Genomic DNA, 53,452 nt, shown 5'->3' with positions numbered 1-53,452 from the left:
GAGGGATTGATCCGGGTGTGGGAGCGCAGCGACCGTACGACGAAGTCGTACACAGCGGAAGTAGGTGCAGCGAAGCAAACCGTAGCCGCTGCGCCCGGAGCGATCCCGCAGCGAAGGGACCCGAGCCTGCGAGGGCCGTACGTAGGAGCAAAGCCTTTTGGGTTACCTTTTTGGCGTTTGAAAAAGGTGACCCGCTGTAAGAGCGGAACCCTAAGCCGCCGTTACCGCAGCAACGGATATGTACCCAAAACACCACAGCCCAAGCAGGCTCGCCCTCCCAAAGTCACGAGTGAAAACGCAAAATCTGCTCACCATCAAACGGATCAGTCAAATACCGCCCCCGAACCCCAAACGTCTCCAACAAACGCTGCGGCGTCAGCACTTCCAGCGGCTTGCCCAGCGCCACCAACTCCCCCCGCTCAAGCACCGCCAGACGATCACACTTGAGCGCCTGGTTCAGATCATGCAGCGCAATCAACGTAGTCACCGGCAACGCTTTCACAACACTGAGAATCGTCAACTGATGCTGAATATCGAGATGGTTGGCCGGCTCATCCAGCAACAGAATCTGCGGCCGCTGCGCCAGTGCACGGGCAATGTGCACCCGTTGTCTCTCACCCCCCGACAGGCTGCGCCAGACGCGCTGACGCAAGTGCACCGCATCGACATCCACCAGCGCCTGCTCAACGATGGCAGCGTCCGCAGCCGACCACGGTTGCAACGCCGACAACCAAGGCGTACGCCCCAGCGCCACCGCATCGAACACGCGAATGCCGTCATCGGTGTCAGCCTGTTGCTCGACCACCGCAAGCGTCTGCGCAACGCTGCGGCGCGCCATTTTGCTCAGGCGCTGACCGTCGAGCAGTACCTCGCCAGCGCTCGGCTCGCGCAGGCCGGCCAACAGCTTCAACAAGGTCGATTTACCCGCACCATTCGGCCCGACAATGCCCAGGGTTTCGCCGCGTTGCACCTGCAGGCTGACAGCCTTCAGCAACTCGGCGCCGCGCACCTTGAAACTCAAGTCTGAGCAACTCAATACCGCGTTCATCGCGCCGACCTCCGGCCCACCAGAATCAGCGCAAACACCGGCGCGCCGACCAGCGCGGTGATCACCCCGACCGGAATCACCTGCCCCTTGATCAGGGTGCGCGACAACACATCGGCGGCAATCAGAAACACCGCGCCGCCCAAGGCACTCGCCGGCAGCAATCGAGCATGCCCGGTGCCGAGCAACAACCGCGCCGCATGGGGGATCACCAGGCCGACAAAACCGATCGAACCGACAATCGAGACCATCACGGCCGTGACCAGCGCCGCGCAACCGATCAGCAGAATCTGCACGCGGCGCACCGGTATGCCGAGCGACGCCGCCGAATCCGCGCCAAAGGTAAACGCATCCAGCGCCCGCCGATGCCACAGGCACACGACCAGCCCGAGCAGGGCCACCGGCACCGCCAGCCACACCGACGGCCAGCGCACCCCGCCGAGGTTGCCGAGCAGCCAGAACATGATCCCGCGGGCCTGCTCGGAACTCGCCGAGCGAGTAATCAGGAATGCGGTCAGCGCATTGAACAATTGCGAGCCGGCAATCCCGGCCAGAATGATCTGCCCGGTACCGTTGGCCGAACCACTGACCCGTGCCAGCAGAATCACCAGCACGAATGCCGTCACCGCACCGGCAAACGCGCCGGCCGACAGCGACACCAGCCCGGCACCCACGCCAAGCAAGGCGACCATTACCGCGCCAGTCGAGGCCCCGGCGGAGATGCCCAGCAGATAAGGATCGGCCAACGGATTGCGCAACAGCGACTGCAAGATCACCCCGCACGTTGCCAGCCCGGCGCCGCAGGCAGCGGCGACCAGTGCGCGGGTCAGGCGGTAATTCCAGACGATGCCTTCATCGATCGGGTCGAGCACATAACCGGCGCCCCACAGCTTGTTGGCCAGCACTTGCAGCACCACGCCCGGCTCGATCGAAGTCTCACCGATCGCCACGCCGCCGATAAGCGCAACCGATAGCGTCAGCAGTACCAGCAGCGAACGGATCAGGCGTCTGCTCATGGCGCCAGGTCGTAGGCATTGATGGCGGCGGCCAGTTGCGCCAGGCCGTCGAAGGTGCGCAGGCTGGCCTGCATGGCCATGGCATCGAGGATGATGATGCGGTTGTGTTTCACCGCGTCCATGTTGCGCGTCACCGGGTCGCTGCGCAGGAACGCGAGTTTCTTCTGATAGTCGTCAGCCGGGAAACGCCGACGATCCATGCGCGCGATGACCAGGAAAGTCGGGTTGGCTTTGGCAATGGTTTCCCAACCCACGGTCGGCCATTCTTCATCCGACTCGACCACATTGCGCACACCCAGGGTGCTCAGCATGAAATCCGGAACGCCTTTGTGCCCGGCCACAAACGGCTCGATGTCCATCTCGGCGCTGGAAAACCAGACCACAGCGCTGACATCCTTGCGCTGCTGGGTTTTCGCCGTGGCGATCGACTGCGCGAGGCTGGCCTTGAGTCGTTCGTTGAGCCGTTCGCCACGCGCCTGCACATCGAAAACCTGCGCCAGTTGGCTCACGCCTTTGTAGATGCTGTCGATGCGAAACGGCGCCAGCCGCGTGCCATCGGAGCCGACGAGGTTGTCCTTGGCTTCGCAATCGGAGGGCAGCAGGTAGGTCGGAATCTTCAACTCATGAAACTGCTCGCGGGTGCCGACCGCACCTTGCGGGCCGACCATCCATTCCAGCTCCACGGCGACCAGTTCCGGGCGCTTGCCGATCACCGCTTCGAAGCTCGGTTCGTTATCAGCGAGGCGCTCTATCTTTTCGTTCTGCGCCTTGTATTGGGGCAGCACGTCGTTGAACCACAGCGAAGTGCCAACGACTTTGTCGCTCAGACCCAGGGCATAGAGCATTTCCGTGCCGGCCTGGCCGATGGTGATCGTGCGTGCCGGGGCGTGCTGAAACGTCAGGCTGCTGCCGCAGTTCTCGATCGTCAGCGGATAAACCGTGGGCGCCGCTTGCGCCAAGGCACAGAGGCCCAGACTGGTGAACAGGGTGGCAATACGGGGCAGCAGCATGGGGCAGTCTCCAATGGAACCGTACGGGGAGGGCGGGTACGGTTTGGAAACACACCATCAAGCGCCATCAGGAAATAACGCAAGGCCGGTCATCACGCGAAAAACGCGCACGGCACGATGTCCTTCCCGGACACCCCGCCGGTTAGTAGTCATTGTGCCGGCAGGTCTCCTGACTGATGCGTCATCGCCTGGCTCCGGCCTTCCCGGGGGTTACCCAGTGGCAGTCGAGGAGCAGGCTCGGCACCTACAGTTGCGGGGGCAGTTCCGATCGATGCTGAACAAGCACCTCGGATTCCCTATTAATCCCATGCGGAAACCGGCGGCGGCATGGTAGACGATTTGGGGGGATGAGGGGGAGATGAATCTTTTGAAAAGCCCCTCACCCTAACCCTCCCGAAACGTCGGACCGCCCGTAGGGAGAGGGGACTGACCGCGGTGTTTGGGCGACATATGGCCACACCGAGTACCGAGCTGAACACAAATTCAGAAGCTAACGAAGATCGGCTCCCTCTCCAGGGGGAGAGGGCTGGGGTGAGGGGCGGGGCCACCACAAGTCCAAAGCCGACCGCATGCCTCTAGCCACCCGCCTGCAGATCCTGAAAAAAACAAACGTCACAACCCGGATTTGCAATCCGCGAACCCCCAACGCTAATATACGATCCATATACATTCCGTATCGGATTACCTCCATGGGCATCGTAAAAATTTCCGAAGACATGCACGAAAACCTGCGCATCTCCAGCAATGCACTCAGCCGCTCGATCAACGCGCAGGCCGAGCACTGGATGCGCATCGGCATGCTCGCCGAGTTGCACCCCAACCTCGACCACAGCGCGATCTGCCGTTTGCTGATCCGCGCCGAGCAGAATGGCGGGCTCGACCTGCACCAACTGACACAGGAAGTCGCCCTCGCATGAGAAACCAGATCAAGCTCAACACCCCGGCCGAGATCGAAAAATCCCGCGCGGCCGGCAGACTGGCTGCCGAAGTGCTGGCCATGCTGGTACCCCACGTCAAGGCCGGGGTGACCACCGATGAACTGGATCGGCTGTGCAACGACTACATCGTCAACGTACAGAAAGCCGTTCCGGCCAACGTCGGTTATCACGGCTTCCCGAAAACCGTCTGCGCCTCGGTCAACGACGTGGTCTGCCACGGCATTCCTTCTGCTACTCCGCTGAAGGATGGCGATATCCTCAACCTCGACATCGCCGTGATCAAGGACGGCTGGTTCGGCGACACCAGCCGCATGTACGTGGTCGGTGAGGCCACGCCTGAAGCGCAACATCTGATCAAGACCACCTATGACGCCATGTGCGCAGGTATTCGCGCGGTCAAACCGGGCGCCACGCTGGGCGATATCGGTTACGCGATTCAGAGCCTCGCCGAAAAGGAAGGCTTCAGCGTGGTGCGCGAGTATTGCGGCCATGGCATCGGCAAGATCTACCACGATGAACCGCAGATTCTGCATTACGGCTTTCCCAATCAAGGGATGAAGCTCAAGGCGGGAATGATTTTTACCGTCGAACCGATGCTCAACGCCGGCAAACGCCACGTGAAGAACATGCCCGATGGCTGGACGGTGCTGACCAAGGATGGCTCGCTGTCGGCGCAGTGGGAGCACATGGTGGCGGTGACGGAGACCGGGTTTGAAGTGCTGACGGCGTGGCCGGATCAGATCGAGGGGTATGCGGCTATCAGTTGATACTGCGTTTGGCGGTCAGAATTCGTGAAATCCAACGCATAAAAAACGCCGCTTGAACAAGCGGCGTTTTCTTTTGGCCGTTACTTCAGATCGAACCGATCCAGGTTCATGACCTTCGTCCAGGCCTTGACGAAGTCATTGACGAACTGCTGTTGTGCATCCGCACTGGCATACACCTCGGCCAGCGCGCGCAACTGCGCATTGGAACCGAACACCAGATCCACCCGGGTTGCGGTCCATTTCGGCGCGCCGGTCTTGCGGTCCCGTCCTTCGAATTCATCAGCATCGCGCGTCGTCGGTTGCCACTCCACGCCCATGTCCAACAGGTTCGTGAAAAAGTCATTGCTCAGCGCTTCGGGTTTATCGGTGAAGACACCATGCCGGGTCTGCCCGACGTTGGTATTCAACACCCGCAGGCCGCCGAGCAGTACGGTCATTTCCGGGGCGGTGAGGGTCAGCAGTTGCGCCTTGTCGATCAGCAGGGTTTCAGCCGCGACGGTGTATTTGCCTTTGCTGTAGTTGCGGAAACCGTCGGCAATCGGTTCAAGGAAGCCGAACGATTCGACATCGGTCTGCTCCTGCGAGGCATCCACGCGCCCGGGCGAGAACGGCACGCTCACTGAATGACCAGCGTTCTGTGCGGCTTGCTCGACCCCGGCATTGCCGGCCAGCACGATCAGGTCCGCCAGCGAGATTTTCTTGCCAGTGCTTGCGCCATTGAATTCGCTCTGAATGCCCTCCAGGGTTTGCAGCACATGGGCCAGTTGCTCTGGCTGGTTGGCTTGCCAGAACTTCTGTGGTGCCAGACGCAAACGCCCGCCGTTGGCACCGCCACGTTTGTCCGAGCCGCGGAAGGTCGAGGCCGCCGCCCACGCCGTTGAGACCAGTTGCGCAACCGACAGGCCTGAGGCGAGGATTTTGCTTTTCAGCGCGGCGGCGTCGCTGTCGTCAATCAACGCATGGCTGACGTCCGGCAACGGGTCTTGCCAGAGCAATTCTTCGTTGGGCAATTCCGGGCCGAGGTAGCGTGACAGCGGGCCCATGTCGCGGTGGATCAGTTTGTACCAGGCGCGGGCGAAGGCGTCGCCCAATTGCTCGGGATTGGCCAGGAAGCGTCGCGAGATCTGCTCGTAAGCCGGGTCGAACCGTAGCGCCAGATCAGAGGTGAGCATGGTCGGCGAGAGCTTTTTGCTCGGGTCATGGGCATGCGGAACCGTGCCGGCGCCGGCGCCGTTTTTCGGTTGCCACTGATGCGCCCCGGCCGGGCTCTTGGTCAGTTCCCACTCGAAGCCGAACAGGTTTTCCAGGTAGTTGTTGCTCCAGCGGGTGGGCGTGGAGGTCCAGGTCACCTCCAGACCACTGGTGATGGTGTCTGCGCCCTTGCCGGTGCCGAAGGCATTTTTCCAGCCCAGGCCTTGCTGTTCGAGGCCGGCCGCTTCCGGTTCAGGGCCGACGTTGTCGGCCGGGCCGGCACCGTGGGTCTTGCCGAACGCGTGGCCGCCCGCAATCAGCGCCACGGTTTCTTCATCGTTCATGGCCATGCGGCCGAAGGTTTCGCGTATGTCTTTGGCCGAGGCGACCGGGTCCGGGTTGCCCTCGGGACCTTCCGGGTTCACATAAATCAGGCCCATCTGCACCGCAGCGAGCGGGTTCTCCAGATTGCGCTCGCCCTGATCGGTGCGGCTTTCTTCCTTGCCGTGCAGATCCGGTTCGGCTACCAGCGTACCGTCACCGGGTTCCTGTACCGGGCCGTTGCTCTTGCCGTAACGATTGTCACCGCCCAGCCATTCGGTTTCCGACCCCCAGTACACGTCTTCATCCGGTTCCCAGACATCGGCGCGACCACCGGAAAAACCAAAGGTCTTGAAGCCCATGGATTCCAGCGCGACGTTGCCGGTGAGCACGATCAGATCGGCCCAGGAAATGTTGCGGCCGTATTTCTGCTTGATCGGCCAGAGCAGGCGGCGGGCCTTGTCGAGGCTGACGTTGTCCGGCCAACTGTTGAGCGGGGCGAACCGTTGCTGACCGGAGCCGGCGCCACCGCGACCATCGGCTGTCCGGTAGGTGCCGGCGCTGTGCCAGGCCATGCGCACGAAGAGCGGGCCATAGTGACCGAAGTCCGCCGGCCACCAGTCCTGAGAATCGGTCATCAATGCGCTGATATCTTGCTTCAGCGCCTGAAAATCCAGGCTATTGAACGCCTTGGCATAGTCGAAGTCCTGGCCCAGCGGGTCAGACTTGGGCGAGTGCTGACTGAGGATTTTCAGGTTCAGTTGATTCGGCCACCAGTCTCGGTTGGTCGTGCCGCCACCGGCGGCATGGTTGAACGGGCATTTCGATTCGCTTGCCATGTTCGAGTCCCTATCAGGTCTGCTGCGGCCGGCTGGTGCCGACTTCGGACTTGTAAGGCTAGACCCGACTTGGCAAACCAGCTAATAGCGCAGGTATTGCGCGCCGATAGGCAAACTCTCTCAGCGCCGCGCTGCTTCGGGTCAGCGGGATCAGCTCGATTGCGCCGTGTCGTCATCGGGCACATCGTCGAGAATGTCCTCTTGCCCCGGCAGTTCAGTGATCACGCTGAAGTCACTGACTTCCACCGCGCCTTGCCCGTAACCGAGCAAATGAAACGAAAACGCCTTGCGCTGTTGCGGGTTTTCAAAGCTGAAGTCCATTTCCAGCGGCTGATCCGCCGTTGCGACCATTTCCGCCGGTAAGCCCAGCTGCACGTCCTGTTCGAACTCCTTGGCCTTGAGTTGTATGTACGCCGCTTGCTGCGGGTCGACCGCGCGCACGGTCAGGCGGACGCGAGTGTGCGAGCCCTTGGGCATTTCCAGGTACTGCGCACCGATCAGGTTGTCGGCCCAGTCATCCTTGATCTGCGCTTGCAGCGGGATGATGTTGTTGCTGCCGAACTGGTAGCGATGATTGAGCGGTGTGCGCAGCAGCGACAGGTCCAGGGCATTGGCGCGGGCGGCGATCTGCCGGGCCGGATGACCGCTGTAGCGACCCTTGTAAATGGCGCTGTCGGCGATGAAACCAGCGCTTTCGTAATAGCGGCAGCGGCGCGGCATGTCGCATTCGGAGAAGATGCCGCGGCCATCGTGATAGCGCAGCTTGCCATTGGTGAATGACATGATTTCGCGGCCGGAATCATAGTCACGGAACAGCGAGCGACCGCTCAGCGCGGAGGGCACTGGCAGGTCGAAGTAGTCGAGGATCGAAGTGCTCAGATCGACGTGACCATAGACACCTTTGTTCAGGCGCGGCAGTTGCGCCTGCTCCGGTGCCAGGGTCAGGTTGAACCCCCACGAGGAGGCCAGACGCACGCCGTCGATGCCATGGGATTCGTCCGATGTGATCACCACCAGCGTGTCCTTGAGCACGCCTTTGCGTTCCAGGCCACTGAGAAACTGATCCAGCGCATCGTCGAGATAACCGACGGCGGCCTGCTTCGGCGTTTCGTAACGCTGCAGATAATCGTCCGGTGCGGAGTAGGGCTGGTGAGTGCCCACGGTGAGCAGGGTGAGCATCCACGGCTGTTTGTGTTTCTTCAACTGGCCAACGTAATCCAGCGCACCCTCAAAGAACGCCTTGTCATCCTTGCCCCATGGAAATACCAGATAGTTGCTGTTGCTGAACCATTCCAGCCCATGGGTGGCATCGAAGCCGATGTGCGGCATGATCTTGTCTTTGGCCATGAAGCGCAGCCCGGCACCTTGCAGGTAATGCGTGCTGAAACCGTGGTCACGCAGTTGTGCCGGCAGACAGGCCTGATTGCGCTCGTTGAGGGTGAGCATTTCCACGCCTTTGGGCGTGCCGTTGTTGAGTTTGTCGTAGTCGCCGCAGAGCATGGCGTACAGACCGCGAATGGTCTGGTGCGTGTGCAGCACGTAATCCGGAGTGTTCATGCCGCGCTCGGCCCAGCGGCTGAGGTTGGGCATCAGGTCTTCCTGGTAATGACTGCCGATGGCCTCGCGGTTGGCGCGGATGTAGGCGCCGGGAATGCCCTCCAGTGCGATGATCAGCACGTTGCGCGCCTGTCCCGGTGCGGTCAGCAGTTTTTCTCCGTTTAGGTCGACATCGGTCAGCCCGGCCATCGCCGGTGCGGGTTCTTCGGCATCGCCGTCCAGCCATTCCTCGGCGCGAATCTGCAGGTCCGCCACTTCACTGGCGAGCAGTTGATGCGGCAAGTTGTACAAACGCCACGGGTCGGCTTCGTTCGGCCACAGGTTCTGCGCGCCCCAATGCGCAGCGAACAACACCAGCGGCGCGCCCCAGACTGCACGGGGCAGAGGCGTGAGCGGTCGGTCGCGGCCGGCGAAGCGGGTCAGCAGCCACACCAGTAATGCCAGCAGCAATGTCAGGCCCAGTGCGGGGTGCGCCAGGCCGCCGCCGGTGGAGTTTTCCACGAATTGCGGGTCGACCAGGTAATGAATGTCGGAAGGCGTCGGCAACCGACCGACCGCGCTGACCAGTTCCGCGGTCGCCACCGCCAGCACGCTCCACAACAGCAGCACCGGCAGAGCCAGCCACCACGCACGGCGATGCAGCAAAACCAGCAACAGGCTGCCCACGGCCAGATCCGACAGATAACCCAACGGGCTCGACCAGCCCAACGCCGCGCGCAGGCTCATCGGCACAATCAATACCAACAGCAGCAGAGAAAACAGTCGGGCGTGTGGTTGCCGCAACCGGTTGAAAAGAGCGCTCACAAAAAGACCTTCCAGCCATCAAATCGTCATAAAAGTGTGGGCGATGATAGCAAGGCTCGGCCATCTGATTGCCTTTTAAAACGCTCGGGTGATGCGCAGGGACGAGCGCTGGCGCGAATGGAAAAGCAACTGGAAACCCCTATGGTTGCTGGTGGAGCGCGGCGAACGGCCTGTTTGCCGATGGGGATTTTCCCGGGGTTTTATTGTGTCAGGCTGTTAACGTTCGACGTTGTAGCAGCGCAAGGCATACGCTCAGCGTCCAGTGCTATCGATATGCAATAAAGATATTTAATTTCTATTTTTTATAGCGATAAAGTCAGGCCTTTCAGCAAACCACCCCCTGCTGCGAGGTTGTCATGCCCACACCGTTGAAACGTTCCGCATTGACCCTGTTGGCCGCCGCCCTGGCGGGCACAGCGTTGTTCAGCTCGGTCGCTCAGGCCGAGGGCAAGATCAGCATCGCCCAGCAGTTCGGCATCGGTTATCTGATCCTCGACGTGGTCCGCGACCAGCAACTGATCGAGAAACATGGCAAAGCCCAGGGCCTGGACATCGAGGTCGACTGGAACAGCATTTCCGGCGCCACCGCGATGAATGAAGCGCTGCTGACCGGTTCGCTCGACGTAGTCTCGGCCGGCGTGCCGCCGATGCTCACCGTGTGGGATCGCACCAAAGGCAAACAGAACGTCAAGGCCATCGCCGCGCTCGGCTCGATGCCCAATTACCTGCTGACCAACAATCCGAATATCAAAACCCTCAAGGACTTCAGCGACAAAGACCGCATCGCCGTACCGGCGGCAGGGGTGGGCTTCCAGTCGCGCACCTTGCAGATCGAAACCGCCAGGCTGTTCGGTGATGCCCAATACAAGAAGTTCGACGACATTTCCGTCAGCCTGCCGCACCCCGATGCGACGGCCGCGCTGATCGCTGGTGGCTCGGAGATCAACTCGCATTTCTCCAGCCCGCCGTTCCAGTATCAGGCGTTGCAGAACCCCAATGTGCACAAAGTGCTGAGCTCCTACGACGTACTCGGCGGCCAGGCGACGTTCAACGTGCTGTACACCACGGAAAAATTCCACGACGAAAACCCCAAGACCTACAAGGCGTTCTACGACGCCCTGGCCGAGGCCGAGAAAATCATCAAGGCTGACAAACCGGCAGCGGCCCAGGCCTATATTCGGGTCGAACAGTCGAAGTTGCCGTTGGCGCTGGTGGAGCAGATCGTCAACGACCCGGAGATCGACTTCACGGTGGTGCCGCAGCGTACGTTTATCTATGCCGAGAAATTGCAGGAATTGGGCGTATTGAAAAACAAGGCGGGAAGCTGGAAGGATTACTTCTTTGAAGAGGCGCATGGTGGGGCGGGGAGTTGATGTTCCGCGCCAGGATCAAAAGCCCCTCACCCTAGCCCTCTCCCAGAGGGAGAGGGGACTGACCGAGGTGCATGCGAGAGATACGCCAACCTGCGATACCGAGTCGAACGAAAGTTTTGAACGGCCCACAAATCGGCTCCCTCTCCAGGGGGAGAGGGCTGGGCGGGCGGCGTTCCGATGAGGGGTAGCTCCACCCTGAAACTCAAGCCGAACACCCATGCTCATCATGGAAACCACCGCAGATCACCGCGCCACCGCTTCACCTGCCCGCCAGCCACCACCCAACGCGGTATAGAGGTTGACCTCAGCCACCAACTGCGCCAGCCGGTCGCTGATCAAGGCTTGTTGCGAAGTGAACAGCGAACGCTGCGCATCGAGGAATGTCAGGCTGCTGTCGACGCCGTTGCGATAACGGTTCTGCGCGAGGTTGTAGTAATCCTGGGTGGCCTGGACCAGATCGCGCTGGGCCTGCAGCTGCTGTTCATAGGTGCTGCGCGCCGCGAGTCCGTCGGCGACTTCCTGAAACGCCGTTTGAATCGACTTTTCGTACTCGGCGATGGCGACGTCTTTCTGCAGCCGGGCGTAATCCAGACTGGCGCGCAGGCTGCCGCCATTGAAAATCGGCAGGCTGATCTGTGGCTGGAATGTCCACGCGCCGGAGCCTGCGCTGAACAGCCCGGAAAGATCGCGACTGGCGGTGCCAGCATTGGCCGTCAGGCTCACGCTGGGAAAGAATGCTGCACGGGCTGCGCCGATATTGGCGTTGGCGGCCTTGAGCTGGTATTCGGCCTGGAGAATGTCCGGGCGCCGTTGCAGCAGATCCGATGGCAGCCCGGCCGGCAGTGGCGATACCAGTTCACTGGCCAGCGGGAGCGCCGGCAATTGCGCTGGCACCGGCGCGCCGACCAGCAGCGTCAGGCTGTTCAGATCCTGTGCGACCAGACGCTGGTAGCGCGCCAGATTGACCCGCGAACTGTCGACGCTGGTGCGTGCCTGCGCTTGTTCCAGCGCTGAGGATTTGCCCGCTTCGCGGTTGCGCGTAGTCAGGTGCAGGCTTTGTTCGTCGGCAGCGAGGGTGTCGCGGCTCAGTACCAGTAACTGCTGATCGGCGCGCCAGGTCAGGTAGGCATTGGCGACGTTGGCCACCAGACTCAGTTCGGCGCTGCGCCGCGCCTGTTCGGTGGCCAGCCAGCTTTGCAAGGCCTGTTCGCTGAGGCTGCGCACCCGACCGAACAGATCCAGCTCATAGGCGCTGATGCCCAGGTTGACCGTATACGCCGAGCTGATCTGCGCCGGGCCGCCGGTGACGCTGGACGGCATGCGCTGGCGCAACTCGTTGGCATTGGCCGCCACCGCCGGCACCAGGTCGGCGCGTTGAATGCGGTATTGCGCCTGGAACGCCTGAACATTCAGCGCTGCCACGCGCAGGTCGCGATTGTTGACCAGCGCGCTTTCGATCAGTTGCCTGAGCGCTGGGTCGTTGAACAGCGTGCGCCAGTCTGCATGGCGGGTCGCTGGCTGCGTTGCAGTGGGGTACTGCGCAGCAGTCGGCAATGGCGGTTGGTGATAATCCGGAATCAACGAACACCCGGCCATCAGCACAACCGTGCACAGCACGGGCAGGCGCAACCCGGACTTCGCACAACTGCGTTTGCGCGCCAGACGCGGTAACGCTCGAGACCCGTTCAAGCCCCGGCCATCCATTTCGCCAGCCCATGCCTTCCGCTGACGCCGAGCTTGGCCGCGGCACGCTTGAGATAGGTTTCGATCGAGCTGTTCTTGACCCGTAGTTTTTCCGCCATTTGCGGCACGGTGCCGCCGGTCAGCAGGCCCAGACAGACTTCCTTCTCGCGTGCCGACAAGACGACGTCACTCAACGCCAAACGCTCATCGAAGACTTGCGACAGCGGCGCCTGATCCAGCTCGGCCAACGCCGGGCGAGGCTGGCGGGCGAGGCTCTGACGGGTCATTTGCGCATGCCGCTCGATCAGCGGCAGCAAGGTGTCGGAGAGGCTTTTCAGAAAGGCCAGTTCCGGCAGGGAAAACACCCGCTGGGTGTGCGGCCGGTACACCGAGATCACGCAACGGCGATTGGAGGTGCGCGACACCAGATTGCACTGATGCACGCCGTGTTGCGGATGGCGCGGTAACAGTGAAGCTTTCAGCTGAATAAGCAGCGAGTCGTTCATCTCGATCATTTTTTGCAGCAGCGGATGATCATCCGGCCGTTCGAGCGTCGCGTGGCAGTGGCTGGCCACAGGCAGGCCCGCACAGCCCAGCGGCTTGATCTCGACCACACTGGCCTGGCGCTCATCCAGCGTCCATTCACTGAGGTCGAGGCGGTTGACCGGCACCAGCGTGTCCACCAGCTGGAACATGTTGCTGGCGAAATGATCGTCGCCGGTACTGGCTATCAGCTCTCCCAGTTGCCAGTAGAAGTGCGGGTTTTCCATGTTGCGAATACTGCCGGTCAGATTCATATCCTTCTCATCCCTGGTTCAGAGTCATCACCGTTTCGTCTGCCGTTCATGCACACGCGACCACTCAGTCATTGCTCCTTGAACTGATCTGCAGCGCAATTAAACCGATGCATTTGTCCTGCGTCTGTAGGGGAAAACAGGGACACAAAATGCCACTATTTCCGCCGACCTGCCGGGGCCAGGATTGCGCCTGTTATCCGCCTGCGTGACTGACGGGTCACATCAGGCGCCCGGAATGTCGGCAGACGAGCTTTTTCCGGTGCCGACTGCCCGGCGAAAAGCACTACCGTGGCATGGTGTTTTTCCTACAGATTTTTCAGCCGTTACTCCACCAGCCGGGCAGGGCATGCCCACGCACAGGCGGTCAGGGAAAGCGGGGCAGGGGCGCGCTGCGCTTGTCCGGGTTTCAGGTGTCATGCCGCGAGCGGGGCCGATGCTTGAATACCCGGCAAATCACATGAGATGGATCTTATGCAGCCTACTTCTGCTCCAGCAGCGGACGATCTGTCCGTGCCTTGCGAAACCTTTGCGCTGACCGCCGCCCAACGGGATATCTGGCTGGATCAACTGAGCCGTGGTGATTCGCCGCTGTACAACATAGGCGGTTATGTCGAGCTTGACGGGCCGCTGGATCAGGCACTGATGCAGGCAGCGCTGGAATCGCTGATCGCCAGCCACGACGCATTGCGCACCGTCTTGCTGCCTGATGTCGGCGAGGATGGCCTGCCCCGGCAAGCTTTTTTGCCGACGATGGCGGTGGCGATGCCGCTGTTTGATTTTTCCGGTCTCGACGATGCGCACGCGGCGGCGCAGGCATTGCTGCAACAGCAGATGGAGCAGGTCTATCGCCTCAATGGCCAACCGCTGTTGCGCTTCAGTCTGATTCGCCTCGACGAAGGGCATCACTGGCTCGCGACTCAGGCGCATCACCTGATTCTCGACGGTTGGGGCTTTGGTCAGATGCTCAAGTCGCTGGGCGAGATTTACAGCGCGCTGAGCCAGGGACAAACACCTGCGATGTCGGCGCCGTCCTATGTCGATTTCATAGCCGACGACGCGCGCTATCAGGGGTCGGATCGCCACGCCCGTGATCGCGATTATTGGCTCGACAAGTACCATACGCAGCCGGAGCCGTTGCTGCTGCCGCGCCATCGTCAGGACTCCAGCCAACGGTCGCGGCCGTCGCAGGCGCATGTGCAAGCGATGCCCGCGTTGCTGCACCAACGCATGCAGCAAGCGGCGCAACGGTTCGGGGCGTCGGCGTTTCACGTCCTGTTGGCGGCGTTGCATGTGTATTTCAGCCGCACGGCGCAGCGTGACGAGTGGGTGGTGGGCCTGCCGATTCTCAACCGCGCGGGTGCGCGTTTCAAAACAACGCTCGGCATGTTCGCCCAGGTCAGTGCGGTGCGCCTGGATTTTGCTCAGGATTTGCCGTTTGCGCACTTGGTGCGGGCCATCGCGACTCAGCTGAAACAGGACCTGCGCCACCAGCGTTTTTCCCTGAGTGAAATGAATCGCGCGCTGGGTCTGCTGCGCGAGGATCGCGCGCAGTTGTTCGAAGTGTCGGTGTCGTACGAGCAGGACGATCACGACTACCGTTACGGCGCGGCCTCGGCGCACACCGTCAAGGTCTCCAATGGCCATGAAGCGACGCCACTGGCGATTCATCTGCGCAGCAATCGCTTCAACGATCAGGCGTGGCTGCATCTGGTCTACGACCAGGCGTACTTTGACGCCACGGACGTTCAAGCGCTGGGCGCACGCTTGCTGTTGATTCTTGAGCAGGGGCTGGAGCAACCGCAGCTGTCGACGGCGGATTTCTGCCTGAGTACCGCCGACGAATCGCGGCAGTTGCAGCAATGGAACGACACGCGGGTGGACTTTGCGCAAGGCCGAACGGTTGCGCAACGCTTCGCCGCGCAAGTTGCGCAGCGCCCCGACGCTGTCGCCGCCATTCATCAAGGGCAGCCACTGACGTACGGCCAGCTCGACAGTCAGGCCAATGCCCTTGCCCGACACCTGATCGAACTCGGTGTACAACCCGATGATCGCGTCGCCATCGTCGCCCGTCGTGGTCTCGATACGCTGGCGGGACTGCTTGCCGTGCTCAAGGCCGGCGGCGCTTATGTGCCGATCGATCCGGTGCAGCCGAGCGAGCGCTTGAGCTATTTGCTCAGCGATTGCGCCCCCCGGGCAGTGCTGACGCAGAGTGATCTGCGCGCTCGCTTGCCGCTGTTGCGGGTGCCGGTGATCGAGCTCGATCAAGCCGATTGGCCGACCGCCAACGAGGCTGACCCGGTGGTGGCGGGATTGACCGACGCCAACCTCGCTTACGTGATTTACACCTCTGGTTCCACCGGGCTGCCCAAAGGCGTGATGGTCGAACATCGCGCGTTGGGCAATCTGATCGACTGGCATTGTCAGGCCTTCGACCTCGGCCCCGGTCAGCACACGTCCAGTCTCGCCGGGTTCGGCTTTGACGCGATGGCCTGGGAAGTCTGGCCGGCGTTGTGTGGCGGTGCGACGCTGCATTTGGCGCCGGCCCATGAGGGTAGCGAAGACATCGATGCGCTGCTGACGTGGTGGCGCTCGCGACCGCTGGATGTGAGTTTCCTGCCGACGCCGATCGCCGAATATGTCTTCAGTCGCAAACTGCAGCATCCGACCTTGCGTACGTTGTTGATTGGCGGTGATCGGCTGCGCCAGTTCAATCGCGCGCAGTCGTTCGAGGTGATCAACAATTACGGCCCGACCGAGGCCACGGTGGTGGCGACGTTCGGCAGAATCGAGCCCGGACGGGCGCTGCATATCGGTAGACCGGTGAGCAACGCAACGGTGTACGTCCTCGACGAACAGCAGCGGCCGCTGCCGATCGGTGTCACGGGGGAGCTGTACATCGGCGGCGCCGGCATTGCCCGTGGTTACCTGAATCGCCCGGACCTGAGCGCTGAACGCTTTCTGCGCGACCCGTTCAGTACCGACCCGGCGGCACGTCTGTATCGCAGCGGCGATCGGGTGCGTTGGCGCGCCGATGGCACGCTGGAATATCAGGGGCGCAACGACGACCAGGTAAAAATTCGTGGGGTGCGGGTCGAGCCGGGCGAAGTCGAGGCGGCACTGAGTCGTCACGAGGCGATTGCGCAAGCGGTGGTGCTGGCGCGCGACGGGCAGTTGCTGGCGTGGTTCAGCGAACGCCGGCCGGTGGATATCCTTCAGTTGCACACGTATCTGCAGGCTCGCCTGACCAGCGCCATGCTGCCGCAGGCGTATGTGCGCATGACGGCAATGCCGCTGACCGCCAATGGCAAAATCGACCGCAAGGCCTTGCCGGCACCGGGGCCGGACGCGCTGATCCGCCGCGACTATGAAGCGCCGCAGGGCGATGTCGAAAACGCTCTGGCGCAAATCTGGCAGGAACTGCTGCAGGTGCCGCAGGTCGGGCGCCACGACCATTTCTTCGAGCTGGGCGGGCATTCGCTGCTGGCGGTGCACCTGATCGAACGCATGCGGCAGCTCGGCATGAGCTGTGATGTGCGCGTGTTGTTCGGCCAACCAACGCTGGTCGCGCTGGCGGCCGCGGTCGGCAGCGGGCGCGAGATCGACGTGCCGGCCAATCGCATACCCGCTGGATGCACCTCGATCAGCCCTGACATGCTGCCCTTGATCGCACTGGATCAGGCCAGCCTCGACCGCGTTGTCGCCAGCGTGCCCGGCGGCGCGGTCAATGTGCAGGATATCTACCCGTTGGCACCTTTGCAGGACGGCATCCTCTATCACCACATCACCGCCGCGCAGGGCGATCCGTATCTGCTGCAGTCGCATCTGGCCTTCGCCAGTCTGGAACGCGTCGAGGCCTTCGCCGACGCCTTGCGTACGGTCATGGCCCGGCACGATATTCTGCGCACCGCTGTGATCTGGGAGGGGCTGGTCACGCCGGTGCAGGTGGTGCTGCGGCACGTCGAGCTGGCGGTGCAGGAAATCGACATCGACCCGGCGCAGGGCGACGTGCTTGAGCAATTGCATCAGCGCTGTGATGCGCGCCGCTGTCGCCTGGATGTCAGTCAGGCACCGCTGCTGCGCTTGCTGGTGGCGCGCGACCCGTTGAAGGAACGAGTCGTCGGTGTGCTGCTGTTCCATCACCTGGCGCTCGATCACATTGCGCTGGACGTGCTGCGCGGCGAAATATCCGCCAGCCTTGCCGGGCAACGCGAGCCTTTGCCGCCGGCGGTGCCGTACCGCAACTATGTCGCGCAGGCGCGGTTGGGCGTCAGCGAGGCCGAACATGAGGCGTTTTTCCGCGAAATGCTCGGCGATATCGATGAGCCGACGCTGCCGTTCGGCTTGCACGATGTGCAAGGCGATGGCCGTGGTATCGAAGAATCGCAGCAACCACTGGCAGGCGAACTGGACGGCCGCCTGCGGCAGCAGGCCCGCCGGCTCGGTGTCAGCGTCGCCAGCCTGATTCACCTGGCCTGGGCGCGCGTGTTGGCGGCGACCTCGGGGCAGGAGCGGGTGGTATTCGGCACGGTGCTGATGGGGCGCATGCAGGGCGGCGCGGGTGCCGACCGTGCGCTGGGGGTGTTCATCAATTCCCTGCCGTTACGCGTCGATGTTGCAGCGCCCGGGCGAACCGCGGTGCAGGCCACCCATCGGTGCTTGACCGGATTGCTCGGCCACGAACACGCATCGCTGGCGCTGGCCCAGCGCTGCAGTGGTGTTGCCGCGCCGGCGCCGCTGTTCAGCGCGCTGCTCAATTATCGCCACAGCGAACGGCAGCACGGCCAGGCCGAAGGGCCGCACTGGCCAGGCATCGAAACCCTGGCCAACGAAGAACGCACCAACTATCCGCTGACCCTCAGCGTCGACGACTTTGGCGATGGCGTGCAATTGACCGCCAGGGCGGTCGCCAGCATCGGCGCGCAACGCATCGCTGATTACATGCACCTTGCCCTGGGCGGGCTGGTCGAGGCACTCGAGCAAGACTCGGATCTGCCCCTGGACCGACTGCCGATCCTCTCGCCGGCAGAGCGCGATCAGTTGCTGACCCGATTCAACGCCACCGCAGTCGATTGCCCGATCGAGCAACCGCTGCACAGGTTGTTCGAACAACAGGTGCAACGCCGGCCGGATGCGATTGCGTTGCAGGCCGGCGAGGCGCAACTGAGCTGGCGGCAACTCAACGAACAGGCCAACCGTCTGGCCCATCACCTGCGTGAACAAGGCGTACGCCCGGACACGCGGGTGGCGATCTGCGTTGAGCGCAGTGTTGAACTGGTGATCGGCCTGCTGGCGATTCTCAAGGCCGGTGGTGCCTACGTGCCGCTGGACCCGGACTATCCGCTGGCGCGCTTGCAGTTCATGTTGCGCGACAGCGCGCCGGTGGCGGTGCTGCTGCATGCGGCGACCCGCGATCTGCTGGGTGAAACGGATGTATCCGTGGTTGACTTCGATCGCTGCACCTGGGACGAGGCGCCGAGGGACAATCTGCAAGTACCGGATCTCGGTGCATCGAATCTGGCGTACATGATCTATACCTCGGGCTCCACCGGCACGCCGAAGGGTGTGATGATCGAGCACCGCAGTGTCTGCAACCTGATGCACTGGGGCTCGCAGATTCGCCCGCCAACCACGGACGGCGCGCTGTTGCAAAAGGCTCCGTTCAGCTTCGACAGCTCGGTGTGGGAGATTTTCTGGCCGTTGAGCGCCGGCCTGCGGCTGGTGCTGGCACGGCCTGACGGTAATCGCGATTCGGCTTACGTCACGCAAGTGATTCGCGAGCAACGTATCAGCGTCGTCAAGTTTGTCCCGGCGCTGTTGCAGCAGTTTCTCGAACAGGATGATGTCAGCACCTGTACCAGTCTCACCGACGTATTCTGCGGCGGTGGCGACCTGACCGTTGCCATGGCCCGTGCCGTGCGCGAACGCCTGCCATGGGTTCGTCTGCACAATGTCTACGGCCCGACCGAAACCACGGTCGACAGCAGCGCCTGGACTCTGGAACCCCACGAGCCAGTGCCCGAGCGGGTCATCCCGATCGGCAAGGCACTCTGCAACACGCGGCTGTATGTGCTCGATCGCAACGATCAGCCGGTGCCCTTGGGCGTCAGCGGCGAACTGCACATCGGTGGCGTCGGCGTCGCGCGTGGCTACCACCAATTGCCGCAGATACAGGCTGAGCGCTTTGTCGACAGTCCGTTCGTGGCCGGGGATCGTTTGTATCGCAGCGGCGACCGGGTGCGCTATCAGGCGGACGGCAACCTCGAATTCCTCGGCCGCACCGACTTCCAGCTGAAACTGCGTGGCCTGCGTCTGGAGCCGGGAGAAATCGAAGCGCGGCTGATCGCGCATGCCGCCGTTCGCGAGGCGCTGGTGCTGGTACGCGACGAGCGGCTGGTCGCGTACTTCACCGTGGCTGACGGTCACGTTGCACCTTCGATCGAGGCGCTGCGCGAGCACGTCTTGCAGCAATTGCCCGAATACATGGTGCCCGCCGCGTTCGTGCGGCTTGCCGCCATGCCGCTGACGCCCAATGACAAGTTCGACCGCAAGGCGTTGCCGGCCCCCGGTGCCGAACACTTGCTCAGCCGCGCCTACGTGGCCCCCGAAGGCGACATCGAACAGGCGGTCGCGCGGGTCTGGGCCGAGACGCTGGGCATCGAACAGATCGGGCGCAACGACAATTTCTTCGAGTTGGGCGGGCATTCGTTATTGGCGGTGAGTCTGGTGGCGCGCATGCGTCAGGCCGGGCTGCACGTCGATGCCCGCACGCTGTTCAGTCAGCCGACGCTGGCCGCACTGGCGGCGCAGACCTCACGGCAGACGCACAAGGTAAAAATCGCGCCGACCACCATTCCACAGCTCAACCGCAAGCGCCGGATCTGACCCGGCAAGGGATCTCTGCGCGAGCCCGGCGCCGGCGCACAAGCGTCTGCGCTGCCGTGCGCAGCGGGGCTTGTCCCGGCTTCCCATGTCAGACAGTGCGGCGCCGATGTTTTAGTTTTTCCCGGTTGCGCGCGGTCGCCACGGACTCGCCACTGCGTGCAGCTTTTTTCCAGTCTTTACAGCAGGTTATCTCATGCATTTCAGCGAACTGATGGCAGTTATTTCGACCCATGCGATCCGCCTTCAACAGGAAGATGAAGACCTGGTCATCCTGGGCGGTGACGACGCGCTGGACGATGAGCTGTGGGACAGCCTCGCCGCCCACAAGACGCAGTTGCTGGAGCTGGTCGCCCGGCACAACGGTGACTGGTTGAGCCCGGCGTACCGTGTCACTCCGGACATGCTGCCTCTGGTGACGCTCGATCAGGCCAGCCTCGACCGCATCGTCGCCGGCGTGCCGGGCGGTGCGGCCAATCTGCAGGACATCTATCCCCTGGCGCCTCTGCAGGAGGGCATGCTCTATCTGCATTTATCGGCAGCGGCGGGCGACCCCTACGTCTCGCAGGCGCGCTTCGCCTTTGCCAGTCGCAAGCGCCTGCAAGCCTTCGCCGACGCGCTGCAATGGATGATCGACCGCCATGACATTCTGCGCACGGCGTTTGTCTGGGACCGCTTGGACGAACCGCTGCAAGTGGTCCAGCGGCAGGCGACATTGCATTGCCAGGAATTCGAATTGAACACCCGCGGCGACGTGCTCGACCAACTGCTGCAGCGCCACGACCCGCAGCATTTCCGTCTCGATGTGCAGCAGGCGCCGCTGCTGCGCCTGGTGTTTGCTGACGATCCGGCCAATGGCCGTGTGGTTGCCGTGTTGCTTTTTCACCACTTGATCATGGATCACCTGGCGCTGGACGTGATCCGCCGCGAAGCGCAAGCCTTTCTGCTCGGGCACAGCGCGCAAGTGGGGGCGCCGGTGCCGTATCGCGATCATTTGGCGCGGGCGCGACTGGCCGCGAACGAGTCGGCCCACGAGGCGTTCTTCCGGGAAATGCTCGCCGATATCGACGAGCCGACACTGCCGTGCGGATTGCGCGACGTGCAGGGTGACGGGCACTCGATCGAAGAAGCCTCGCTGATGCTCGACGCCGCCCTGAGCCGGCAATTGCGCGAGCAGGCGCGGCAACTCGGGGTGAGCGTGGCCAGTGTCATGCACCTGGCGCTGGCGCGGGTGCTCGGCGAGTTGTCCGGGCGTACGGCGGTGGTGTTCGGCACCGTGCTGCTTGGGCGGATGGCGGCCGGCGAGGGCGGTGAACATGCGCTGGGGATGTTCATCAATACCTTGCCGCTGCGGGTGGATGTCGGCGCCGATGATGTGCGCGCCGGCGTGTTGCTGACCCACCGCCGGCTGACCGCGCTGCTCGGCCATGAGCAAGCCTCACTGGCGCTGGCCCAGCGCTGCAGCGCCGTGGCGGTGCCGACGCCACTGTTCAGCGCGATCCTCAATTACCGGCACAGCAGCGTCGATGAAGTGGCCGAAGTCATCGACATCGCCCCGGGCGTGCAGGTGCTGGGCGCTCGCGAACGCACCAACTATCCATTGACCGTCAACATCGATGATCTGGGCGAAGACCTGCGTATCACCGCGCTGGCCGAGGCCAGCCTGGGGGCGCAACGCATCGCCGCTTATCTGCAGACTACGCTGCAAGGCCTGATCGATGCGTTGCAGGCCAGCGCGCCGACACCGCTGCACAGCATTCGCATTCTGCCGGCGGCCGAGCGCGAACAACTGTTGCACGGCGTCAATACAAAGCGCGCGCATTTCCCCGACACGCCGCTGATCCACCAGCAGTTCGAAGCTCACGCCCAGTCCCGCCCGCACGCCACGGCGTTGCTGTTCGAGGAGCAGACCCTCAGCTACGACGACGTCAATCGCCGCGCCAACCAGGTGGCTCATCACCTGGTGGCACTGGGTATCCGCCCCGACGACCGTGTGGCGATCTGCGTCGAGCGTGGCCCGCAAATGATCATCGGCCTGCTCGGCGTGCTCAAGGCCGGCGCGGCTTATGTGCCGATCGACCCGGCGTATCCGCAGGAGCGCATCCACTTCACCCTGCAGGACAGCGCCCCGGCGGCGCTGCTGCTGCAAGCCGCGACACGGGATCGAGTCGGCACACTGCAAGTGCCGCTGATCGATCTCGACAGCCAGTCGCTGCGCGCCGAACCCGAAAGCAATCCGCTGATGGCCGGGTTGAGCCCGGCGCATCTGGCTTACGTGATCTACACCTCCGGCTCTACCGGTTTGCCCAAGGGCGTGATGGTCGAACATCGCAACGTGGCGCGGCTGTTTGCGGCGACTGTGCAGTGGTTTCACTTCAATGAGCGTGACGTATGGGCGTTGTTCCACTCGTTCGCCTTCGACTTTTCGGTGTGGGAAATCTGGGGCGCGCTGGCGTTCGGCGGGCAACTGCTGCTGGTGCCGCAAACCATCAGTCGGGCGCCGGACGAGTGCTATGCGTTGCTGTGCCGCAGCGGTGTCACTGTGCTCAACCAGACGCCGAGCGCGTTCCGCCAGTTGATCGCCGCACAGGGCCGCAGTGTGCTGCAGCATTCGTTGCGCGAAGTGATTTTCGGCGGCGAAGCACTGGAACCGGGGCTGCTCAAACCGTGGTATGCCCGCGTCGGCAACGCCGGCACGCGCTTGGTGAACATGTACGGCATCACCGAAACCACCGTGCACGTGACCTATCGACCGTTGCAGGCTGCCGATGCGCAATTGGTGGGTGTCAGCCCGATTGGCGGGCCAATCCCCGACCTGCACCTGTACGTGCTCAATCCTCACGGCGAACCGGTGCCGGTCGGAGTGACCGGCGAGTTGTACGTGGGTGGCGCGGGGGTGGCGCGCGGTTACCTCAACCGTCCAGAGCTGACCGCCGAGCGCTTCATTCGCGACCCGTTCAGCCACGCTGCCGACGCGCGCCTGTACAAAACCGGTGACCTGGCGCGCTGGGCCGTCGACGGTAGCCTCGACTACCTGGGGCGCAACGATGATCAAGTGAAGATCCGCGGTTTTCGCATCGAACTCGGCGAGATTCAGGCACGCCTGTCGGCGTGCGCCGGTGTCCGCGACGCGGTGGTGATTGCCCGCGAAGACAGCCCCGGCGATCCGCGCCTGGTCGCGTACTGGACCGCTGATGCCGGTGAAGAACCGAGCGTGGCGCAACTGCGTGAAACGCTGCTCGGCGCGCTGGCGGACTACATGGTGCCGAGTGCGTTCGTGCGTCTCGAGGCCTTGCCGCTGACCGCCAACGGCAAACTCGACCGCAAGGCCTTACCGGCGCCGGACAGTGATGCGTTTGCGCGAGGCGAATTCGAGCCGCCGCAAGGCGCGGTGGAAAGCCTGATTGCCGAGATCTGGCAAAGCGTGCTCGGCGTCGAACAGGTCGGGCGGCATGACAACTTTTTCGAGCTGGGCGGGCATTCGCTGCTGGCGGTCAGGCTGATCGAACGCATGCGTCAGCACGACTTGCACTGCGATGTGCGGGTGCTGTTCGGGCAGCCGAGCGTGGCGGCGTTGGCGGCCAGTCTCGGCGCGCCGCAGGTGCACGCGGCACCGGCCAATCGCATCGAACCCGGCTGCACGGCGATTACCCCTGAGCATTTGCCGTTGGCCGATCTCGATCAGGCCGGCATCGACACGGTGCTGGCCAGCGTGCCCGGCGGCGTCGCCAATGTTCAGGACATCTACGCGCTGGCGCCGCTGCAGGCGGGGATTCTCTATCACCACCTCGCCACCCACAGCGGCGATCCCTACGTGTTGCAGGCGCAGTTCGCCTTCGATGGCCTGGCGCAGATCAAAGATTTCGTGCGTGCCTTGAACAGCGTGATTGCCCGCCATGACATCCTGCGGACCAGTGTGGTCTGGGAAGGTCTGGAGGAACCGGTGCAAGTAGTGTGGCGCGAGGCGCCCCTGCATCTTCAGCGAATCGATGCCGACGAGCTCACCGGCGATGTGCTGGAGCAGATGCAGGCACGTTTCGATCCGCGGCACTATCGCCTCGATCTCAAGCACGCGCCGCTGCTGCGGTTCGCCTACACCGAAGACCGCGCCGGGCAGCGCTGGGTCGGCATCCTGCTGATGCATCACATCGTCCTCGACCACACCGCGCTGGAGGTGCTGGTGGCGGAAATGAGCGACCTGCTGCAAGGGCGCACGAACAATCTGCCGCCAGCGGTGCAATACCGCAATTACGTAGCTCAGGCCCGTGCGGGCGCGGATGACCAAGCGCACGCAGAGTTCTTCCGCGACATGCTGGGCGACATCAGCGAACCGACGCTGGCGTTCGGTGTGCAGGATGTGCTCGGTGACGGCAGTGCCAGCGTCGACAGCCAGTTACCCCTCGACGCAGGTCTTGGCCGGCGCCTGCGCGAGTTGTCCCGGCATCTGGGGATCAGCATTGCCAGCCTCGTGCATCAGGCCTGGGCGCAAGTGCTGGCGCAGGTTTCCGGCCAGCAGGACGTGGTGTTCGGCACCGTGCTGCTGGGGCGCATGCAGGGCGGCGCGGGCGCGGATCGCGCGTTGGGCATGTTCATCAACACCTTGCCGTTGCGCGTCACGGTTGCCGCTGACTCGGTGCAGGACAGCGTGCTCACGACCCATCAACGCCTGGCGCAGTTGCTCGGGCATGAGCAGGCTTCACTGGCCTTGGCCCAGCGCTGCAGCGCTGTCGCGGCGACCTCGCCGTTGTTCAGCACGCTGCTCAATTACCGCCACAGTCCGGCGGACACGGCCGCGGTGAAATGGGATGGCATCGAGATTCTCTGCTCGCGCGAACGCAGCAATTATCCGCTGGTGGTCAGCGTCGATGACCTCGGTGACGGTTTCCTCTTGAATGTGCAGGCTGTGCCTGAAGTGGACGGCGCGCGGGTGTGCGATTACTTGCAGACCGCGTTGCACAGTCTGGTGAATGCACTCGAACACTCGCCGCAGCTGCCCGTACAGCAGTTGTCGATTGTCTCGCCGGGCGAACGCCAGCAGGTGTTGTTCGGCTTCAACGCCACCGCGCGGCCAGTCCCGCCAGCGCAGACGGTGCAGCGTCTGGTCGAAGCGCAAGCACTGGCCAATCCCCAGGCGTGGGCGGCGGTGCAGGGCGAATGGCGTCTGAGTTATGCCGAGCTGAATCAGCGCGCCAACCGCCTGGCCCACCACCTGATCGGTCTCGGCGTACAGCCGGATGACCGTGTCGCGGTGTGCCTGCGCCGCAGTCCGCAGATGCTCGTGGCGCTGCTGGCGATTCTCAAGGCCGGCGCGGCTTATGTGCCGGTCGATCCGGCTCACCCGCGCGAGCGCATCGCCTATCTGTTGCAGGACTGCGAGCCGCTGGCGGTACTCGCCGAGACCGCAACCTGCGGCTTGCTCGGCACGGTGCCGCGGATCGATCTGGACAGCGACGGCTGGGCGCATTTGTCCGACGCCAACCCGCAATTGCCGGCGCTGACCCCGGCGCACCTCGCCTATGTCATCTACACCTCCGGTTCCACCGGCCAGCCAAAAGGCGTGATGGTCGAACACCGTACGTTGGAAAATCTGGTGCACTGGCACGCTGAAGCGTTCGACCTGCAGGCTGGCAGCCATACGGCCAGCGTTGCCGGGTTCGGGTTTGACGCCATGGCCTGGGAGGTCTGGCCGGCCTTGTGCGTGGGCGCGACCCTGCACCTGCCACCGGCCTCGATCGGCAATCAACACCTGGATGAGTTGCTCGAGTGGTGGCAGGCGCAGCCGTTGCAGGTGAGCTTTCTGCCGACGCCAGTCGCCGAATATGCGTTCAGCCGCGAGCTAGGCCACCCGACCCTGCGCACGCTGTTGATCGGCGGCGACAAGCTGCGGCAGTTGCCGCGTGATCAAACCTTCGAGGTGATCAACAACTACGGACCGACCGAAGCCACGGTCGTGGCAACGTCGGGGCGAATCGAGTCCGGGCAGGTGTTGCACATCGGTCGACCGATTGCCAATGGCAAAGTCTATCTGCTCGACAGTCGGCAACAACCGGTGCCCGTCGGCGTGCAGGGCGAGTTGTACGTCGGCGGCGCCGGCGTCGCGCGCGGTTACCTGAATCGCTCGGCATTGACCGCCGAGATGTTCCTCGACGACCCGTTCAGCGATGAACCGCACGCGCGTATGTACCGCACCGGTGACCTCGCCCGTTGGCGCGCAGACGGCACGCTCGAGTACCTGGGGCGCAATGACGATCAGGTCAAACTGCGTGGCGTGCGCATCGAGCCGGGGGAAATCGAAGCCGCGCTGCGCGCGCATAGCGCCGTGCAAGACGCGGTGGTGCTGGTGCGTGACGGGCGCTTGCTGACCTGGTTCAGCGAACGCAGCGCAGTAGATATTGCCGACTTGCGTCGGCACCTGCAGAGCCGATTGCCGGAGGCGCTGATTCCTGCCGCTTACGTGCGCGTCGAGGCGATGCCGCTGACCGCCAACGGCAAGCTTGACCGCAAAGCCTTGCCGGAGCCGGATCACAGCGCCTGGCTCAGCCATGAATACGCCGCGCCGCAAGGTGCGCTGGAACAGGCGCTGGCGCAGATCTGGAGCGATCTGCTCAAGGTCGAGCAGGTCGGCCGTCACGACAATTTCTTTGAGCTTGGCGGGCATTCGCTGCTTGCCGTGAGCCTGATCGAACGTCTGCGCCAGCTCGGGCTGAGTGCCGATGTTCGCGTGCTGTTCAGCCAGCCGACCCTCGCCGCACTGGCGGCTGCGCTGGGCAGCGGTCGCGAAGTCGAGGTGCCGGCCAATCGCATTGCCGCCGACTGCCGCCACATCAGCGCCGACATGTTGAGCCTCAGCGAACTGGATCAGGCCAGTGTCGAACGCATCGTCGCCACGGTTCCGGGCGGCGCGGCCAACGTGCAGGATATCTATCCGCTGGCGCCGTTGCAGGAAGGCATTCTTTATCACCACCTCAGCGCCGGCCAGGGCGATCCGTATCTGCTGCAATCGAGTCTGGCGTTTGCCGACATCGACCGCCTGTACGCCTTCGTCCACGCCCTGCAATGTGTCATCGAGCGCCACGACATTCTGCGCACCAGCGTGGTCTGGGAAGGGCTGCCGAGTCCGCAACAAGTGGTCTGGCGGCGTGCGCCATTAGCGGTCGACGGCGTGGCGCTGGACGCGGCAGAGGGTGACGTGCTCGCCCAGTTGCAAGCGCGTTTCGCTGCCCGCCAATGGCGCCTCGATCTCGGCCAGGCGCCGCTGATGCGCCTGGTGTATGCCGCCGATCCCGTGCACAAACGCGTCGTCGCCATGCTGCTGTTCCATCACATCGCCCTCGATCACACCGCGCTGGCGGTGGTGCGTCAGGAAATGCAGGCCAGTCTGCTCGGTGCCATTGAGCCGCTGCCAGCCGCCGCGCCATACCGCAATTACGTGGCGCAGGCTCGCCACGGCGTCAGCGAGCAGGAACACGAAACCTTCTTTTCAGAGATGCTCGGCGACATCGACGAGCCGACCTTGCCGTTCGGTCTGCGCGAAGTGGAAAGTGAGGGCGACGACGTCGAGGCGTTTGTCAGCGGATTGCCAGTGGAGTTGAGCCAGCGCTTGCGAGCGCAGGCGCGCCGCTTCGGGGTCAGCGCCGCCAGTTTGTTCCATCTCGCCTGGGCGCAGGTGCTGGCGGCCACGGCCGGGCAGCCGAACGTAGTGTTCGGCACGGTGTTGCTCGGTCGTCTGCAGGGCGGTGCGGGCGCTGATCGTGCGCTGGGCATGTTCATCAATACCTTGCCGTTGCGCGTCGATGTCGCCGAGGCCGGCGTCGGTGTGGCGCTGCGCGGTGTGCACCAGCGGCTCGCTGCGCTGCTCGGTCATGAACACGCGTCACTGGCACTCGCCCAGCGTTGCAGTGCGGTGGCTGCGCCGTCGCCGCTGTTCAGCTCGGTGCTCAATTATCGCCACAGCGCGGCGGGTCATTCCGATGAGGCAGCGTGGCAGGGGATCGAATTTCTCGCTCACGAGGGGCGCAGTCATTACCCACTGACGCTGAGCATCAACGATCTTGGCGAGGGCTTCGATCTGTCGGTGCTGACGCCCGCCGAAGTCGGCGCGCAACGGGTCTGCGACTTGATGCACAGCACGCTGGCGGCGCTGGTGTCAGCGCTGGAGCAAAATCCCGAACAGGCGCTGAATCGCCTGGCGATCCTGCCGCCGTCAGAGCGCGAGCGAGTACTCAGCCAGTTCAACGCCAGCGCCAGGGCATTCCCGCCTGCGCAAACCGTGCACCGCCTCTTCGAAGCCCAGGCCTTGCTCAATCCGCAGGCTGTGGCGGTGCAAGCGGGTGAGCAACAGCTGACCTACGCGCAGCTCAATCAACAGGCCAATCGCCTCGCGCATTATCTCCTCGCGCTGGGCGTGCGGCCCGACGCGCGGGTGGCGGTTTCCACCCGGCGCGGCCCGCACATGCTGCTGGCGATGCTGGCGGTGCTCAAGGCCGGCGCAGCCTATGTGCCGATCGACCCGGCGCATCCGGCCGAGCGCATCGCTTACCTGCTGGCCGACAGCGCACCGCTGGCGTTGCTGGTGTCCGGCGTGGAACCGGGCGCGGTGAACGTGCCGGTGATCGATCTTGGCGACGAGCGCTGGCAGGACTTGCCCGAGCAGAATCCGCAAGTGGCCGGTTTGACTGCGAACCATCTGGCCTATGTGATTTACACCTCCGGCTCCACCGGCCAGCCAAAAGGCGTGATGGTCGAACACCACAGCCTGGAAAACCTCGTGCACTGGCACGCGCAAGCGTTCGACCTGCACGCCGGCAGCCATACGGCGAGCGTTGCCGGGTTCGGGTTTGATGCCATGGCCTGGGAGGTCTGGCCGACCTTGTGTGTCGGCGCGACCCTGCACTTGCCGCCGGCGTCGATCGGCAATGAACACCTCGACGAATTGCTCGAATGGTGGCGAGCGCAGCCGTTGCAGGTGAGCTTCCTGCCGACGCCGGTGGCCGAATATGCGTTCAGCCGCGAGTTGGGCCATCCGACCTTGCGCACCCTGTTGATCGGCGGCGACAAACTCAGGCAGTGCCCGCGTGATCAGACCTTCGAGGTGATCAACAACTACGGACCGACCGAAGCCACGGTGGTGGCGACCTCGGGTCGCATCGAGGCGGGGCAGGCGTTGCACATCGGCCGACCCATCGCCAATGCCAGGGTGTATGTCCTCGATGGGCAGCAGAAACCTTCGCCGGTGGGCGGCAAAGGCGAGTTGTACGTCGCCGGCGCAGGCGTGGCCAGGGGTTATCTGAACCGCGATGAATTGACCGCCGAGCGCTTTCTTGCTGACCCGTTCAGCACTGAACCAGACGCGCGCATGTATCGCACCGGCGACCTTGTGCGCTGGCGTGCCGACGGCACGCTGGAGTATCTGGGGCGCAATGACGATCAGGTCAAGCTGCGTGGCGTGCGGGTGGAACTTGGCGAAATCGAAGCCGCGCTGGCCAGTCATCCGGCGCTGCAGGACGCCGTGGCGCAGGTGCGCGACGGGCAGTTGCTGGCGTGGTTCACCGCGCGCGGCGCCGTGGCTATCGACGACTTGCGCCAGCACCTGCAGACGCGCTTGCCGCAAGCCTTGCTGCCGGCCGCCTACGTGCGTCTCGACGCGTTGCCGTTGACCACCAATGGCAAACTCGACCGCAAGGCCTTGCCGGAACCGGATCAAAGCGCCTGGCTCAGCCGTCAGTACCAGGCGCCGCAAGGCCCGGTGGAAACCGCGCTGGCGCAGATCTGGCGCGAAGTGCTCAAGGTCGAACAAGTCGGCCGGCACGACAACTTCTTCGAACTGGGCGGGCACTCGTTGCTGGCGGTCAGCGTCATCGAACGCATGCGCCAGATCGATCTGAGCACCGACGTGCGCGTGCTGTTCAGCCAGCCGACCCTGGCGGCGCTGGCAGCGGCGGTCGGTAGCGGCCGCGAGATCGAAGTGCCGGCCAACGGCATCGCGGCGGACTGCACTTACATCACGCCGAGCATGCTCAGCCTGCTCGAACTGGACCAGGCCAGCATCGAACGCATCGTCGCCACGGTGCCGGGCGGCGCGGCCAACGTGCAGGATATTTACCCGCTGGCGCCATTGCAGGAAGGCATTCTTTATCACCACATCACGGCCGGGCAACACGACCCGTACGTACTGCATTCGCGGCTGATGTTCGCCAGTGTCGAGCGGGTCGAAGCCTTTGCCAGCGCGTTGCGTCAGGTCATGGCGCGCCACGACATCCTGCGTACTTCGATCGTCTGGCAGGGCTTGGCTGCGCCGGTGCAGGTGGTGTGGCGCGAGGCGCAGTTGCCAGTGGAGGAGGTCGCGTTCGCGCAACTGTCGACGCGCGCGCTGGATCTCGCCCAGGCGCCGCTGATCCGCTTGTTGCATGCGCGCGATCCGAGCACCGGGCTAGTGGCCGGCCTGCTGTTGTTCCATCACATCGCCCTCGATCACACGGCGCTTGAAGTGGTGCGCGAAGAAATGCAGATCAGCCTCGCTGGCGAACAGCGCTCGCTGCCGCCGGCGGCGCCGTACCGCAACTACGTAGCACAGGCGCGGCTGGGCGTCAGTGAGACGGAGCACGAGGAGTTCTTCCGCGACATGCTCGGTGATGTCGATGAGCCGACGCTGCCGTTCGGCTTGCAGGACGTCAACACCGCGGCGGGGACTTACGAGGAAGCCGCGCTGGCACTGCCCGATGCCCTGGCACAGCGCCTGCGCCGCCAGGCACGACAGCTGGGCATCAGCGTCGCCAGCGTGTTTCATCTGGCGTGGGCGCAGGTGCTGGGCGCCACTTCCGGGCAGGAGCGGGTGGTGTTCGGCACGGTGCTGATGGGCCGCATGCAGGGCGGGGCAGGGGCGGATCGCGGACTGGGGATGTTCATCAATACCCTCCCGCTGCGCGTCGATCTCGGCGCGCAACCGGTGCGCGCCGCGCTGGCGGCCACCCATGGGCGGCTCACCGGCCTGCTGGCGCACGAGCATGCCTCGCTGGCTCTGGTCCAGCGTTGCAGCCGAATCGCTGCACCGGCGCCGTTGTTCAGTGCGATGCTCAACTATCGGCATGGCAGCGCGACGCTTGCGCAGGCGCATCCGGCGTGGCACGGCATCGAAACCCTGCACAGCGAGGAGCGCACCAATTATCCGCTGAGCCTCAACGTCGACGATCTCGGCACAGATTTCAGGCTCACCGCGATCACCTCGGCCGAGGTCGGTGCGTTGCGCATCTGTAACTACATGGAGACGGCGTTGCAGACACTGGTCGAGGCGTTGGAGCAGACGCCGCAGCAACCGATCGAGCAGTTGTCGGTGTTGCCGCAGGCCGAGCGTCAGCGCTTGCTGTTCGACTTCAACGCGACGGCGGTCGATTACGACTTGCAGCAAACCCTGCACGGGCTGTTCGAAGCGCAAGTGCTGCGCACGCCGCAGGCCGTCGCGGTGCAGATCGACGCTCAATGCCTGAGTTTCCAACAGCTCAACGAGCGCGCCAACCGCCTCGCCCATCACCTGATCGGGCTCGGCGTGCAGGCGGATTCGCGGGTGGCGATCTGCGTCGAGCGCAGTCTCGCCATGGTCGTTGGCCTGCTGGCGATCCTCAAGGCGGGTGGCGCGTATGTGCCGCTGGACCCGGACTACCCGGCCGAACGCATCGCCTGCATGCTTGCCGACAGTGCGCCGGTGGCGCTGCTGGTGCAGGGCAGCACGGCCTCGCAGGCCGGCGCACTGGCGGTGCCGGTGATCAATCTGGACGAGGACATCTGGCGCGACATGCCGGCGGACAACCCGCCACGCGAGCGCCTGACGTCGGCGCATCTGGCCTACGTGATCTATACCTCCGGCTCTACCGGTCAGCCCAAGGGTGTGGCCAACGAACACGGTGCGGTGGTCAACCGTTTGCTGTGGATGCAGGACGCCTATGCGTTGACGGCGGCGGATACCGTGTTGCAGAAAACCCCGTTCAGTTTTGACGTGTCGGTGTGGGAGTTCTTCTGGCCGCTGATGACCGGCGCGCGCCTGTTGCTGGCCCGCCCTGGCGGGCACAAGGAACCGGCATACCTGAGCGCGCTGATCGATCGCGAACAGGTCAGCACCGTGCATTTTGTGCCATCGATGCTCGACGTGTTTCTCGCCCACGGCCAGACCGAGCGCTGTGCCGGCTTGCGCCAGGTGATGTGCAGTGGGGAGGCGTTGCCCGGCAGTCTGGTGCGGCGTTTCAAACAGCAGTTGCCGGCCAGCCAGTTGCACAACCTGTACGGCCCGACCGAAGCGGCGGTGGACGTCACCGCGTGGCATTGCGCCGGGCCGGTGCACGACACGCCGGACAATACGCCGATCGGCAAACCGATCGCCAATACGCGGATGTACATCCTCGACGCGCAGCAACAACCGGTGCCGCAAGGTGTGGTCGGCGAGCTGTACATCGGTGGCGTACAGGTCGCGCGCGGCTACCTCAATCGCGCCGAACTGAGTGCCGAACGCTTTCTGCGTGACCCGTTCAGCCCGCAGGCGCAAGCGCGCATGTATCGCACCGGCGATATCGCTCGTTATCGTGCCGACGGCAATATCGAATACCTGGGCCGCAACGACGATCAAGTGAAGATTCGCGGCCTGCGCATCGAGCTGGGGGAAATCCAGGCGGGCCTGACCCGCATCGACGGCGTGCAGGAAGCGGCGGTGCTGGCCCGCGAAGACGTGCCGGGGGACAAGCGCCTGGTGGCGTATTACACCGGTGCGCGGCTGGACATCGACATCCTTCGCGCCGCATTACTGCACGGCTTGCCGGACTACATGGTGCCGGCCACCTACATCCATCTCGACCGTCTGCCGCTGAGCCCCAACGGCAAACTCGACCGCAAGGCGCTGCCCGCGCCGAATCAGGACGCGCTCGTCAGCCGGCCGTACGAGGCACCCATCGGCGAGGTGGAAATCACCCTGGCGCGGCTGTGGGGCGAATTGCTCAATGTCGAACGGGTCGGCCGTCACGACCACTTTTTCGAGCTGGGCGGGCACTCGCTGCTGGCGGTGAGTCTGGTCGGCCGGCTGCAACAGGAAGGCATGGAGGCTGACGTGCGGGCGTTGTTCGAGCACCCGACACTGGCCGGTTACGCAGCAATCACGGAAAGAATGGAGATCGTCCTGTGAGCCTGAATCCCTTGTTGGCAACCCTTAAAGCCCGCGACATCCAATTGACGGTCACAGACGACCAGTTGCGCGTCAATGGCAACAAGCAGGCGCTTGGAGATCCGACGCTGCTGGCGTCGTTGCGCGAGCACAAGGCGGCGCTGATCGAACTGATCAAGGCCGGCGGGTACTCCGCCGCCCGCGTCGGTCAGGTCGAGGTGCCGGCCAATGGTATTGCGCTCGGTTGCACCCGGATCACTCCGGCGATGCTGACCCTGACGCAACTGAGCCAGGACGCTATCGAACAACTGCTCGAAGGCATTCCCGGCGGGGCGGCGAACGTGCAGGACATCTATCCGCTGACACCGTTGCAGGAAGGCATTCTCTATCATCACGTCAGCGCGCAGCACGGTGATCCCTATGTCATGCAGGCGCATTTCGCCTTCAGCGGCGCGGAGCGTTTGCAGGCATTCGTCGACGCCTTGCAAACGGTCATTAATCGCCACGACATTCTGCGCACGGCGGTGGTCTGGGAAGGTCTCGACACGCCGCTGCAAGTGGTCCTGCGCGATGCCCGCCTGCCGCTGGAAGAAGTGCTGCTGGAGGCTGAGGGCGGCGATGCGCTGAGCCTACTGCACGAACGCTTCGACGCTCGCCAGTTCCGCCTCGACGTGACGCGCGCGCCGCTGTTGCGCCTGGCGCATGCCTGGGACGCGCGCGAACAGCGCATCGTCGCGATGCTGCTGTTCCATCACATGGCGATGGACCACTCGGCACTGGCGGTGGTCAGCGAGGAATTGCAGGCCTGCCTGTGCGGACAGGCCGCGCGGCTGGGCGCGCCTGTGCCGTTTCGCAATTACGTGGCGCAGGCGCGCCTGGGCATCAGCGAGGCGCAACACGAAGGGTTTTTCCGCGAGATGCTCGCCGACATCGACCAACCGACCTTGCCCTATGGCCTGCAAGGTGTGCACGGCGATGGCAGCGATATTGTCGAATTCAGCCAGGCGCTCGAACCGCCACTTGAGCGCCGCTTGCGCGCACAGGCGCGGCGCCTGGGCGTCAGCGTCGCGAGCTTGTTCCACCTCGGTTGGGGCCAGGTGCTGAGTGCCCTGACCGGGCAGGCGAGCGTGGTTTTCGGCACCGTGCTGATGGGGCGCATGCACAACGCCGAAGGCACCGAACGTGCACTGGGCATCTTCATCAACACCTTGCCGCTGCGAGTCGACATCACCACGCTGGCCGTCGCTGAAGCGATCAAGGCCACTCACGCGCGGCTGACCACGCTGATGCGCCACGAACATGCGCCGTTGGCATTGGCGCAGCGATGCAGTGGCGTGGTCGCCTCATCGCCGTTGTTCAGCACGCTGCTCAACTATCGCCACAGCGCCTCGAGCGCCAACGCCAGCGCCGAAGCACTCGCCGCCTGGGAGGGCATCAGTGTGCTGCGCTCGGAAGAACGCACCAATTATCCGCTGACCCTGAGCATTGACGACTTCGGCGAGCGCTTCAGCCTGACCTTGCTGGCCACTCGCGCCGTCGACGGTCAGCGTCTGTGCGCCTATCTGTTGTGTGCGATCGAGCAATTGCTGTCGGCACTCGAACAGGCGCCGCAAACGCCGCTGAATCGGTTGTCGGTGCTGTCGGCGGAGGAGCGCGAGCAACTGTTGCACGGGTTCAATGCCAGCCAGGTCGATTACCCGCCAGCGCAGCCTGTTCATCAGCGGTTCGAAGCGCAGGTGCTGGCGCGTCCGGATGCGCTGGCCGCGGTGCACATGGGCGAGTCGCTGACCTTTGCCGAGCTGAACCACAAGGCCAATGCGCTGGCCCACCAGTTGCTCGATCTGGGCGTGCAGCCTGATGACCGTGTCGCCATCGTCGCCCGCCGCGGTCTGCAAGCGCTGACCGGTTTGCTGGCGATCCTCAAGGCCGGCGCCGCTTACGTGCCGGTCGATCCGGCGCACCCGGCCGAACGCCTGCTGCATTTGCTGCGCGACAGTGCGCCGGTGGCGGTGCTGACCAGCGCCGATCTGCGTGAACGCCTGCCGAGGCTGGCGATCCCGATGCTCAATCTCGACCCGCGCACCTGGCCGCTGGGCATCACCCGCAACCTACACCTGCCGAATCTGCAGGCAAGCCATCTGGCCTACGTGATCTACACCTCCGGCTCGACCGGTTTGCCCAAGGGCGTGATGGTCGAGCATGGCACGCTGTCGAACCTGGTCGATTGGCACTGTTCGGCCTTCGACCTGTGTGCCGGCCGTCACACCTCAAGCCTCGCGGGATTCGGCTTCGACGCCATGGCCTGGGAGATCTGGCCGGCGCTGTGCGCGGGCGCCACGCTACACATCGCCCCGGCGCATGACGGCAGTGAAGACATCGACACGTTGCTCGACTGGTGGCGCGCGCAGCCGCTGGACGTGAGTTTCCTGCCCACGCCTGTGGCCGAATACGCCTTTAGCCAACACCTGGAACACCCGACGTTGCGCACGCTGCTGATCGGCGGCGACCGCTTGCGCCAGTTCTCGCGCAACCAGCGTTTCGACGTGATCAACAATTACGGCCCGACCGAAACCACAGTGGTCGCGACCTCCGGACGCATCGACAGCGATGACGCCTTGCACATCGGCAAACCGGTGAGCAATGCCACGGTGTATCTGCTCGATGAGCAACATCGCCCCGTACCGATTGGCGCGGTCGGCGAGCTGTACATTGGCGGCAGAGGTGTGGCGAGGGGGTACTTGAACCAGCCGCAGCTGACGGCCGAACGCTTCCTGCGCGATCCCTTCAGTAGTGCAGCGCAGGCGCGCATGTACCGCTCCGGCGACCTCGCGCGCTGGCGCAGCGACGGCACGCTTGAGTACCTGGGACGCAATGACGACCAGGTGAAAATTCGCGGCGTGCGCATCGAACCGGGCGAGATCGAGAATCGCCTCAATCAGTTGCCGGGGATTCAGGAGGCGGTCGTGCTGGCGCGCGAAGATCAGCCGGGACAGCCGCGCCTGGTGGCGTATTTCACCGAGCAGGCGCAGGTGCAGGCATTGGCCGTTGGGGAATTGCGCGCGTTGTTGCTGACGCAGTTGCCGGAATACATGGTGCCGTCTGCCTTCGTCAAACTCGACGGATTACCGCTGACCGCCAACGGCAAACTCGACCGCAAGGCCTTGCCCAAGCCTGAGCGCTCGGCCGTGTTCACCCGTGAATACGCCGCACCGCAAGGGGAAGTGGAAATCGCCCTGGCCGACATCTGGGCCGATGTGCTGCAGGTCGAGCGGGTAGGGCGCGAAGACCATTTCTTCGAGCTGGGCGGGCATTCGCTGCTGGCGATGCGCATGGTTGCGCAGGTGCGCCAGCGACTCGGCGTCGAGCTGGTGCTCAGCGATCTGTTTGCCAACGCCGAGCTGGCAGCGGTGGCGCAGGTATTGACCGAAGCCGGGCGCTGCACGCAACCGCCGATCCTGCCGGCATCGCGTGAAACGGCGCTGCCGTTGTCGTTTTCGCAGCAGCGCTTCTGGTTTCTGGCGCAGATGGAGGGCGCCAACACTGCTTACAACATCCCGATTGCCCTGCGCTTGCGCGGTGCCCTGGACGACGATGCCCTGCAACGCGCGCTGGCCCGTATCGTCGCCCGCCACGAAACGTTGCGCAGTCGCTTCGCACCGCTCGCTGGCGACGCTCAGGTGCTGATCGCGCCGGTCGACAGCGGCCTGCTGTTGCGGGTCGAGGATCTGCGCCAGCACCCACAGGCGGACGAGGCGTTACAGGCGCTGATTCAGGGCGAGGCTTCGGGGCCGTTCGATCTGCTTGACGACCCGCTGATTCGCGGGCGTCTGGTGCGTCTGGCCGATGATCATCATGTGCTGCTGCTGACGCTGCACCACATCATCTCCGACGGTTGGTCGATGGGCGTGCTGACCCGCGAACTGATGGCGCTGTACCGGGCCTTCAGTCAGGGCGAAGACGATCCGTTGCCGGCGCTGACCCTGCAATACGGTGACTACGCGGTGTGGCAGCGGCGCTGGTTGAGCGGCGAGGTGTTGCAGCGCCAAAGCGAATATTGGCAACGCACCCTGCGTGACGTGCCGGCCTTGCTGACCTTGCCGACGGATCGGCCGCGCCCGGCGCAGCAGGACTACGCCGGCAGCAGCATTGCGCTACAACTGGACGAGCGTCTGAGCGCCGGGCTCAAGGCCTTGAGTCAGCGCCACGGGGTGACGTTGTACATGACCTTGCTCAGTGCCTGGGCGTTGCTGCTCGGGCGTTTGGCCGGGCAGACCGACGTGGTCATCGGTTCGCCGGTGGCCAACCGCAATCGGGCCGAAGTCGAGGGCATGATCGGCCTGTTCGTCAACACTCTGGCCCTGCGTATCGACACCGCGGGCGAGCTGACCGGCGAAGCGCTGCTGGCGCGGGTCAAGACCCTGACCTTGCAGGCTCAGGCGCATCAGGATCTGCCGTTCGAGCAAGTGGTGGAGTTGACCCGGCCGGTGCGCAGCCTCGCGCACAGTCCGCTGTTCCAGACCATGTTCAATTGGCGCAACAGCGACGGCCCGGCACTGGCCCTCGGTGAGCTGACCCTGGAAGCCGTGGCCGAGCCGAGCCACTTTGCCAAGTTCGATCTGACCTTGACCCTCGGCGACACCGGCGCGGGCATTGGCGGCTGGCTGGAATACGCCACGGCGCTGTTCGATGAAACCACGGTGCAGCGTTTTGCCGGTTACCTGCAGCAACTGCTACAGGCCATGGTCAGCAACGATCAGGCGCTGCTTGCCCAGGTGCCATTGATAACGGACGAAGAACGCCAGCGCTTGCTGGTGGATTTCAATGACACCGCACGGGACTACCCGCACAACCACACCGTGCAGCATTTGTTCGAAACATTGGTCATGCAACAACCCGACGCCGTCGCAGCGCTGCACGGCCAGCAGACGCTGAGCTATGCCGAGTTGAACCGCCGGGCCAATCGGCTGGCGCATCATCTGCGCAGCGACGGGGTAAAATCTGGCGACGCGGTGGCGATCCTGTTGCCGCGCTCGCTGGACCTGCTGATCGCGCAACTGGCGGTCGGCAAATGCGCGGCGGCGTGGGTGCCGCTGGATATTCACGCCCCAAGCGAGCGCCAGGCGTTCATGGTCGAGGATTGCCAGGCCGCCGCGCTGCTGACGCACAGCACCACCCCGCTGACCTTTGCCGCACGGCGCATCGATCTTGATCGGCTGCCGCTCGAGGCTCAGCCCAGCCATAACCCGGATCTGTCGCAGTCGGCCGAGTCGCTGGCGTACATCATGTACACCTCGGGCTCTACCGGCATGCCGAAAGGCGTCATGGTCCCGCATCGGGCGATCACGCGGCTGGTGATCAATAACGGCTACGCCGATTTCAATCGCCAGGATTGCGTTGCGTTTGCCTCCAATCCGGCGTTCGATGCCAGCACCATGGACGTCTGGGGCGCGCTGCTCAACGGCGCGCGGGTGGCGATCATCGATCACGCGACGTTGCTCGACCCGCACGCGTTCGGCGGCGAACTCAAGCGCAGCGGCGCGAGCATCCTGTTCGTCACCACCGCACTGTTCAACCAGTATGTGCAGCTGATTCCCGACGCCCTGAAGGGCTTGCGCATCCTGCTCTGCGGCGGCGAGCGCGGCGATCCGGCGGCGTTTCGCACGTTGCGCGCCGAGGCGCCGGATGTGCGTCTGGTGCATTGCTATGGCCCGACGGAAACCACCACTTACGCCACCACGTTTGCCGTGCAGAATGTCGCCGATGAGGCCGACAGCGTGTCGATTGGCGGGCCGATCTCCAACACCCAGGTCTATGTGCTCGACGCCTTCCAGCAACCGGTACCGTTCGGCGTGACCGGTGAGTTGTACATCGGCGGGCAGGGCGTTGCCCTGGGCTACCTGAATCGGCCCGAGCTGACCGCAGAGAAATTTCTCCCGGACCCGTTCAGCGGCAGGCCCGACGCGGTGATGTACCGCACCGGCGATCTGGTGCGCTGGCTGGCGCCGGGGCAGCTTGAGTGCATCGGTCGCAATGACGATCAGGTGAAAATCCGCGGCTTCCGCATTGAGCTGGGCGAGATCGAAAACCGTCTGCTCAGCTGTCCCGGGGTCAGGGAAGCCGTGGTACTGGCGCGGCGTGACGGCGCGCAAACCACCCGTCTGGTGGCCTATTTCAGCGCTGACGATGCCGAACTGCACAGCGCCACCTTGCGCGCGTTGTTGCAGGCACGCTTACCGGAATACATGGTGCCTTCGGCGTGGGTGCGGCTGGAGAATCTGCCGCTGAACAATAATGGCAAGGTCGATCGCAAGGCCTTGCCGGAGCCGACCCAGGAGGCTTTGCTCAACCGCGTGTACGAGGCGCCGGGTAACGCGCTGGAAATCCGTCTCGCCGGATTGTGGAGCGAAATCCTCCAGGTTGACCGGGTCGGTCGTCACGACAATTTCTTCGAACTGGGCGGGCATTCGTTGCTGGCGGTGCGGCTGGTCAGTCAGATGCAGCAGGCCGGTCTGCCGATGACCCTCGCCGAGTTGTTCCAGCAGCCGAGCATTGAGGCGATGGCTGCGCTGCTCGCTGAGCGTGACGGGATCAGCGAGGCGGAGCCGGGGCTCATCGTGGTCCGCGCGGGCAGTCAAGGTACGCCGCTGTTTCTGGTGCATGAATTCAGCGGCCGCGATGTGTATTTTCCGGCGCTGGGCCGTCATATCGAGGGTGATTTCCCGATCTACGGTCTGCCCGGTATCGAGTTCGGCCAGGCGCAATTGCGCACCCTCGAATGCCTGGCGACACGCATGGCCGGGATCATTCGCGACAGACAACCTCACGGGCCTTATCGATTGGCTGGCTGGTCGTTCGGCGGTGTACTGGCTTATGAAGTCGCGCAGCAATTGCTGGGGCAGGACGAAGTCGTTGAGTTCATCGGCCTGATCGACAGCTACGTGCCGCGTCTGGCCGATCCGCACAAGGCGCGCTGGAACGACGCCCACGTGCACAAACGTCAGTTGCTCCTGCATTGCACCGCGCACTGGCTGGGCCTTGGCGAGGATGGTCAGCGTGGATTGACGGCGCTGGCCGCGTTGCAAACCGAGCTGGACGCACTGACGTTCGCCGACCTGCTGGAGCGCTGCCAGCAGCAGCAATTGCTCCATCCGGAGCTGGCAGCAGCCTCGGCAGCCGATACCTGGCATTACCTGGATCGCGAGGTTGCCCACGGGCATGCGCTGGCGCATTACCGGGTCAGTCCGCTGCCGGTGCCGCTGCATGTGTTTCGCGCACAGCAACGTTCGGCGGCGATGGCGCAGCTCAGCCCGACCCTCGGCTGGGCCGAAGAATTGCCCAATGCCGAGTTGCGTTGCATCGACGTGCCCGGCGATCACCAGAACATGATGAAAGCCCCGCATATTCAAGCGCTGGGTCAGGCGCTCAGCCAGGCACTGGTGCAAGCAAAGGTGCCGACATTGCCGGTCTATCAACCGCTGGTGACCATCCAGACTGGCGACAGTGCAAGGGCGCCGATCTTCTGCGTGCCGGGGGCCGGCGACAGTGTTACCGGCTTCATTCAGCTGACCGAAGCCCTCGGCCCCGAGTGGCCGGTGCATGGTCTGCAACCGCGCGGGCTGGAAGGCGACGCGGTGCCGCACAGTCAGGTCGAGGCGGCGGCGCGCTGTTACCGGCGGGCGATCGAGCAGCTCTATCCGCAAGGCCCTGTCCATCTGCTCGGGCACTCCTTCGGTGGCTGGGTGGCGCACGCCCTGGCCGCGCAATTACAGGCCGACGGGCGCGAAGTGGCGTCGCTGACGCTGATCGACAGTGAGTCACCCGGCGGCAACGGCGTCGTTGGCAAACCCTACACCGCAACCGCGGCGTTACAGCGGCTGATCGAGGCGCTGCAACTGTCGGCCGGCACCTCACTGGGCATCGATGCCGAGATGTTTGCCGCAGCCGATGACGCCACGCAACTACGTCTGCTGCACGAGGGCATGGTGCGTGCGGGCGTGCTGTCGGCGCGATCTGCGCCGCAGTCTTTGCTCGGCTCGACGCGCACGTTCGCCAGTGCGTTGCGCACGGTGTATCAACCGCGTCAGCGCTACAGCGGCCCGGTGCGGTTGGCGCTGGTGGACGATCCGACGCTCGATGCGGCGGGCAATCAGCGCGAGCAAGCGGCGATGGTTGAAGGCTGGCGCCGCGAGGTCGCGGATCTGACGGTGTGGTACGGGCCGGGCAACCATTTCACCTTGCTCAAGGCGCCCAACGTGTTCAGTTTCGCCGCGTGGTGGCACGAGGGTCACAAGCAACCGGCCAAGGCAATGTTCTCCTGATCGATGTGTACGTCTTGCAGCCCGGCCGCTGGCCGGGCTCAACCCTGAACGGATTTGTGGTTTATTTATGGAAAAGTCGAAGTTGCGCAAAGTCGCTTTGGGTGTAGCGCTGGCGGCGGTCGCCGGCTTGTTGCTGTACGCGGTACAGGCGCCGGCGCAAGCGCCGCAGTACCTGACGGCCACGGTGGAACGCGGTGACATCGAGAACGCGGTGCTCGCCACCGGGTTGCTCGAGGGCATCAAGCAGGTCGATGTCGGCGCGCAGGTGTCGGGGCAATTGAAGTCGCTCAAGGTCAAGGTGGGCGACAAGGTGAAGAAGGGCCAGTGGCTGGCGGAAATCGATCCACTGGTGTTGCAGAACACCCTGCGTCAGGCCCAGGTCGATGAAGAAAACCTGCAAGCGCAAAAACGTGCGACCCAGGCGCAACTGCGCCAGACCAAGGCCTTGTTCGAGCGTTACCGGAACTTGCAGGAAGACGCGTCGATCTCCCGCCAGGATTTCGAAACCGCGCAGTCGAATTACGAAGTGCAGCAGGCCAATCTGCTGTCACTGGAGGCGCAGATCAAGAGTGCGCATATCCAGATCGACACCGCCAAGGTCAACCTGGCCTATACACGGATCATTGCGCCCATCGACGGCGATGTGGTCGGCATCGTTACGCAGGAAGGGCAGACAGTGATCGCTAACCAGTTGGCGCCGATCCTGCTCAAGCTGGCCGATCTGGATACCATGACGGTCAAGGCGCAGGTGTCGGAAGCGGATGTGATTCACATCGCGCCGGGGCAGGAGGTGTATTTCACCATTCTGGGTGAAGACAAGCGTTATTACGGCAAGCTGCGCGGCACTGAGCCGGCACCGCAGAACTTCCTCGAAACCCCGCCGGCCGGCACGCCGAAGCAGAACACCGCGGTGTTCTACAACGCATTGTTCGAGGTGCCGAACCCGGATCATCGCTTGCGCATTTCCATGACCGCGCAGGTGCGCGTGGTGCTCGACACGGCGAAGTCAGTGCTCATGGTTCCAGTGGCGGCACTCGGCGCGCGCAACGGTGATGGCAGCTATCCGGTGCGTGTGCTCGATGCCAAGGGTCAGGCCCAGCCACGCACTGTGCAGGTCGGCATCAACAACAACGTCAAGGTGCAGATCAACGAAGGTCTGGTCGAAGGTGATCGCGTGGTGATCGGTGATCCGGTGTCCGCTGTGGCGGGGTCCTGATCATGGCCGACGCCCTGCTGCAACTGAGTGGCATCACCCGCAGCTTCATTGCTGGCGATCGTGAATTCCTGGCGCTGAAAGACATCGATCTGACGATACACGCCGGGGAAATGGTGGCGATCATCGGTGCGTCCGGCTCCGGCAAATCGACGCTGATGAACATCCTTGGCTGTCTCGATTACGCCACCGCCGGCAGTTACAGGATCAACGGCCGGGAAACCCGCGACCTCGATAGCGAGGCGCTGGCAGCACTGCGCCGCGACTACTTCGGTTTCATTTTCCAGCGCTATCACTTGCTGCCGCATCTGAGTGCCATGCACAACGTCGAGATCCCGGCGATATACGCCGGCACCCCGGAGCCGCAACGCCACGCCCGCGCCCGCGAGCTGTTGGCGCGGCTGGGGCTGGAACGGCACCTGACGCACCGACCAAGCCAGTTGTCTGGCGGCCAGCAGCAGCGCGTCAGTATTGCCCGCGCCTTGATGAACGGCGGTGAAGTGATCCTCGCCGATGAGCCAACCGGTGCCCTCGACACGACCAGCGGCAAGGAGGTCATGCACATTCTGCAGGAGCTGCACGCCGCCGGGCACACGGTGATTCTGGTGACCCACGACCCGAAAGTCGCGGCCAATGCCGAGCGCATCATCGAAGTCAGCGACGGCGAAATCCTCAGCGACCGGCGCAACGTGCCCGACAGCGAAGCCTCGGTGAGCGACGACCGGGCGGCGCCGCAAGCCACCGCAGCACGGCGTCTGGTCGCCAGCCTCGGGCTGTTCAAGGAAGCCTTCAACATGGCCTGGGTCGCGTTGATTTCGCACCGCATGCGCACCTTGCTGACCATGCTCGGCATCGTCATCGGCATCACTTCGGTGGTGTCCATTTCGGCGATCGGCGAGGGTGCCAAGCGCTATGTGCTCAAGGACATTCAGGCGATCGGCAGCAACACCATCGATATATATTCCGGGACCAGTTTCGGCGACAGCCGATCCGCCGCCATCGAAACCCTGGTGCCTGCCGATGTTGCGGCCCTCAATCAACTGTATTACGTCGACAGCGCGACACCGGTGGTGGGCCGCAATCTGCTGTTGCGTTACCGCAATATCGATGTCGATGCCCAGGTCAACGGCGTCAGCGATCTGTATTTTCAGGTGCGCGGGATAAAGATGGCGGCGGGCATTCATTTCAGCGAAAGCGATGCGCGGCGTCAGGCTCAGGTGGTGGTGATCGATCACAAGACCCGTCAGCGCCTGTTCGGCGAGCAGGTCGATCCGCTGGGGCAGGTAATCCTGATCGGTAATCTGCCGTGCACCGTGATCGGTGTCGCGGCGGAGAACAAGAACCTGTTTGCCGCGAGCAAGTCACTCAACGTCTGGGTGCCCTACGAAACCGCTGCCGGGCGCCTGCTCGGCCAGCGCTATCTGGACAGCATCAGCGTGCGCATCAAGGACGGCCAGCCGAGCAAAGTGGTGGAGGACAACGTCAACAAGTTGATGCTGCAGCGTCACGGCAGCAAGGATTTCTTCACCAACAACCTCGACAGCATCATGCAGACCGTGCAGAAAACCAGCCGCTCGCTGGCGTTGCTATTGTCACTGATTGCGGTGATTTCGCTGGTGGTCGGCGGCATCGGCGTGATGAACATCATGCTGGTTTCCGTGACCGAACGGACCCGCGAGATCGGCATTCGCATGGCGGTGGGCGCGCGCCAGTCGGACATTCGTCAGCAGTTTCTGGTGGAAGCGGTGATGGTCTGTCTGCTCGGTGGCGCCATCGGCATTTCCCTGTCGTATGCCATCGGCCATCTGTTCTCGGTGTTCATCAAGGAATGGGAGATGGTGTTTTCCATGGGCTCGGTGCTGACCGCAGTGTTCTGTTCGACCTTGATCGGCGTGGTGTTCGGCTTCGTGCCCGCGCGCAACGCTTCACGGCTGGACCCGATCGAAGCGCTGGCGCGGGATTGATCGCGCTGGGTCAGGGGGTGGGGGCTGCCGCGCTGTCCTGCGGCGAATACATCCACTTCATCAACGAATGCCGGCCGCTGATGCCCAGTTTGATCGCCGCGCGCTTGAGGTAGCTTTCCACGGTGTTGACCTTGAGCTGCAGCTGCGCGGCCAGTTCCGGCGCGGTGTGCCCGGCGAGCAGGCCGATGCACACCGCGCTTTCGCGGTTCGACAGCTTCAAACCCAGTTGCTGCAAGCGCTCGTTGAAGCGCAGGCGCAGGGTCTCCAGGCCGCTGGTTTCGGCGTTTGGTGCAAGCGTTTGCGAGTCGATCTCCAGCGGCTGCACGGCGTTGATGTGTTTTTCGACCATCGGCAGCAGTACCGGCGAGATGTCCTGCAGCAGGCTGCGTTCCTGGGCAGAAAAGCGTTCCGACTGATCGTTGCGGTACACCGAAATCACGTAACGGTAACCGTCCTTGCGCCGGGTCAGGTGCAATTGCGCAGCGTCGGCGACGGTTGGCGATGTCTCGGGCGGCGGCCGGTCGCTGTGTTCGCTGAACAGCGTGTCGGCGCGTAACGCCGCCTCCCTCGTCGGTTCGGGTTCGCAGCGCTGCGTCACCGGTTCGACACGCATCTGCCGGATATGCGTAGCGTCCACCGCCAGTTGCGTGCGAATCAGGTCATGCAGCATGCGCGGGAAATGGCGGCTGCCGGTGCTGGCAATGACCTTGCCGATGTGCGGAAACAGGTGTGAGTTCATGTCTTCATCCGTGAGTGGCATTGAGCGGCTCGTATCCTTGCAGTCCCGGCGTGAGCTCCCTGGCCGGTAAAATTTCCTGCAGGTTTGGATCCTATCCTAGTACAACGTTTCAACATGCGTTTAATCAAGCGCGAATGCGATAAGCACGCACTCAGGTTCGCGTGACGCAGCGAGAATGCAAAAGGGGACCGGCGGCCAGACAAAAGAAAGCCTGCGTTAACAGCAGGCTTTTTGCTTGGTCACTCGATGGGCTGCGTTCTGTAAGTCTTATATAGTTGCTGGATATCAGGATTGTCGAGATTCGCGTAGATGATCCCTTCCTTATCCAACCCGTCCAGCCCCTTTATACCGCCGATTACGCCGGGCCATTCGTCACGGCTGGAAATGCCTACCGCCAAATGGGGAACCAGCTCATTTCTGTCCTTCCCTGCCCAAGGGTAGAAACCGGAGAACAAGATTTCGTGGGTTTTGAGTACCGCTTTGTAATCGATAGGTCTTTTTTTCGCCAAGTGAGCAAGCGCGTCTTCGATACTGGCCTCGAAAGAAAGGTGTTCCGATTCTGTGACTTCAACAGAATCTTTCAACTTGAGCGAGTTTCGAAGGTAGCCTTCAGTGTCGAAGTCGCCAAAGGGGTCGAACGTCATGCGCTGAGTTGCTCTTTCGAACGCCGTTTTTCCTGGAGGTAACGTCCTTGCAAGACCATCATCTCTGCCTTGTTGAGGACACCCTTACGTTTCAGGTTCACCAGCAATTGCTCAATACCGTCCAACTCAACGGCATCTCCGGCGAGCCGCGTAATCGTCGCAGCCATGCAACTCAGACCGTCACGGTCGGCGCCGACCCTGTGCTTTTTAGCGAGTTTGCGGACTTCGTTCGCAACGCTGTCACTGGCTGATTCGGTCATTTTTTAACCCCTCATTTGCTCTGTCGGAGAATAGCATGGCGCTGTTAAGGCGGATAAACCGTCGAGCGTTTCGATTATCGTCAATGTGCTTTTACGATATTCACTGACGTGAAATTCCGGGTCGGCCATCAGACACAAAAAAGGGCAGCCTGATCAATCAAGCCGCCCCTTTCAGATCACTCGGCAATCAATGCATCTTGCTGTGATCGTGCCCTTGCATGTTGGTCAGCGCACGCACCGGCGCCTTCACCTCGAGGGTCTCTTTCTCGCCCTTGGCGTTTTCCACGGTCAGGGTCAGCGGCACGCTTTCGCCTTCCTTGAGCTGACCGGTCAGCCCCATCAACATCACGTGATAACCATTGGGATCAAACGCGACCGCTTTGCCCGCCGGCAGGTCGACCGATTTCACCGGGCCCATGCTCATGACGTCGTTCTTCATGGTCATTTCGTGGATCTGCACGTCTTTGGCGACTGGTGAAGCCACGCTGAGCAACTTGCTGTCGCTGTCAGCGGTCAGGGTCATGAACGCGCCGCTGGCGGTCTGGGTCGGCACGGTGGCGCGGACCCAAGCGTCGTCGACTGTGGTTTGCGCCGCGGCCTGAAAAGCCAGGCCCAGCAACGACAGACCCAGTACAGCGCGTTTGATGTGGTTCAAGACAGGACGCATCAGCAGACCTCCATAACAGTGAGCAAATCTTCCGTGCATTGTTCTGCCGAAAGCGATGTGGACAGCCCCAGGCGCAAACCGCCGTTGGAGTCGTAGACGTAACTGGTCGCGGTGTGCGAGATGGTGTAGGTGTCGCCGGCCGGAACCTTCTCGTAGAACACGTCGAATTCCTTGGCCGTGGCCTGGGTTTCCTCAAGCGTGCCGTACAGCGCGACGAAGGTCGGGTCGAAGGCTTTCATGTAGGCGTCGAGAATTTCAGGGGTGTCGCGCTCTGGATCGAGGGTGATGAAGATCACCTGCAAGCGATCGCCGTCGGCGCCCATCAGCTTCTTGATCTTCGCCGCGCGGGCGAGGGTGGTCGGGCACACGGCCGGGCACTGGGTGAAACCGAAGAACACCATCGGCATCATGCCGCGAAAGCTCGACAGCGTCATGGTTTCGCCGTCGGTGTTCTTCAGTTTGAAGGTGCGCCCCATGATCTTGTTACTCAGATCCTTGCCGTACTTGTACGACAGTTGGCCGCGGGTGTCGCAGCCGGCGAGCAGGCCCAGCCCGAGCACGCCCATTCCCGCAAGTACCTTGCGGCGAGTCAACAAAGCCGTCATCTAATACCGCCTTTTGCAGCCCGTCAGTCGACAGGACTGGCGGGGGGTTAACCGTAAAAGCGGCGCATGATACCAAACTGCAGGCAGGCGCCGGCCACGGATCGCTGGATGGTGCGGGATAGCGCCATAAAAGGTGTAAGAAAAGATGACCTCGCTGGTTCGAAGGGCAGGGCTGAAGGGCAACTGCGGGGCCGTCAGCCGTGAATGATCGAATTCACTGATTCGGCCGTAATCACCGGCGCCTCGATCGCGTCGATCAAGCCACACAGCATGGCCTGCGAAGGGTCGATGATGCGCGGGGCCGCCGTCAGGTATTTCTCGGTCTCCAGCGTTTCCCGGGCACCTTCCGTGCGTTCGGCGACGATGCGCGCATACAGGTACAAGTCGTAATCCAGGCTCATGGCGTATTCCGACATGCGCGAATGATCGACCGCGCCCTGCAAATGCCAGTGGAAAGGGTGGAAGAGAAACTTGCTGTGGGTACACGCCGAGCGGCGCTCGCCGGCAAGAAACACGATGTTGCCCATCGACTCGACCGTGCCCAGATTGTGCGTGTGCACCGGAATCGGCAGCGACAAGAGAAAGTTGTACATGGTGAAACCGTAACTGCATTCGCCACCCATCGTGGCGATGTTAACAATCAGCTTCGAGGCTTTTTGTTGTACGGCGACGGAGGCTTTGTCGATCAATTGGCCGCAGGTGGAGGCGTTGATCGGCCCCGTGAAATTGATGACGTGAACGGGCATGAGTCACCTCGCTGTTTAATGGCGTTTTGACGATGCGGGTCAACAGACTGCTTTGACTGGCTTGCTCAGTAACCGCGCTCGCAAACAGGTCGGGTGTGCGTCGCCCCGCACTGGCGCTCGGCCTGAGCGGCGCCTTGCAGGCGCTCGTAGCAACTGCGCGACGCCACCGCGGGAACAGGGCGCGGCGGCTCTGGCGCGCTGACAGATTGTTGAGGCTGATCCTCTGCCACTGTCAGGCCTGGAGGAGAGCTTAGCTCCATTTCGTGGGCAGGCTCTTCAGCCTTTTCCATTTGCATGGCGCAGTGGTGATTTTCGACAGGCGCTTTCATGGCAGACCTCAATATGAAAGGGGCAGCGAGGCCGCCCCCGAACTGGCGCTTACGACTTGCGTCCGCCGCCATGGCTCTGTTGCCCGCCCTTACGGCCGGCTTCCGAGGCTTTTTCGCGGTCGTTGGCAAAGTTGCCGCCATTGCCGCTGCCCGACGAGCCTTTTTTATCGCTGGTGGAGGTCTTGTTATTGCCCTGATTCTTATTACCGGTAGTCATGATGGTTCTCCGACAACAGTGAGGGTTAACTTGCAGTCCGTTAACGCAACGGACACTAATTCCGATAACGCCAAAGCGTGAATCGTTTTGATTGTTTTACAGTTGCCCGATAAGCGGTCGAACGATCAATGGCTGATCAACAAGTCGTGGATCAGACAGACCGAGCCATCGGTGGCAGCCGTGGTCGCGCTGTAATCGATCTGGTTGTAGACACCGCCATGAAAGTTGAAACGCTGGCTGGCCCAACTGCTGTCCATTTGCTGCGGCGGCGCCGAGGCGGTCACGCCATTGCAGGTCACCAGCACGTTGACCAGCCCTGCTGCGCTGACGTTGATCTCGACCGTGAAGGGCACGTTGAGGCCAATATTGCTGGCGATCGTGCTGTTGACCGGGTCGGGCTGGTTGAAGCTCTGGCGAAAGCCCCAGGTGATTTTGTTCTTGTTCCAGAACACCTTGATCGCCGGGCTGTCGTTGTCCTTGACGTGCATCTGCGCAATCACCACTTTTTGCGCGGAGTTGACTTGTGTGAGCGTCATGCGTTGGCGATTGACGTGTAGCGCCGCACTTTCCAGCGTCCAGTACACCGGCTCTTTCCATTCGCAGCGCGTGCGATGAGTGCTTTTGCTAGAGGCGCCAAGGGTTGGTGCGCTGAAACGGATGCTGCCATCGGGCTGGCGGCTGATGACTTCAGGAAAACGCAACAACGCCTCATCGCCCATCAACTCCAGTGCGACCGGGTTGGTGGGCGAAGTGGCGACAGGCGTGGTGATACGCAAACGGCTGATATCGACAGGCATAAATACCTCCACAATCTCGGACAGATGAAGTGGGTAAGTTGCAAGACGAGTGATGCCGGGTGCATCGATGTGTTCCATGAACTTAACAGTGCGTGGACTAATGGCATTGATCAGCGGGTGTGGATTGTCTCGTTTGAGTGGACGGTGAAACGCCTTTCAGCCGATTTATCCCTTTTCGATGGGTCAGTAATCTGTACCCAACTTGAACGCAACAACAAACTTCAAACTTGAAAAGGGATGCCCACCATGACCACTCCAACCTACAACCGCCTGAACAAAGACGACGCCATCGTGCTGCTGGTTGACCACCAGACCGGTCTGATTTCGTTGGTGCAGGACTTCTCGCCCAACGAGTTCAAGAACAATGTGCTGGCCCTGGCCGATTTGGCGAAGTTCTTCGAACTGCCGACCATTCTCACCACCAGCTTCGAACAAGGCCCGAACGGCCCGCTGGTCCCGGAACTGAAAGAGATGTTCCCGAACGCGCCGTACATCGCTCGCCCGGGCCAGATCAACGCCTGGGACAACGAAGACTTCGTCAAAGCGATCAAGGCCACCGGCCGCAAGCAAATCATCATTGCCGGTGTGGTCACCGATGTTTGCGTAGCGTTCCCGACCCTGTCGGCACTGGCGGAAGGTTTTGATGTGTTCGTGGTCACCGACGCTTCGGGCACCTTCAACACCACCGTGCAACAAGCCGCATGGAGCCGCATGACCCAGGCTGGCGCACAAATGATGAACTGGTTCTCGGTGGCCTGTGAGCTGCACCGCGACTGGCGCAACGACATCGAAGGCCTCGGTAACCTGCTGTCACAGCGTATTCCCAACTACCGCAACCTGATGAACAGCTATACGGCGCTGACTGCACAGCAAAAGTAATTGGTATGGCTACACAACAAAGCCCGCTTTGAAAGCGGGCTTTTGTCGTTTGAGGATTCGGGACGACGAGTCAGGTCAGGCTCATCGATGGCTGCGGCACCCGTGACGCCGCTCGCGCCGCGAGCAACGCCAGCACCGCCGCAACGACGAGCAGCCCGGCGCTGGATTCGAACGTCGCGCGATAGCCGCTCATGTCAAACAGCACGCCGCCGACAATCGCACCCGAGGCGATAGCGAACTGCACCACCGCGACCATCAGACCGCCGCCCGCTTCGGCGGCATCCGGCAGGGTTCGCGCCAGCCATGTCCACCAGCCCACCGGCGCCGCCGTCGCCACCAGACCCCACAACCCGAGCAGCACCGCTGTAACGACGGTTGAACCACCAAAGGCAATGAGCGCCATCGCTATCACGGCCATCAACAGCGGAATGACGATCAGCGTGCGATGCAGGCTTTTTTTCACAAACCCTTCGATCAGGAAAGTCCCGGCCAGCCCGGCCGCGCCAAGGCCGAGCAACATCAACGAGAGCACCGAGACGTTGACCTGAGTGACTGTTTCAAGGAACGGCCGCAGATAGGTAAACAGCATGAACTGGCCCATGAAAAACACACTGACCGCGAGCATGCCCAACGCCACCGGCGGGCGTTTGAGCAAGCGCAAGACATTGCCGGAAGCGGCGCCACCAGCGGCTTTCATCGACGGCAGACTGAACATCAGCCAGGCCCCGGCCAGCAGCGCGATCGGTACCACACAGAAAAACGCACCGCGCCAGCCGATCAACGCGCCGAGAAAACTGCCCAGCGGCGCGGCAATCACGGTCGCCAGCGCATTGCCGCCGTTGACGATCGCCATCGCCCGCGTGACCTGTTCATCCGGCACCAGGCGCATGGCCGTCGCTGCCGACAGCGACCAGAAGCCACCAATCGCCACACCGATCAGTGCGCGACCGAGCATGAACACCGTGTAGTTCGGTGCGAACGCGACCACAGTCCCGGAGACGATCATCAACCCGGTCAGCGACAGCAGCAGCGGCTTGCGATCAACTCTTGCGGCCAGCAACGGAATCAGCAGGCTGGTGAGCAGGGCAAACAGCCCCGACACGGAAATGCCCTGGCCGGCCTGGCCTTCGCTGATGTGCAGGTCGCTGGCGATCGGCGTCAGCAGGCTGACCGGCATGAACTCCGAGGCCACCAATACGAAGGCAGCAAGCGACATGGCGAATACCGCGCCCCATGAGGCGTGCGGTTGCGGCGGGGTGGGTATGGTCGCGGTCATTGTTTGAATCCTGTGTTGCGCAAAACGCCCATTGTCCCGGCCAGGCGCGCACGGCTGTAGCGCGATTCGCTGGATTTCTTGCCTGATCCGCTGAGTCGCGCCATTGGCGCGGGACGCTCGCGCGCCGGCACGCTAAAGTTCAGCGCAGAGCTAACGGAACCCTATGACCATGACACTTTCCCCCTATTTATCGCTGCAAGCCGAGCTAGCGCAGACCATCGGCGCCCATGCCGAGGTGCCGGGCGATTTCCCCACGGCGATTGCCGGGCTCGGTTTTTTCCGCCGCGAGCAACCCTCGTCGCCGCTGGTGTGCATGGTCGAACCCAGCGTGATTCTGGTGGCGCAGGGTGAGAAAAAACTGTGGGTGGGCGGCGAAGGTTTCCTGTACGACACCTCACGATTCCTGCTGACCTCACTGGACCTGCCAGCCAATTCCGAAGTGTTGCAGGCCAGCCCCGAGCGGCCCTGCCTGGGCCTATCGTTCAAGCTCGATGTGCAAATGCTTGCCGAGCTGGCCGCGCACAGTGAGCCACCGTCATACCGCGACGGCGCCGAGCGCAAGAGCGTCGGTATCGGCTCCGTCACCCAGCCGATGCTGCTGGCGTTCCAGCGCTTGCTCGCACTGCTCGATGAGCCGGAGGCAATCCCGGTGCTGGCGCCGTTGATCCAGCGCGAGATCCACTTTCGCCTGCTGCAAAGCGATCAGGCGCTGCGCCTGCGTAAGATCACTGCGGTCGACGGCCAAGGCTACCGCATCGCCAAAGCCATCGACTGGCTGAAAATCAACTACACCTCACCGTTGCGAGTCGAGGAACTGGCCGCGCGGGTGCAGATGAGCGCGCCGACCTTCCACCATCATTTCCGCCAACTGACGACGATGAGCCCGCTGCAATATCAGAAGTGGCTACGCCTGACCGAAGCGCGGCGGCTGATGCTCAACGAACAGCAGGATGCCTCCAGCGCTGCCTTCAAGGTCGGCTACGAAAGCCCGTCGCAGTTCAGCCGCGAATACAGCCGACTGTTCGGCGCCGCGCCCAAGCGCGACATCGTCGCATTGCGTGGGCAGCGCCATCCGGGCGACGAGCGCCAGAACGCGAAAATCAAAAGCCCCTCACCCTAGCCCTCTCCCGGAGGGAGAGGGGACTGACCGCGGTGGATGTGAGAGATACGCCGACTGAGATACCGAGCCGGACTCGGATTCTGAAAAGCCCAAAGATCGGCTCCCTCTCCCTCCGGGAGAGGGCTGGGGTGAGGGGCGAATCCACTGAAGATTTCAAGCCATGCGACGCTTCTCACCACTCAACAATGAGCGCCAGCTCGAGTGCCCTTGATCTTGCGTAACCAGCGACATCGGAAGGCTGAGTGGAGGGATTGATCCGGGCGTGGGAGCGCAGCGACCGTACGACGAAGTCGTACACAGCGGAAGTAGGTGCAGCG

Annotated in this window: 25 protein-coding genes, 2 pseudogenes and 1 riboswitch; of the genes and pseudogenes, 10 read left to right on the top strand and 17 right to left on the bottom strand. The window is 63.1% G+C overall.

Annotated features, from left to right (window positions below):
* Positions 1-283: 283 nt before the first annotated feature.
* From ACYYKW_RS18865 to ACYYKW_RS18855, 3 genes are read right to left on the bottom strand one after another with little or no spacing between them, the layout of a single operon-like run.
* Positions 284-1,048, bottom strand: coding sequence for an ABC transporter ATP-binding protein (locus ACYYKW_RS18865; RefSeq protein WP_464990818.1), 765 nt, complete (start codon positions 1,046-1,048; stop codon positions 284-286).
* The gene (locus ACYYKW_RS18860) at positions 1,045-2,061 is read right to left on the bottom strand and encodes a FecCD family ABC transporter permease (protein WP_418951627.1); all 1,017 of its coding nucleotides are present in this window, start codon (positions 2,059-2,061) and stop codon (positions 1,045-1,047) included. Before ACYYKW_RS18860 ends, ACYYKW_RS18865 begins: the two co-directional genes overlap by 4 nt.
* Positions 2,058-3,071 (bottom strand): ABC transporter substrate-binding protein, encoded by a 1,014-nt coding sequence (locus ACYYKW_RS18855; protein WP_464990817.1) that lies wholly within the window; start codon positions 3,069-3,071, stop codon positions 2,058-2,060. Before ACYYKW_RS18855 ends, ACYYKW_RS18860 begins: the two co-directional genes overlap by 4 nt.
* A gap of 142 nt (positions 3,072-3,213) precedes the next feature.
* Positions 3,214-3,407: riboswitch (cobalamin riboswitch) on the bottom strand.
* Between the two features lie 212 nt (positions 3,408-3,619).
* Here ACYYKW_RS18855 and ACYYKW_RS18850 point away from each other — a divergent pair.
* Positions 3,620-3,988, top strand: a pseudogene (locus ACYYKW_RS18850) (ParD-like family protein); the annotation flags it as partial.
* Positions 3,985-4,776: a type I methionyl aminopeptidase gene (gene map / locus ACYYKW_RS18845; protein WP_090284083.1), complete on the top strand. Its 792-nt coding sequence runs from the start codon at positions 3,985-3,987 to the stop codon at positions 4,774-4,776. The pseudogene ACYYKW_RS18850 and the gene map, both read left to right, overlap by 4 nt.
* An 80-nt stretch (positions 4,777-4,856) precedes the next feature.
* On the opposite strand, the gene katG is transcribed toward map, so the two are convergent.
* Together katG and ACYYKW_RS18835 are read right to left on the bottom strand one after the other, a co-directional pair.
* The gene (katG, locus tag ACYYKW_RS18840) at positions 4,857-7,127 is read right to left on the bottom strand and encodes a catalase/peroxidase HPI (RefSeq protein ID WP_464990816.1); all 2,271 of its coding nucleotides are present in this window, start codon (positions 7,125-7,127) and stop codon (positions 4,857-4,859) included.
* Between the two features lie 150 nt (positions 7,128-7,277).
* The gene (locus tag ACYYKW_RS18835; protein WP_464990815.1) at positions 7,278-9,488 is read right to left on the bottom strand and encodes an LTA synthase family protein; all 2,211 of its coding nucleotides are present in this window, start codon (positions 9,486-9,488) and stop codon (positions 7,278-7,280) included.
* 356 nt (positions 9,489-9,844) lie between these two features.
* On the opposite strand from ACYYKW_RS18835, the gene ACYYKW_RS18830 reads away from it, so the two are divergent.
* A complete protein-coding gene (locus tag ACYYKW_RS18830; RefSeq protein WP_464990814.1) occupies positions 9,845-10,861 on the top strand; it encodes an ABC transporter substrate-binding protein in 1,017 nt (338 codons plus the stop codon).
* Positions 10,862-11,104: 243 nt separating this feature from the next.
* Here the strand turns inward: ACYYKW_RS18830 and ACYYKW_RS18825 are convergent, their stop codons facing one another.
* Positions 11,105-12,457: an efflux transporter outer membrane subunit gene (locus ACYYKW_RS18825; protein WP_464990819.1), complete on the bottom strand. Its 1,353-nt coding sequence runs from the start codon at positions 12,455-12,457 to the stop codon at positions 11,105-11,107.
* A gap of 89 nt (positions 12,458-12,546) precedes the next feature.
* Positions 12,547-13,341, bottom strand: coding sequence for a helix-turn-helix transcriptional regulator (locus ACYYKW_RS18820; RefSeq protein WP_336355554.1), 795 nt, complete (start codon positions 13,339-13,341; stop codon positions 12,547-12,549).
* Between the two features lie 471 nt (positions 13,342-13,812).
* Here ACYYKW_RS18820 and ACYYKW_RS18815 point away from each other — a divergent pair, with 471 nt between their 5' ends.
* From ACYYKW_RS18815 to ACYYKW_RS18795, 5 genes are all read left to right on the top strand, one after another.
* On the top strand, positions 13,813-20,223 hold the full coding sequence (locus ACYYKW_RS18815) for an amino acid adenylation domain-containing protein (RefSeq protein ID WP_464990813.1): 6,411 nt from the start codon (positions 13,813-13,815) through the stop codon (positions 20,221-20,223).
* A 193-nt stretch (positions 20,224-20,416) separates the two neighbouring features.
* Entirely contained in the window at positions 20,417-33,382 is a 12,966-nt protein-coding gene (locus tag ACYYKW_RS18810; RefSeq protein ID WP_464990812.1) for an amino acid adenylation domain-containing protein, read from the top strand.
* Positions 33,379-41,679, top strand: coding sequence for an amino acid adenylation domain-containing protein (locus tag ACYYKW_RS18805; protein ID WP_464990811.1), 8,301 nt, complete (start codon positions 33,379-33,381; stop codon positions 41,677-41,679). The genes ACYYKW_RS18810 and ACYYKW_RS18805 overlap by 4 nt, the downstream gene beginning before the upstream one ends.
* Positions 41,680-41,746: 67 nt before the next feature.
* Complete coding sequence (gene macA / locus ACYYKW_RS18800; protein WP_464990810.1) at positions 41,747-42,895, top strand: macrolide transporter subunit MacA; 1,149 nt, start codon at positions 41,747-41,749, stop codon at positions 42,893-42,895.
* A 2-nt stretch (positions 42,896-42,897) separates the two neighbouring features.
* Positions 42,898-44,856 carry a MacB family efflux pump subunit gene (locus ACYYKW_RS18795; RefSeq protein WP_464990809.1) on the top strand — a complete coding sequence of 653 codons (1,959 nt, stop codon included), beginning with the start codon at positions 42,898-42,900 and terminating at the stop codon, positions 44,854-44,856.
* 10 nt (positions 44,857-44,866) lie between these two features.
* On the opposite strand, the gene ACYYKW_RS18790 is transcribed toward ACYYKW_RS18795, so the two are convergent.
* From ACYYKW_RS18790 to ACYYKW_RS18750, 9 genes and pseudogenes are all read right to left on the bottom strand, one after another.
* Complete coding sequence (locus tag ACYYKW_RS18790) at positions 44,867-45,595, bottom strand: helix-turn-helix transcriptional regulator (protein ID WP_464990808.1); 729 nt, start codon at positions 45,593-45,595, stop codon at positions 44,867-44,869.
* A gap of 239 nt (positions 45,596-45,834) precedes the next feature.
* Positions 45,835-46,239, bottom strand: a complete 405-nt coding sequence (locus ACYYKW_RS18785) for a hypothetical protein (protein ID WP_464990807.1) — start codon at positions 46,237-46,239, stop codon at positions 45,835-45,837.
* Positions 46,236-46,499: a hypothetical protein gene (locus ACYYKW_RS18780; protein WP_464990806.1), complete on the bottom strand. Its 264-nt coding sequence runs from the start codon at positions 46,497-46,499 to the stop codon at positions 46,236-46,238. The genes ACYYKW_RS18785 and ACYYKW_RS18780 overlap by 4 nt, the downstream gene beginning before the upstream one ends.
* 187 nt (positions 46,500-46,686) lie before the next feature.
* The gene (locus tag ACYYKW_RS18775) at positions 46,687-47,166 is read right to left on the bottom strand and encodes a copper chaperone PCu(A)C (protein ID WP_206416198.1); all 480 of its coding nucleotides are present in this window, start codon (positions 47,164-47,166) and stop codon (positions 46,687-46,689) included.
* Positions 47,166-47,771: an SCO family protein gene (locus ACYYKW_RS18770; protein WP_090284058.1), complete on the bottom strand. Its 606-nt coding sequence runs from the start codon at positions 47,769-47,771 to the stop codon at positions 47,166-47,168. Before ACYYKW_RS18770 ends, ACYYKW_RS18775 begins: the two co-directional genes overlap by 1 nt.
* Before the next feature lie 194 nt (positions 47,772-47,965).
* The gene (locus tag ACYYKW_RS18765) at positions 47,966-48,517 is read right to left on the bottom strand and encodes an ATP-dependent Clp protease proteolytic subunit (RefSeq protein WP_093100927.1); all 552 of its coding nucleotides are present in this window, start codon (positions 48,515-48,517) and stop codon (positions 47,966-47,968) included.
* A 65-nt stretch (positions 48,518-48,582) separates the two neighbouring features.
* A complete protein-coding gene (locus ACYYKW_RS18760) occupies positions 48,583-48,846 on the bottom strand; it encodes a hypothetical protein (RefSeq protein WP_464990805.1) in 264 nt (87 codons plus the stop codon).
* A gap of 49 nt (positions 48,847-48,895) precedes the next feature.
* Positions 48,896-48,991 (bottom strand): annotated as a pseudogene (locus ACYYKW_RS18755) (con-10 family general stress protein); the annotation flags it as partial.
* Positions 48,992-49,188: 197 nt separating this feature from the next.
* The gene (locus ACYYKW_RS18750; RefSeq protein ID WP_464990804.1) at positions 49,189-49,860 is read right to left on the bottom strand and encodes a polysaccharide lyase family 7 protein; all 672 of its coding nucleotides are present in this window, start codon (positions 49,858-49,860) and stop codon (positions 49,189-49,191) included.
* 246 nt (positions 49,861-50,106) lie between these two features.
* Between ACYYKW_RS18750 and ycaC the strand changes: the two genes are divergently transcribed.
* The gene (gene ycaC / locus ACYYKW_RS18745) at positions 50,107-50,739 is read left to right on the top strand and encodes an isochorismate family cysteine hydrolase YcaC (RefSeq protein WP_093100931.1); all 633 of its coding nucleotides are present in this window, start codon (positions 50,107-50,109) and stop codon (positions 50,737-50,739) included.
* 70 nt (positions 50,740-50,809) lie between these two features.
* Here the strand turns inward: ycaC and ACYYKW_RS18740 are convergent, their stop codons facing one another.
* Positions 50,810-52,015, bottom strand: a complete 1,206-nt coding sequence (locus ACYYKW_RS18740; RefSeq protein ID WP_464990803.1) for an MFS transporter — start codon at positions 52,013-52,015, stop codon at positions 50,810-50,812.
* Positions 52,016-52,184: 169 nt separating this feature from the next.
* On the opposite strand from ACYYKW_RS18740, the gene ACYYKW_RS18735 reads away from it, so the two are divergent.
* Entirely contained in the window at positions 52,185-53,135 is a 951-nt protein-coding gene (locus ACYYKW_RS18735; protein WP_464990802.1) for an AraC family transcriptional regulator, read from the top strand.
* Positions 53,136-53,452: the final 317 nt, after the last annotated feature.

This window comes from Pseudomonas sp. 15C, assembly GCF_055484735.1.
The sequence above is the reverse complement of the archived record's forward strand: the minus strand, read 5'-3'. Positions and strand labels throughout refer to the sequence as shown.

What these genes read in the sequence shown, in the direction of transcription:
- ACYYKW_RS18795 (WP_464990809.1), top strand. Translation starts at nt 42,898, where the DNA reads ATGGCCGACGCCCTGCTGCAACTGAGTGGCATCACCCGCAGCTTCATT.
- map (WP_090284083.1), top strand. Translation starts at nt 3,985, where the DNA reads ATGAGAAACCAGATCAAGCTCAACACCCCGGCCGAGATCGAAAAATCC.
- ACYYKW_RS18790 (WP_464990808.1), bottom strand. Translation starts at nt 45,595, where the DNA reads ATGAACTCACACCTGTTTCCGCACATCGGCAAGGTCATTGCCAGCACC.
- ACYYKW_RS18860 (WP_418951627.1), bottom strand. Translation starts at nt 2,061, where the DNA reads ATGAGCAGACGCCTGATCCGTTCGCTGCTGGTACTGCTGACGCTATCG.
- ACYYKW_RS18765 (WP_093100927.1), bottom strand. Translation starts at nt 48,517, where the DNA reads ATGCCCGTTCACGTCATCAATTTCACGGGGCCGATCAACGCCTCCACC.
- ACYYKW_RS18815 (WP_464990813.1), top strand. Translation starts at nt 13,813, where the DNA reads ATGCAGCCTACTTCTGCTCCAGCAGCGGACGATCTGTCCGTGCCTTGC.
- ACYYKW_RS18820 (WP_336355554.1), bottom strand. Translation starts at nt 13,341, where the DNA reads ATGAATCTGACCGGCAGTATTCGCAACATGGAAAACCCGCACTTCTAC.
- ACYYKW_RS18865 (WP_464990818.1), bottom strand. Translation starts at nt 1,048, where the DNA reads ATGAACGCGGTATTGAGTTGCTCAGACTTGAGTTTCAAGGTGCGCGGC.
- ACYYKW_RS18775 (WP_206416198.1), bottom strand. Translation starts at nt 47,166, where the DNA reads ATGCGTCCTGTCTTGAACCACATCAAACGCGCTGTACTGGGTCTGTCG.
- ycaC (WP_093100931.1), top strand. Translation starts at nt 50,107, where the DNA reads ATGACCACTCCAACCTACAACCGCCTGAACAAAGACGACGCCATCGTG.
- ACYYKW_RS18770 (WP_090284058.1), bottom strand. Translation starts at nt 47,771, where the DNA reads ATGACGGCTTTGTTGACTCGCCGCAAGGTACTTGCGGGAATGGGCGTG.
- ACYYKW_RS18735 (WP_464990802.1), top strand. Translation starts at nt 52,185, where the DNA reads ATGACACTTTCCCCCTATTTATCGCTGCAAGCCGAGCTAGCGCAGACC.
- macA (WP_464990810.1), top strand. Translation starts at nt 41,747, where the DNA reads ATGGAAAAGTCGAAGTTGCGCAAAGTCGCTTTGGGTGTAGCGCTGGCG.
- ACYYKW_RS18740 (WP_464990803.1), bottom strand. Translation starts at nt 52,015, where the DNA reads ATGACCGCGACCATACCCACCCCGCCGCAACCGCACGCCTCATGGGGC.
- ACYYKW_RS18855 (WP_464990817.1), bottom strand. Translation starts at nt 3,071, where the DNA reads ATGCTGCTGCCCCGTATTGCCACCCTGTTCACCAGTCTGGGCCTCTGT.
- ACYYKW_RS18825 (WP_464990819.1), bottom strand. Translation starts at nt 12,457, where the DNA reads ATGGCCGGGTGTTCGTTGATTCCGGATTATCACCAACCGCCATTGCCG.
- katG (WP_464990816.1), bottom strand. Translation starts at nt 7,127, where the DNA reads ATGGCAAGCGAATCGAAATGCCCGTTCAACCATGCCGCCGGTGGCGGC.
- ACYYKW_RS18760 (WP_464990805.1), bottom strand. Translation starts at nt 48,846, where the DNA reads ATGAAAGCGCCTGTCGAAAATCACCACTGCGCCATGCAAATGGAAAAG.
- ACYYKW_RS18785 (WP_464990807.1), bottom strand. Translation starts at nt 46,239, where the DNA reads ATGACGTTCGACCCCTTTGGCGACTTCGACACTGAAGGCTACCTTCGA.
- ACYYKW_RS18780 (WP_464990806.1), bottom strand. Translation starts at nt 46,499, where the DNA reads ATGACCGAATCAGCCAGTGACAGCGTTGCGAACGAAGTCCGCAAACTC.
- ACYYKW_RS18830 (WP_464990814.1), top strand. Translation starts at nt 9,845, where the DNA reads ATGCCCACACCGTTGAAACGTTCCGCATTGACCCTGTTGGCCGCCGCC.
- ACYYKW_RS18810 (WP_464990812.1), top strand. Translation starts at nt 20,417, where the DNA reads ATGCATTTCAGCGAACTGATGGCAGTTATTTCGACCCATGCGATCCGC.
- ACYYKW_RS18750 (WP_464990804.1), bottom strand. Translation starts at nt 49,860, where the DNA reads ATGCCTGTCGATATCAGCCGTTTGCGTATCACCACGCCTGTCGCCACT.